Origin of the sequence: Bacteroides sp. CAG:189, assembly GCF_000432295.1 — a bacterium.
Classification (GTDB): Bacteria; Bacteroidota; Bacteroidia; order Bacteroidales; family Bacteroidaceae; genus Bacteroides; species Bacteroides salyersiae.
On record NZ_HF990986.1, the window covers coordinates 1 to 47381 of the forward strand.

28 protein-coding genes are annotated in these 47381 nt (G+C 43.3%); 17 read left to right on the plus strand and 11 right to left on the minus strand.

The window, feature by feature from the left end; translation table 11 throughout:
• The first annotated feature begins 142 nt into the window (after positions 1-142).
• Together QVP90_RS01280 and QVP90_RS01285 are read left to right on the plus strand one after the other, a co-directional pair.
• A complete protein-coding gene (locus QVP90_RS01280; protein ID WP_005927108.1) occupies positions 143-961 on the plus strand; it encodes a 1-acyl-sn-glycerol-3-phosphate acyltransferase in 819 nt (272 codons plus the stop codon).
• Positions 962-995: 34 nt separating this feature from the next.
• Positions 996-1994, plus strand: a complete 999-nt coding sequence (locus QVP90_RS01285; protein ID WP_005927104.1) for a GNAT family N-acetyltransferase — start codon at positions 996-998, stop codon at positions 1992-1994.
• On the opposite strand, the gene QVP90_RS01290 is transcribed toward QVP90_RS01285, so the two are convergent.
• On the minus strand, positions 1966-3291 hold the full coding sequence (locus tag QVP90_RS01290) for a deoxyguanosinetriphosphate triphosphohydrolase (RefSeq protein WP_021935471.1): 1326 nt from the start codon (positions 3289-3291) through the stop codon (positions 1966-1968). The genes QVP90_RS01285 and QVP90_RS01290 overlap by 29 nt on opposite strands.
• 141 nt (positions 3292-3432) lie before the next feature.
• Here QVP90_RS01290 and dut point away from each other — a divergent pair, with 141 nt between their 5' ends.
• The 4 genes from dut (at position 3433) to QVP90_RS01310 (ending at position 7626) form a co-directional block, all read left to right on the plus strand.
• Entirely contained in the window at positions 3433-3867 is a 435-nt protein-coding gene (dut, locus tag QVP90_RS01295; RefSeq protein WP_005927097.1) for a dUTP diphosphatase, read from the plus strand.
• A 146-nt stretch (positions 3868-4013) separates the two neighbouring features.
• Positions 4014-5765 carry a tetratricopeptide repeat protein gene (locus tag QVP90_RS01300; RefSeq protein WP_130058164.1) on the plus strand — a complete coding sequence of 584 codons (1752 nt, stop codon included), beginning with the start codon at positions 4014-4016 and terminating at the stop codon, positions 5763-5765.
• A complete protein-coding gene (locus tag QVP90_RS01305) occupies positions 5762-6322 on the plus strand; it encodes a DUF4292 domain-containing protein (RefSeq protein WP_021935473.1) in 561 nt (186 codons plus the stop codon). Before QVP90_RS01300 ends, QVP90_RS01305 begins: the two co-directional genes overlap by 4 nt.
• Positions 6319-7626: a murein hydrolase activator EnvC family protein gene (locus QVP90_RS01310; RefSeq protein ID WP_021935474.1), complete on the plus strand. Its 1308-nt coding sequence runs from the start codon at positions 6319-6321 to the stop codon at positions 7624-7626. The genes QVP90_RS01305 and QVP90_RS01310 overlap by 4 nt, the downstream gene beginning before the upstream one ends.
• Positions 7627-7736: 110 nt before the next feature.
• On the opposite strand, the gene QVP90_RS01315 is transcribed toward QVP90_RS01310, so the two are convergent.
• The 3 genes from QVP90_RS01315 to QVP90_RS01325 all read right to left on the minus strand — a co-directional run bounded on the left by QVP90_RS01315 (position 7737) and on the right by QVP90_RS01325 (position 15353).
• Entirely contained in the window at positions 7737-11354 is a 3618-nt protein-coding gene (locus tag QVP90_RS01315) for a glycoside hydrolase family 38 C-terminal domain-containing protein (RefSeq protein WP_021935475.1), read from the minus strand.
• Between the two features lie 107 nt (positions 11355-11461).
• Complete coding sequence (locus QVP90_RS01320; RefSeq protein ID WP_007479089.1) at positions 11462-13261, minus strand: glycoside hydrolase family 2 protein; 1800 nt, start codon at positions 13259-13261, stop codon at positions 11462-11464.
• A 28-nt stretch (positions 13262-13289) separates the two neighbouring features.
• The gene (locus QVP90_RS01325; protein WP_005927079.1) at positions 13290-15353 is read right to left on the minus strand and encodes a beta-L-arabinofuranosidase domain-containing protein; all 2064 of its coding nucleotides are present in this window, start codon (positions 15351-15353) and stop codon (positions 13290-13292) included.
• Positions 15354-15779: 426 nt separating this feature from the next.
• On the opposite strand from QVP90_RS01325, the gene QVP90_RS01330 reads away from it, so the two are divergent.
• From QVP90_RS01330 to QVP90_RS01340, 3 genes are read left to right on the plus strand one after another with little or no spacing between them, the layout of a single operon-like run.
• Complete coding sequence (locus QVP90_RS01330) at positions 15780-18263, plus strand: glutaminase family protein (RefSeq protein WP_264381140.1); 2484 nt, start codon at positions 15780-15782, stop codon at positions 18261-18263.
• A gap of 28 nt (positions 18264-18291) precedes the next feature.
• Entirely contained in the window at positions 18292-19755 is a 1464-nt protein-coding gene (locus tag QVP90_RS01335; protein WP_005927072.1) for a glycoside hydrolase family 125 protein, read from the plus strand.
• A gap of 22 nt (positions 19756-19777) precedes the next feature.
• Positions 19778-20902: an aldose epimerase family protein gene (locus tag QVP90_RS01340; RefSeq protein ID WP_021935477.1), complete on the plus strand. Its 1125-nt coding sequence runs from the start codon at positions 19778-19780 to the stop codon at positions 20900-20902.
• Positions 20903-21210: 308 nt separating this feature from the next.
• On the opposite strand, the gene QVP90_RS01345 is transcribed toward QVP90_RS01340, so the two are convergent.
• On the minus strand, positions 21211-22278 hold the full coding sequence (locus QVP90_RS01345) for a M20 family metallo-hydrolase (RefSeq protein WP_005927066.1): 1068 nt from the start codon (positions 22276-22278) through the stop codon (positions 21211-21213).
• An 88-nt stretch (positions 22279-22366) separates the two neighbouring features.
• Here QVP90_RS01345 and QVP90_RS01350 point away from each other — a divergent pair, with 88 nt between their 5' ends.
• Positions 22367-24175 carry an AMP-dependent synthetase/ligase gene (locus tag QVP90_RS01350; protein ID WP_007479085.1) on the plus strand — a complete coding sequence of 603 codons (1809 nt, stop codon included), beginning with the start codon at positions 22367-22369 and terminating at the stop codon, positions 24173-24175.
• Between the two features lie 126 nt (positions 24176-24301).
• On the opposite strand, the gene QVP90_RS01355 is transcribed toward QVP90_RS01350, so the two are convergent.
• Entirely contained in the window at positions 24302-27223 is a 2922-nt protein-coding gene (locus QVP90_RS01355) for a M16 family metallopeptidase (RefSeq protein ID WP_007479084.1), read from the minus strand.
• A gap of 132 nt (positions 27224-27355) precedes the next feature.
• On the opposite strand from QVP90_RS01355, the gene prfB reads away from it, so the two are divergent.
• The 7 genes from prfB to QVP90_RS01390 all read left to right on the plus strand — a co-directional run bounded on the left by prfB (position 27356) and on the right by QVP90_RS01390 (position 38902).
• Positions 27356-28475 (plus strand): peptide chain release factor 2 gene (gene prfB / locus QVP90_RS01360; RefSeq protein ID WP_122282116.1). Its coding sequence is split into 2 segments (ribosomal slippage): positions 27356-27418 and positions 27420-28475, totalling 1119 coding nucleotides; the frame shifts between segments, so codons are not numbered across the junction.
• A gap of 73 nt (positions 28476-28548) precedes the next feature.
• Positions 28549-28683: a hypothetical protein gene (locus QVP90_RS01365; protein WP_005927054.1), complete on the plus strand. Its 135-nt coding sequence runs from the start codon at positions 28549-28551 to the stop codon at positions 28681-28683.
• A gap of 80 nt (positions 28684-28763) precedes the next feature.
• Positions 28764-31046, plus strand: coding sequence for a helix-turn-helix domain-containing protein (locus QVP90_RS01370; protein ID WP_264380819.1), 2283 nt, complete (start codon positions 28764-28766; stop codon positions 31044-31046).
• A gap of 492 nt (positions 31047-31538) precedes the next feature.
• Positions 31539-35741, plus strand: a complete 4203-nt coding sequence (locus QVP90_RS01375) for a glycoside hydrolase family 95 protein (RefSeq protein WP_021935479.1) — start codon at positions 31539-31541, stop codon at positions 35739-35741.
• A 192-nt stretch (positions 35742-35933) separates the two neighbouring features.
• Positions 35934-36995 carry a porin gene (locus QVP90_RS01380; RefSeq protein WP_007479081.1) on the plus strand — a complete coding sequence of 354 codons (1062 nt, stop codon included), beginning with the start codon at positions 35934-35936 and terminating at the stop codon, positions 36993-36995.
• Between the two features lie 97 nt (positions 36996-37092).
• Positions 37093-37560 carry a CYTH domain-containing protein gene (locus QVP90_RS01385; protein ID WP_005927041.1) on the plus strand — a complete coding sequence of 156 codons (468 nt, stop codon included), beginning with the start codon at positions 37093-37095 and terminating at the stop codon, positions 37558-37560.
• 46 nt (positions 37561-37606) lie between these two features.
• Entirely contained in the window at positions 37607-38902 is a 1296-nt protein-coding gene (locus QVP90_RS01390; protein WP_005927038.1) for an MgtC/SapB family protein, read from the plus strand.
• 92 nt (positions 38903-38994) lie between these two features.
• On the opposite strand, the gene QVP90_RS01395 is transcribed toward QVP90_RS01390, so the two are convergent.
• The 5 genes from QVP90_RS01395 to QVP90_RS01415 form a co-directional block, all read right to left on the minus strand.
• The gene (locus QVP90_RS01395; protein ID WP_007479080.1) at positions 38995-39990 is read right to left on the minus strand and encodes a DUF5689 domain-containing protein; all 996 of its coding nucleotides are present in this window, start codon (positions 39988-39990) and stop codon (positions 38995-38997) included.
• A 28-nt stretch (positions 39991-40018) separates the two neighbouring features.
• Positions 40019-42760, minus strand: a complete 2742-nt coding sequence (locus QVP90_RS01400; protein ID WP_007479079.1) for a carboxypeptidase-like regulatory domain-containing protein — start codon at positions 42758-42760, stop codon at positions 40019-40021.
• Positions 42761-42775: 15 nt separating this feature from the next.
• On the minus strand, positions 42776-43810 hold the full coding sequence (locus QVP90_RS01405; protein WP_005927031.1) for an endonuclease/exonuclease/phosphatase family protein: 1035 nt from the start codon (positions 43808-43810) through the stop codon (positions 42776-42778).
• 12 nt (positions 43811-43822) lie between these two features.
• Positions 43823-45016 (minus strand): DNA/RNA non-specific endonuclease, encoded by a 1194-nt coding sequence (locus QVP90_RS01410; protein WP_021935480.1) that lies wholly within the window; start codon positions 45014-45016, stop codon positions 43823-43825.
• Positions 45017-45146: 130 nt separating this feature from the next.
• Positions 45147-47327 (minus strand): DUF5689 domain-containing protein, encoded by a 2181-nt coding sequence (locus QVP90_RS01415; protein ID WP_288203713.1) that lies wholly within the window; start codon positions 47325-47327, stop codon positions 45147-45149.
• Between the last annotated feature and the right edge of the window lie 54 nt (positions 47328-47381).

Below are 47381 nucleotides of genomic sequence, written 5' to 3' on the forward strand. Positions count from 1 at the left end.
ATTGATAGTTTTCAGGTCATTTTTGATAGTTTTCGGGCGTTATTTTTTCGCATTGCAAACCTTGATCCAGCATTTTCTGCCAAATTATTGCAATTAATAGAAAAGAACAATTAATTTTGCACAATCATTTTATCTATAACGAATGACTGACGACTCTTTGTTTTTAATAGATATCGATAAGATACTTCGGGCAAAAGCTCCGAAGCGGTATAAATATATCCCTAAATTTCTGATTTCTTATTTGAAGAAAATCGTGCATCAAGAGGAGATCAATGTCTTTCTTCAAGAGTCAAAAGACAAGTTAGGTGTTGACTTTTTAGAAGCTTCGCTTGATTTTCTGGATGCCAAGGTAGAAGTAAGGGGAGAAGAAAACTTACCTAAAGAGGGATTATATACGTTTGTATCGAATCATCCACTGGGCGGACAGGATGGAGTGGCTTTGGGCTATGTTCTCGGTAAATTCTACAATGGAAAGGTGAAATATCTGGTCAATGATTTATTAATGAATCTCAGAGGACTGGCACCGCTTTGTATTCCTATCAATAAGACCGGGAAACAGGCAAAAGATTTTCCGAAGATGGTGGAAGCGGGATTTAAATCGGATGACCAGTTGATTATGTTTCCTGCAGGACTTTGTTCGCGGCGTCGGAACGGAGTGATTCGTGACTTGGAGTGGAAAAAGACATTTATAGTAAAGAGTGTGCAGGCTCAGCGCGATGTGGTACCTGTACATTTCGGAGGACGGAACTCCGATTTCTTTTATAATCTGGCCAATATATGCAAGGCATTGGGTATTAAATTTAACATTGCCATGCTTTATCTGGCGGATGAAATGTTTAAAAACCGTCATAAGACATTTACAGTCACTTTTGGAAAACCGATTCCTTGGCAGACATTTGATAAATCGAAAACACCGGCGCAATGGGCGGAATACGTGAAGGACATCGTATATAAACTGTAAGAAGAGAAAAAGAACAATTACACTAACGAGGAATATGGAAGAGATTATTAAACCGATAAGCAAAGAGCTACTAAAAGCGGAATTGACAGAGGATAAACGGTTACGCATGACCAATAAAAGTAATAATCAGATTTATATTATTACTGCTCAGAATGCTCCGAATGTAATGAAAGAAATCGGCCGTTTGCGTGAAATAGCTTTTCGTGCTGCCGGAGGTGGTACAGGCCTTTCCATGGATATTGATGAATACGATACAATGGAGAATCCTTATAAGCAACTCATTGTATGGAATCCTGAAGCGGAAGAAATATTGGGAGGATATCGTTATCTGTTAGGCACGGATGTACGGTTTGATGAAAAGGGAGCGCCGATACTGGCAACATCCCATATGTTCAATTTCTCGGAAAAGTTCCTTAAAGAATATTTGCCTACTACCATCGAACTGGGACGTTCGTTCGTTACGCTGGAATATCAGTCTACCCGTGCCGGAAGCAAAGGCTTGTTTGCTTTGGATAATTTATGGGATGGTTTGGGAGCGTTGACTGTGGTAATGCCCAATGTGAAGTATTTCTTTGGGAAAGTGACGATGTATCCGAGTTACCACCGCCAAGGACGCGATATGATTCTTTATTTCCTGAAGAAGCATTTCGGTGATAAGGACAAGCTGATTACTCCGATGCAGCCGTTGGTTATGGAGACGGAAGAAAAGGAACTCGCAGGGATCTTTAGTAAAGACTCGTTTAAGGATGATTATAAAATATTGAATTGTGAAATCCGCAAGTTGGGTTATAATATCCCGCCATTAGTCAATGCATATATGAGTTTGAGCCCTACCATGCGTATGTTCGGTACCGCTATCAATTATGAATTCGGTGACGTGGAAGAAACCGGTATATTGATAGCAGTAGACGAGATCCTTGAGGATAAACGTATGCGTCACATCCAATCGTTCATTGAGAATCATCCCGACGAATGTAAATTGACCTCTGGGGTTAATAAAGTATTTACACCGCAGGAAGACTGTTGCCGTTAATTTTGCGGTAAAGGTCTAAAGCAAAGACATCGGTCATTCCCGAAATATAATCAAGTACCGCCTGTACTCTTTCATAGAGTACGGGCGATTTTATGTTGTATTGCCCGGATACGCGGTTGATGAGAAGTTGCGAGTATGCTTTGTCCGGGGAGGTGACGGCATTGATCATCAACTCCAATAATGTGCTGATAACCCGGAAACCGGCAAGTTCGATGTCGAGCACATCGCGTGACCGGTAGATTTTTGCAAACGAAATCTCCGAACAGCGTCTATAAGCCTGTGCCGGTCTTTCCGATATTCTTTTTATAAGAGGATTTTCAAATGTTCCGGACAATATTTCGGATTCGTGTTCGAGGAATACCTTAGTACACTCTTTTATCAATAATCCGATGACGGAAGAACGCAAGTAGGCAATTTGTTCGTTGTTGTCGCTGACGATATGGAAGGTCTTGCGGATATGTTCTTTTCGCTCATCACTGAAGTAGGCCAGAAGTAATTCTTTTGTCTCATCGGTGGTCAGAATCTTTAATTTGTGGGCATCCTCGATATCCATCATTTGATAACAGATATCATCTGCCGCTTCTACCAGATATACCAATGGATGTCGGACATATTTTAAAGGATGAGCGTTGAGCTGTATTAAGCCCAATTCTGTGGCTATGCGCCGGAATCCTTCCTCTTCACTGGTGAAAAAACCGAACTTGGATTTATTTCCTGCAAGACTCGATGAAAAGGGGTATTTTACGATTGAAGCAAGGGTAGAATAGGTCATTGCGAATCCTCCTTTCCGCCGTCCTTCGAATTGGTGTGTAAGCAATCTGAATGCGTTGGCATTTCCCTCAAAATGTGTCAAATCATCCCATTCCACCGGGGAGATTTGCTCATTCAGGAACTGCCCTTTTCCTTCGGAGAAGAAAGTAGAAATCGCTTTTTCCCCGGAATGGCCGAAAGGGGGATTGCCCAAATCGTGTGCAAGACAAGCGGCGGATACGATAGAACCTATTTCCGGCAGGAACGAATCGTACAGTTCCGGCTGGCGGGTAAGTATTGCTTTGGATACATCATTACCCAACGAACGGCCAACGCACGAAACCTCCAGACTGTGCGTTAAACGATTGTGGACAAAGATACTGCCGGGCAGAGGAAATACCTGTGTCTTATTTTGCAGACGGCGGAAAGGGGCCGAAAAAACAAGCCGGTCATAATCCCTTTGAAATTCCGAGCGGTTTTCTTGTCTGTCTTCATGGAATTCTTCCATTCCGAAACGTTTTGCTGAGATCAGTTTCCTCCAATCCATCTTTTTATTTACTATTTGACGGTTTACAATTTACTATTTGGCGATGTCTTGTTCTGTTTTCGCACATTATTTAACTGCAAATGTACGGAAATTCGATACAAATTATGTATTTTCGCCCGTTAAATAGTAAACATGCTGAATATGAACGTGAAAGTTATCAATAAATCGAAGCACCCGCTTCCGGCTTATGCCACCGGACTCTCTGCTGGAATGGATATTAGAGCAAATCTGTCGGAACCGCTTACACTGGCTCCCATGCAACGTTGTCTTGTGCCGACCGGCTTGTACATTGCGCTTCCTGAAGGCTTTGAGGCACAGATACGTCCCCGTAGCGGTTTGGCTTTAAAGAAAGGTATTACTGTCTTGAATTCTCCGGGTACTATAGATGCGGATTATCGCGGAGAAGTTTGCATCATTTTAGTAAATCTTTCCACTGAGACGTTTGTTATTGAAGATGGCGAACGGATTGCACAAATGGTGATTGCCCGTCACGAGCAGGCTGTATGGCAGGAAGTGGATGTCTTGAATGAGACAGAACGTGGTGCCGGTGGTTTCGGGCATACAGGTAGAGAGTAGTGTGTAGTAGTCAAGTAGTTAAGTAGTCAAGTAGTAAGTAGCGGATAGTATTGACTACTTGCTACTTGACTACTTAACTACTTGACTACTACACACTACTCACATACTTACTCCTAAATTATTAAATAACAAATTACGAAAAACGAATGAAAATAAGATTGTTACTCCTTTTGACATTGGTAGGGATGTTGATCTCTTGTGGCTCTTCGCGCAGGATTGGAAAGGCGGATGTTGCCGGAACCCGGCAGCGGATAACGCTTTCACCTGAGCAACAACGCAAATACGACTATTTCTTCCTTGAAGCCACCCGGTTGAAAGTAAAAAAGGAGTATGATGCTGCGTTTGATTTACTGAAACATTGCTTGACTATCGATCCTTATGCCGCTTCGGCACTTTATGAGATTTCTCAATATTATATGTTTCTTAAGCAGGTGCCGCAGGGACAGGCTGCTTTGGAAGCGGCAGTAGAGAACGCACCTGATAATTATTGGTACAATCAGGCACTTGCCAGCCTTTATCAGCAACAGGATGAGAAAGAGAAGGCAATAGATATACTTGAAGCAATGGCAGTCCGTTTTCCTGCGAAGAAAGATGCCTTGTTTGCTCTGATCGATTTATACAACCAGAAGCAAGATTATGGAAAAGTGATCGAAACACTGGATCGTCTGGAAGAGAAGCTCGGAAAAAACGAGCAGCTTACGATGGAGAAGTTTCGTATTTATTTGCAAATGAAGGATGATAAGAGCGCTTTCCGTGAAATAGAAGGGTTGGTGAAAGAATACCCAATGGATATGCGTTATCAGGTGATTTTGGGTGATGTATATATGCAAAATGGTAAACAGCAAGAAGCCTATGATATTTATCAAAAAGTGCTTGCTTCCGAGCCGGATAACGTTATGGCCCGTTTTTCTCTTGCATCTTATTATGAGCAGACGGGGCAAAAGGATTTGTACAGGCAACAAATCGATTCGCTACTGCTGAATAAGAAAGTGCCGGCAGATACAAAACTGAATGTGATGCGTCAGATCATTGCGCAGAATGAACAGGCAGAAGCGGACAGTACGGATGTAATTTCGCTTTTCGACCGGATTCTTCAGCAGGATACGGAAGATGATCAGATTCCGATGTTATATTCTCAATATCTTTGGGCTAAAAATTTGAAGGAAGCTTCCGTACCGGTGTTGGAACGGGTTGTTCAGATCGATCCCACTAATAAGGCTGCCCGTTTGATGCTTTTGGAGATAGCCGTACAAAAGAGTGATTTTGACCAGGTGATAAAAATCTGCGAACCGGGTATCGAAGCAACTCCCGATGCGCTTGAGTTCTATTTTTATCTGGCCATTGCCTATAACCAGGCGGAGCGTCATGATGAGGCGCTTGCCATCTGCCGGAAAGCTTTGGAGAATGCTACACCGGACAGTAAAAAAGAGGTCTTGTCTGATTTCTATTCTATCATGGGTGATATTTATCATACCAAAAAGCAGATGGCAGATGCATACAATGCATACGATTCCGCGTTGGTTTACAATCCGTCCAATATAGGTGCTTTGAATAATTATGCTTACTATCTGTCGGTAGAACGGCGTGATCTTGACAAGGCCGAGGAAATGAGTTATAAGACGGTAAAAGCCGAACCTGATAATGCTACTTTTCTTGATACGTATGCCTGGATACTGTTTGAAAAGGGGAATTATGCCGAGGCGCGTATCTACATTGATAATGCGATGAAAAGCGATCAGGAAAAAAGTGATGTCATCGTAGAGCATTGTGGTGATATTTATTATATGACCGGTGATGTGGATGGGGCTTTGAAATATTGGCAGCAAGCTCTGGATATGGGTAGCCAGTCGAAAACGTTGAAAGAAAAGATAAAGAAGAAGAAATATATTGCGGAATGAGGAAGATTCTATATTTGTTGCTGCTAATGGTTGGGTTGGCCGGTTGCCGCAGTTCAAAGCAGGCTGCTGGCATAGCTGTTCCCGAAACAGCACACTATTTGTCGTCAAGGCTTCAACTGACTATACCTTCCGGAGCAAATGGGAGTATAACTACCGGAGGGACGATGAAAATGAAGGGAGGCGAGCGTGTGCAACTCTCCATTCTTATGCCTATTTTACGTACAGAGATAGCCCGTTTGGAGATAACTCCCGATGAAATTCTGCTTGTCGACCGAATGAATAAGCGTTATGTTCGTGCTTCGCGTAGCGAATTGAATGATATTCTACCCAAAGAGGCCCGATTTTCCAAATTGGAGAAACTGCTTTTGGATGCTTCATTGCCTGAAGGGAAATCAGAATTGAGTGGTAAAGAATTAGGAATACCTTCCTTGGAAAAAGCGAAAGTACGGTTGTACGATTTTTCATCCAAAGAGTTTGTAATGACTCCTACGGAGATTTCCGACAGATATACTCAAGTGCCGCTTACGGAATTGTTAAATATGCTGACTAAGTTATGATAAAACGCATCTTTGTATTATTGGCATGTATCTTTTTGGGGGCTGTTTCGCTTTCTGCCCAAAGCAGTAAGTTGATCAAAGAGCTGGAAAGCAAACGTGGCGAATTGCAGAAGCAAATTGCCGATACGGAGTCATTGTTGAAAAATACAAAGAAAGACGTAGGCAGTCAGTTAAATAGTCTTGCTTTGCTGACCGGGCAGATTGAAGAACGTAAACGCTACATTCTTGCCATCAACAATGATGTGGAAGCCCTTGAACGAGAATTGAATGCATTGGAGCGTCAGCTTCGTACGTTGCAGCGTGATTTGCAGGATAAGAAAAAGAAATATGAATCGTCTGTGCAATACCTGTACCGGAATAAGTCGGTTGAAGAAAAACTGATGTTTATTTTTTCGGCCAAAAGTTTGGGACAGACTTATCGCCGGCTTCGTTATGTACGTGAATATGCCACTTATCAACGGCTTCAGGGAGAAGAAATATTGAAGAAGCAAGAGCAGATTAAAAAGAAAAGGGCCGAGTTGCAACAGGTCAAGAAGGCTAAAGAGAATCTGTTGAAGGACCGCGAACTGGAGAAACAGAAACTCGAAAGCCAAGAGAAAGAGAAACGTGCATTGGTTACCAGCCTGCAAAAAAAGCAGAAGGGGCTTCAGAATGAAGTAAGCAAGAAAAGACGTGAAGCCAATCAGCTTAATGCCCGTATCGATAAGCTGATAGCCGAAGAGATAGAACGTGCCCGGAAGCGTGCTGCCGAAGAGGCTCGCCGGGAGGCTGCGGCTCGTAAGAAAGCGGAAAGCAAGGAGGGTAAATCGTCTTCCGCTTCAAGAGGAACGACGAAGAAAGCCGCTCCTTTGGAAGCTTATAGCATGAGTAAGGCCGATCGTGAGTTATCCGGTAATTTTGCCGGTAATCGTGGTAAATTGCCCATGCCTATTTCCGGCCCTTATATTATTACCAGTCATTATGGACAGTATGCTGTCGAAGGATTGCGGAATGTAAAGTTGGATAATAAAGGAATCGATATTCAAGGAAAGCCGGGAGCGCAGGCAAGGGCTATATTTGACGGTAAGGTGGCTGCCGTTTTCCAACTGAATGGACTATTTAATGTTCTGATCCGTCACGGCAATTATATCTCAGTTTATTGTAACCTGTCTTCCGCGTCTGTTAAGTCGGGAGATACAGTGAAAACCAAGCAGGCTATCGGGCAGGTCTTTTCGGATGCTACTGATAACGGACGTACCGTGTTGCATTTCCAATTGAGAAAAGAAAAGGAAAAGTTGAATCCGGAACCTTGGCTGAATCGGTGACCGGATGTAGGGGCGTAATTAGGATGATAATGAAAATGTGCCAATTAGTAATGTAGTCAGATCTGTTTGCATACTAATTGGCACATTGATTACCGGTCTCTTGTCAATTCTTATTTGTATACTTCGAATTCGTAGATACGAGCATCTTTACCTTCGGCGTCTTGTACCGGGTTAGTTACTAAAAGGCGGATATAACGTGCCTGCGCGGGTTGGGGTAGTTGGCGCTCCACTTTATTGCGACTGTTGCCGTCAATCCGGTCCAGGGTCTTCCATTCTTCATCCGGATGATTCTTTCCTTGCAGGAAACATCCTTTTGTCACATAACTATGACTTTCTTCTCCGGCGTTGATTAGTTTCCAGCCACTGATGTGCTGCTGTTTACCTAAGTCGAAATCTACGTAATTCGGGGTCATACCGGTATCACACCATTTGGTATCCTTGTTGCCGTCAATCATGTATTCCGGCTTTTCATATGGGTTGGCATATCCCGAATATGACAGGATTTCGGCAGTCTTAAGCAGATTCTCTTTATTGGGATTATCATCAGTAGGGACACCGGTGTGGTTTCCTTTAATGGCTGTACGGAATAACCTGGATGCAGCAGTTACTTCCGGCAGGTTCTCGTTTGCCAATGTAGCAGCGAATAAGACGATCTTATCATTTTTTGGCAGGATAATGCTCGTAGCACTTTTGGGAATATTGATACCGAACTTAAACATATAGGTGAATTCATAGGGGTGGTCTTCACCGGAAGAATGCCGATGGGTACCTACATAAGCAATTTCTGCATCTTTCAGATACCCCTTCGTATGATTGGTGTGTCCCCATTGGCCGATGAAACCTGTATACGACGGTATGACAAGTTCTGTTTTGCTTTTTCCGCAGCAGAATGTAGCGGCACAGTCGTTGTCTGATGCGGAGGCAGCCAGGAAGTATAGGCGTGTATATGTATTTCCGGATGGCAGGAGAATCGTATCTCCTTTGCAGGTCATGCCGTTAAAACTGTCTTTCTCTCCTAAATGGAAAGGTACCTGATTGATAAAAATTGAATCCGGCAGTAACTCGGCTGCATATGAATATCCTGATTCAAAATTAGCCTCTCCTCGGAATTCATTGAACGAGGCACATTTCCGGTCATAGTTCAGCGAAAGGTTGGCATATTCTGACCGGTAATCCGGTTGCATTGACTTCTTTAAGCGTACTTTGAATGTTTGGATAGAGTAAGGTTTAATATGGATCTGCAATTGGTTGCTATTAAAGGTTGCGTTGCCGATGTTTTTTTCGGTACCGTCGGCTTCGTTGGCGCTGAGAATATCTCCGGCAAATGACAAGGTTGCTTGTTGGATGCTTTTCCCTCCGGTTTCATATACACGTATTACGTACTCGTCCGAACTTTCCGCTTTTTTAATTGCTTTGATAATTACATTACGGTTGTTGGAAGTAACGAAAGAGAATTCTTTACCCAATGTTCCTTTATGCTTGTCGGTTTGGAAGGCCTTCAGGCGTTGGTTCATGAGTTCTGCTTTCTCTACGGTACTTGTGTGATCTAATGCTCCGGAATGACCGATGAGGCTGTAAGTGAAACAGTGGTGGCCATAGTCCTGACGGTCTTGATAAGCATAATTATGGGTTGTTCCCGGTGTATGGAGCAGTGTCAGGCGCAGGGTATGGTCGTTCGGTTTGTCCCAACCATATTTGCTGTCGTTCAGGAACGACACACCATAACTGTTGTCCCGGTGAGTCAGGTCTGCCCAGTAATGTGCATACACTTCATAAGCGGTGTCGGTATTGTTGCCTCGTTTCACACTTCCGATCCCCAAATCATAGGTTGCTTCCCGGTTTTCCACGTTTAAGGGAAATTCTGCTTTTAATAAAGCATTGGTCGATTGCCAGTCTACTTCATTGTAAAAGTCGATCCGTTCGGCACGGCTGCCTTCATAAAGCCGTATATATTGCTTGAAGACCGATTCTCCATGAGTTTTCTCAATGCAGAGCGTTTTACGGAGATTGCCGTTTTCAATTTGTGATATTTTCACATTTCCAGTGATGGAAATCGGCTCCCTGTCAATGGTTTCTTTGATGATTTCCCAAGCAGGCCAAGGGTGTGATTCATTTTCAGTAAAGAGTGCCAGGCGAATTACCTTTCCCTGCTTTACCAATTCTTTGTGGTTGATCTTGTCAAGGAGTGAGCATATGTCTCCATTCTCATCCAATGTTATTTTGTAAATAGAGTTTTCGATTGTGTGATTGGCTACGTCAACCGGGTTGTTTGTACTGCCCGAAGTGCGGATATCATATACGGCATAGCCGGTGGCCGGTACGGAAGCGTCTATCAGCAGTTGTGCTTTTCCGTCAGCATAGTTCAGCAATTGTGCTGCTACCTTTTTCCCGTTCATGTCGTAAACAGTAATACCTTTCGGAGCCGATGGTAAGGTGATTTCCACTTCTGCTATATCCTGTACCGGGAATCCCAATGCATTGTATAATATCACGGGCGTTCCTTTGACGCGTGTATCCATTTGACCGGCAATGGAACGAATGGAGGAAGTGAGGACATTTGAAAACTGTTTGAGAGAAATTAACTCGTCATTCCAGGAAAATTCGTATGCTCGTGGAATACTCGTACCTGTCAGGTCATCATGGAATTGGTGATAGATGAAACGTTTCCAGGCTTCGGAAAGGGTAGAACCGGGATAACTTGCCTGGTTCAGCCATTCAGCCGTTACGGCCGCTCTTTCTGCTGCATCACCCATAAGCTCGTTTTGACGGTTGTATAGTTTCATGGCTGCCTGTGATGTGTAACATCCTGTTCCATGCACATCCATTAATAATTCTCCGTTGAATACGGGTAATTCCGGATGGTTATCATAAGGCTGGAAGTCTTTGAACAACTGGTCGCTGGTTGCGCTGATCACTTTGAGGGGGCCGTCACCTTTGATGCCTTTCTCAACGGAACGTACCGAACCGATTGTTGGCGAACCGCCTATGTCTCCGGTACCATAATAACGATATACCATGTTGAGGGGAGTGCGTGTTGTCAGTTCAAGCAGTTGTTTGTTTTCCGACAGATCTTCATCGTCCCATCTTTTTCCGTAATCATATCCGTGGGCAAACATGATGGAAGCGCCATCTATCCCTTTCCATAACCCGATGGTAAATGGATATTTGTTTTTACCGTGGAAAGGTTTGTTACGCCAATCCAATTTTTGTGATGAGAAGCCGATCAATCCACAATGGGCGGCAATGGTCGGTAGCGTCCAGCCGAAACCGAAGCAGTCCGGTAAAAAAATGTCGGTACTTTCAACACCGAATTCTTGCCGGTAATATTCCTGTCCGAGCATAATGTTACGGATAACTGATTCTGTAGATGGTACAAGAACATCGTTGGCATCCCAACTGGCACCACTGATGTGCCAGCGCCCTTCTCGGATGTACTTTTTCATTTCTTCGTATTGTGCCGGATAATATTCTTTCATCCAGGCATATTTCACCCCTCCTTCAAAGTTGAAGATGTAGTCGGGATATTGCTTCAGTAGAAGAAGGTTCTGACTGATGGTGTTCCATACATGGTGTTTGATGGTGGTTTGCACATCCCAGTTCCATTGAGTGTCAAGATGCGCATCTGCAACCACGTAGGCTTTAGGCTTTTTTTCCGGCTGCGTATTTTGTGCGTAGGAACCGCCGCATAGCAGTAGAGCCGTTGCCATTAAGGCAATGTGTCTTTTCATTTTGGTCTGTTTTATAGTTTATATATTTCTTGGTTAATAACCTGTTTTTTATCTGTCTTTGAAAATGAGATGGAAGCAGATTTAAACAGGTCTTTGATTGGTAGGTGTTATTTTGCCGGTCTGCTTGGTATTTTCTCGAAGATGGCTTTGATGCGTTTCATGTCCAGCTTCGGGCGACGGTCGTAATAGTAGACACCGTTCTTCTCTTGCTCGACATCTGTTAATTGGGTGTAACAAAAACCGCATACATGTTTGGAAGCAATCAAGGCGTCTATCTGTCCTTCCAAGCGTTGGTAGAAAGCTTCTTCATCTTTAGGCATTCCACCGTATCCCCATGAATTGTTACGATCTGTGGCCGCCATCCAGGGGATGCCTCCGAATTCGTCCAGCATGTAAGGTTGTCCTTCATATACTGCTAAGTATTTTTTATCGCGTGAGTTACGATAAGGTTCTTGTCCCTCTGTTATTTTTAATTCATCGATGAGCTTGTCTTTTTCTTGTGTATAGTTATGCACGCTCCAGATATCTGTCAGTACATGGTTATCACCACTGGCATCGTTGATGGGGCGGGTGGGATCGATGGCTTTTGTAATGTGATATATGTCCTGAATTAATCGTACATAAGTATCCGGACCACCTCCCCACGTTTCGTTAAAAGGCGTCCAAGTGACAAGTGAAGGATGATTGCGGTCGCGTATGACGGTTTCGCTCCATTCGCTGATAAAATTGCGTACGGCAAGTTCGTTATTGACGTCCGAACCCCAGCTGGGTGATTCACCCCAAGTGATATAACCCAGTTTGTCGGCCCAATAGTAATATCTCTCTTCAAATATTTTTTGGTGTAGACGTGCGCCATTGAAGCCGGATTCTTTTCCCAACTCGATGTCGTGCTTCAGTGCTTCGTCCGTCGGTGCAGTCCATATTCCTTCGGGATAATAGCCTTGATCGAGTACAAGACGCTGGTAGTAAGGTTCGTTATTCAAATAGAAGAGTCCGTTGGCTGTATGTACTTTGCGCATACCGGCATACGATTTTACTTCATCTATGAGATGTCCTTGTGTATCTTTTATGCGGTAGATGATGTCGTAAAGGTGTGGGGTTTCCGGAGTCCATAGTTTCGGTTTTTTTACAGGCAGGATGACGGTAGAACTGTTGGCACATTTTACAGATTTTCTGCCGATAGTTTTCTGTCCATCCAACAAAGTGACTTCCAGCGTACCGTCTGATTCATTGTAAAATTCCGGCTCTATGACGAACTGTTGCTGATCGATGTCCGGGCGGATCACTGCGGCTTTCAACCCGGCCGGGGCTACAGCTTCCAACCATACGGTCTGCCAGATACCTGTAACTCGGGTGTACGAACAACCACCGGAATAAAAATTATTGCATTGTTTACCTATTGTTTGCAAACCCGAACGTTGTTCGTCTTTCACGTATACGATCAGGTTGTGAGTGTTTCCGGCTTTGGCAAAGCGGGTCAGATCCATACAAAATGAAGAACTTCCTCCGATGTGTCGTCCGATGAATTGGCCATCGATAAATACTTCGGCTTGATAGTCCACAGCTCCGAAGTGCAGAAGAATTTTCTTTCCCTTCCAGTCTGTCGGGATGGAAATCTTTCTCTGATACCACATTTGATTGATAAAATCGGTATACTCTACGCCTGATAATTTACTCTCCGGACAGAAGGGTACAGTGATGTTTTTGGAAAATTTCTCCGCAGATTGTAGTTGACGGTCTTTGCCGGAGTTACCAAAGTCGAATTGAAAAGTCCAAGTTCCGTTCAAGTTTATCCATTCCGACCGTTCGAATTGAGGGCGCGGATACTCCGGGCGGGGAGTACTTTCGCTAAATCCGTCAGAGATGTTGATAAGTAGCAATAGCGCTACGGTTAATAATTTGTTCATGGTAGGATTAGTTTATATGGTTGTTGATTTATTCGTAGGTGTTTGGAAAAGCAGAAACTCTCAACCGGGCGGCGCCCATCGGTATCAATGTGATCTCTTCCCTGTCTCCTTTGGGGGCGTTGGTTTCGGGCAATTCGCTGCATAATCCGTACTTGTCGAGTGTCCAGGAAGGTATTTGCTTTCCGATGGCTTTCACCTCTAACGGCACGTTGGAAACAGTAAACGGAAAATTGTCCGATGGCCATTCCTTTCGTATGACTTTGAAGTTTTTCAAGGGAACTTTTGAGTCCAATACCAATGCATAGTTCCAGGGTGATTTTGGAAAAATCTCATAAGATGGCCATTGGGTGGCATCTGCTCCTTCCTGCCAGCGGGAATCGTATATGGCTGTGGAACGGCTGTCTTTTTGGATGTACTCCTCATTAATTTTCAGTGACAGGGTCAGTGGTCCGTAGTTTACGCTGACACTGTTTTTATTTACTTGCCAAGTACGTATGGAGAGCTTCATCGGTAAGTTCAATTCTACTTTGTCTCCATCGGTCCAGGTACGGTCAATATAAATATATTTTCCCGGTATGGGATCGATCTCTTTTTGTTTTCCGTTGATGGCCAGTTCCGGTTGGTCGCACCACGAAGGGATGCGTAAGTAGAACGGAAAGCGTACATCTTCGGTGGTGTTGACGGTGAAACTTATTTTTTCTTCAAAAGGATAGTTGGTTTGTTCATGAAGAGTAATTTCCTGTCCGTCGGCTACTTTGAGCGTTGCCTTACATGCTGCATATAATGCGATAGCGGCTCCATTGTCGGGAGTTGCCAGTATCAGATGCTCGCTGTAGTAGGGCCACCCTTGTGCATGGTTGTGTTGGCAGCAACGGCTGCTGAACGGGTTCATGGCAAGGAAAGGACCACTGTTGTCGATTCCCGGATGATGGTTTTCCGAATCGCTTACGGTGTGATTGGGGCAGGTGATATACCGCAATGCTTTGAAATCGGGCATTACAGCTGCCGGATAGGTATTGAAAGCCACTTCTTCGCAATGCTCTGCCCAAAATGGATCACCGGTCATGCAGAGCATGATTTCATCGGAAGCCATCTGTTCCACCATACCACAGGTCTCTACGCCCTGCCGTGGATCAATGTATCCCATGCGGGCATTTTCGTCGGCTCCGAACATACCTCCCGGTACTTGCCCGAAAGTCCGTCGGATAAGGTTGTGTACATTGTAGGATGCTTGCAGTAGAGTCGAATCGCCTGTAAGCATATAATAGCTTGCAGGCTCGCGAAAACATTGTGCGATGTTCACATTGTGCCAGTTGGGCAGAGTGGAAGGACGTGTCCAATCAGCCGTGTTCCGGTGGATTTTCTCTGCCAGTTTCAACAGAAAACGATCTCCGGTGCGATTGTAGAGCCAATAAACACTTAGCAGATTATCGCCTCCCCGGCTGTTTTCCCAGTAGTCTTCTAAAAATTGTTCGTCCGGTATTGTCATTTGCCATTTAAAGTAATTGGTCATCAAGTTGATCACTCTTTCGTCCTGCGAATACTCATAGTAAGATTGCAGGCACCATAGCATGATCATTTGTGCCCAAAGCTCCGGTTTACCGTTTCTGGTGTTTACCGGGCCGAAATAGCCATTGGGTTGTTGGCTCCGGAATACTCCTTCGATCCAGGTTTTGGCTTCGTTTATCATCTTTTCGTCTTTTAAGATGTAAGCCATGTTGCCATATCCTTTCAGCCAATAGGGAACTTCTTCCCAGCCATGATCGCCGCCGTTGGTGAGCCAGGCATTATTGTCTTTGGCAAGCCATGCGCTGATTTCTCCCAAATGTCCGGTCAATCCCTCTTTTTGCAGATTCAGGTACTTTTTTAACCATCCTTCCGGTTGTATGGCGCCCACGGGAAGTTTAATGAAATTCATCGGCCTTAACGGGGAACGGTTTCCCGCATAGTTAACATTGGCTTGTGTACAGTCCGGGCGTTCTCTCATTAAAACTTTTTCTTGTCGTGTTTCACCGGATGTACATGAATTCAGTGTACTTCCTAAAATCAGTGTAACGGTGAAAATTTGTGTCAGTTTTGTAACGGTATTCATGTTTTTCTTGTTAGGATTCAAATTACAAACTAAGTGAAAACAGAGACAAATGTAGAAAATAAATCATTCAATAAATTGCTCATTTGTCTATTGGGCATTTTCTGATACTTTTTTGGCAGAATAGGATACTTTTTTCTTTTATTTACAACAGATGAATGCTTTTTTATTTGCTTAAAATGGTGTTCCTTTGTGAAATCATATTTCCTTTGCGTGAACCTGTTTCTACTTTTGGGGGAAGTATTGACTGAAAAAACTTTCGGATTTTTCCAAAATAGATTGATCATTATCACGATTGGTTCATTTTTACTATTTTTTGGTTGGATTTTACCGGAACGCCGGTTGTTTTTTTCCTTTTTTTGCAAATTATAATGTACCCGTATGAAGAACACATTTTTTATAATTTATATAACGGCAAAATTGAAAACGATGAAACAACAATGGATGACACTCGTTTGGGGTGTAATGGTATTATTATTTAGTAGTTGTGGTGATACTAAAATAAAACATGATAGTAAGAATGAATTAAGGCCCCCGGCATATCCGTTGGTGACAATCGATCCGTATACGAGCGGATGGGCATTTTCCGACTGTCTTTACGATGCTCCCGTGAAACACTGGACGGGAAAAGATTTTCCTTTGATCGGTGTGGCAAAAGTCGACGGACAGGTTTATCGCTTTATGGGTGCTGAGGATGCAGAATTCACTACGCTTGCCGGAACTTCGGAGCAAAGTCTTTGGAGTGGAAAATATACTACCCGTAAGCCGGCGGATGGCTGGCAAAACCCCGGATTTAATGATCATTCATGGAAAGAAGGAGAGGCGGCTTTTGGTACGATGGATAGTGAGCCTACTGCCAGAACCCAATGGGGAGAAGAACATATCTGGGTACGCCGTATCATCCATATAACCGACGATTTGCAAGGGCGAAAGGTCTATTTGGATTATTCTCATGATGATGACGCAGTTATTTACATAAACGGTATTAAAGTAGTCGATACCGGCTATGCTTGGAAAAAACATGTTGTTACAAAATTGCCGGAAGAAGTCGTAGCTACTTTGAAACTGGGTGAAAATCTTATAGCCGCCTCTTGTCGCAACCGCGCACATGGCGGATTGCTTGATTTCGGATTGGCAGTAGAGAAAGAAGGGCAACGTAGTTTTGTGCAAATAGCCCGGCAACTTTCTGTCGAAATACAACCAATGCAGACTCTTTATAAATTTGCCTGTGGCCCGGTGAATTTAGATTTGACGTTTACCGCTCCGCTTTTTATGGATGATCTGGAGTTGATGGCGCGTCCGGTAAATTACATTTCATATACTGTGGCTTCTACTGATGGGCAAAAGCATGCTGTCGAACTTTATTTTGAGGCTTCTCCGCAATGGGCGGTGGACCTTGCCGGACAACCTTCTACGGCAGAAAGCTTTGTAGATGAAAATCTTGTATTTCTGAAAACCGGTAGTCGTGATCAGAAAGTGCTGGCTAAAAAAGGAGATGATGTCCGTATTGATTGGGGATATTTTTATCTGGCTGCCGATAAAGAGAATACTCAATATGCTACTGGCAGTAGCCGGGAGTTGCGTAAAAGTTTTGTTGAAGGCAAACTCTCTGCTACCGGAACGGACGGATATGACCGTTTGGCGCTGGTACGTTCTTTGGGCGAAACGAAAGTTTCGGAAGGGCATTTACTGATTGGTTATGATGATATTTATTCAGTTCAGTATTTTGGTGAGAATCTTCGTCCTTACTGGAACCGGAGTGGAAACGAGACGATTGTTTCCCAATTTCATAAAGCAGAACGGGAGTATGACGTACTGATGACCAAAGCGATTGCTTTCGATAATCAACTTATGAGAGAAGCCACCGAAGCCGGTGGCCGCAAGTATGCGGAACTCTGTGCATTGGCCTATCGACAGGCTATTGCTGCCCATAAATTGGTAGAAACACCCGATAAAGAACTTCTGTTCTTGTCAAAAGAGAATTTCAGTAACGGCTCTATCGGTACGGTGGATATTACTTATCCTTCCGCTCCTCTTTTTTTACTTTATAACCCGGAAATAGCCAAAGCACTGCTCAATCACATTTTTTATTATAGCGAAAGTGGAAAATGGACTAAACCTTTTGCGGCGCACGATATAGGCACCTATCCATTAGCGAATGGTCAGACGTACAACGGTGACATGCCGGTAGAAGAGTCCGGAAATATGCTGATAATAACTGCTGTCATTGCCGCCATAGAAGGAAATGCCGATTATGCAAAGAAGCATTGGGAGACATTGACTACCTGGACAAATTATTTGGTAGAGTATGGTCTCGATCCGGAAAACCAACTTTGTACTGACGACTTTGCCGGACACTTTGCCCATAATGCCAATCTTTCTGTCAAGGCAATTTTGGGTATCGCATCCTACGGGTATCTGGCTGATAAATTAGGTAAAAAAGAGATTGCCGGACAATATACGCAAAAGGCGAAGGAAATGGCGGTCGAATGGGAACGGATGGCCAATGACGGTGATCATTATAAGTTGACTTTTGATAAATCCGGTACATGGAGTCAGAAATATAATCTGGTTTGGGATAAATTAATGAATTGGCAGATATTCCCCGAACAAATCGTAAAGACGGAGATTCCCTATTATCTGACGAAGCAAAATAGATACGGACTGCCATTGGATAACCGTCAGACCTATACCAAAACAGACTGGATCATGTGGACGGCTACGTTAGCACCGGATAAAGCTACTTTTGAGGAATTCATCGAACCGGTTTATCTGTTCATGAACGAAACCACCGACCGCATCCCGATGTCCGATTGGGTATTTACCGATAAACCGGAGCACCGGGCTTTCCAGGCGCGTTCTGTTGTGGGGGGCTATTTTATAAAGATGCTTGAAAATAAAATGAATAACTAACTAAACAGTTTTTTAAACCTATTGATTTATGTCACAAAGAATATCGAGTAAACTTATCGGCGTTATTGTTACAGGTGCATTATTCTGTACTCCGGGCGCATTTGCATCTACTGTATTTTCAACCGAACATGTGTGTGTGACGGATGCCATCCAAAAGGATAATCGTCCGGAGCCGGATAAACGTCTGTTTCGTTCGCAGGCCGTAGAAAATGAGATTGTCCGTGTGCAAAAACTATTAAAGAATGCCCGTCTGGCCTGGATGTTTACCAACTGTTTCCCGAATACATTGGATACGACGGTTCATTTCCGTGAGGGCAGTGACGGGAAACCGGATACTTTTGTCTATACCGGTGATATACACGCGATGTGGCTTCGTGACTCCGGAGCTCAGGTATGGCCTTATGTACAATTGGCCAATTCGGACCCGGAATTGAAACGTATGCTTGCAGGGGTTATTCACCGCCAGTTTAAGAGTATTGTTTTTGATCCCTATGCTAATGCGTTTAATGATGGACCGGTCGGTGGATATTGGATGAGTGATATGACGGATATGAAACCGGAATTGCATGAACGGAAATGGGAAATCGACTCTTTGTGTTATCCCTTGCGTCTGGCTTATCAATATTGGAAGGTGACCGGTGATGACAGTATTTTTGATGAAGAGTGGATACAGGCCATCACCAATATTCTTCGTACATTTAAGGAGCAGCAGCGCAAAGAGGGTGTCGGTCCTTACCGGTTTGAGCGTAAAACGAACCGTGCACTCGATACCGTGACTAACAACGGATTAGGAAATCCGGTGAAGCCCGTAGGCCTGATCGTTTCTACTTTCCGTCCGTCGGACGATGCTACTACTTTCCAGTTTCTCGTGCCTTCCAATTTCTTTGCGGTTTCCTCGCTTCGCAAAGCTGCCGAGATTCTGCAAACAGTGAATAAGAAAACGGCTCTGGCAAAAGAGTGTACCGATCTTGCGAAAGAAGTAGAAGCGGCTTTAAAGAAATATGCCGTATACAAACATCCGAAGTATGGTAAGATATATGCTTTCGAAGTCGATGGTTTCGGAAATCATTTATTGATGGATGACGCCAATGTACCCAGCCTTCTGGCGATGCCGTATTTGGGCGATGTTGATGTGAAAGACCCGATTTATCAGAATACCCGTCGTTTTGTCTGGAGCGAAGACAATCCTTATTTTTTCAAGGGGAAAGCCGGTGAAGGCATCGGTGGTCCGCATATCGGTTATAATATGATTTGGCCGATGAGCATTATGATGAAAGCTTTTACCAGCCGGAGCGATGAAGAGATAAAGACTTGTGTGAAGATGCTGATGGATACAGATGCCGGTACGGGATTTATGCACGAATCTTTCCACAAGGATAATCCGAAAGACTTTACCCGTGCATGGTTTGCTTGGCAGAACACCTTGTTTGGTGAACTGATCTTGAAACTGGTGAACGAAGGGAAAGCCGATCTGCTGAATAGTATCGAATAGTTTTTTTTAGAAATAATTTAGTATGAAAAGATTTTCAATGTGGGCATTGAGCGCCCTTTTACTGGCAAGCTGTGCTACCGGTGAAAAACCGACTGCGTCCGGTTTATTAAAAAGTAATTTCCAGACAGAAGTAGATGGTAAGAAGACGGATTTATTTGTATTGCGGAATGCAAACAACATGGAAGTTTGTATTACGAACTTCGGTGGGCGTATTGTTTCCGTAATGGTGCCCGACAGGGAAGGAGTTATGCGGGATGTGGTTTTGGGATTTGATTCTATCCGGGATTATATCACCATACCGTCTGATTTTGGTGCCAGTATCGGACGCTATGCGAATCGTATCAATCAAGGTCGCTTTACGCTTGACGGAGTAGAATACGTCTTACCTCGTAATAATTACGGTCACTGTTTGCATGGGGGGCCGAACGGTTTTCAATATCAGGTATATGATGCCCGGCAGACTGGTCCGCAGGAACTCGAACTCACCTATCTTTCTAAGGATGGAGAAGAAGGTTTTCCCGGCAATATCACTTGCAAAGTGCTGATGACACTGACGGACGATAACGCTATCGATATCCGCTATGAGGCAGAAACGGATCAACCGACTATTGTCAATATGACGAACCATTCTTATTTCAATCTGGATGGTGATGCCGGCAGCAATTCCGATCATTTGCTGACCATTGATGCGGATTATTATACACCGGTGGATAGTACTTTCATGACTACCGGCGAAATAGCTCCTGTAGAAGGAACACCGATGGATTTTCGTACGGCAACTCCGGTGGGTGCCCGTATCGATGACTTTGATTTTGTACAGCTAAAGAACGGAAACGGATACGACCACAATTGGGTATTGAATACCCAAAGAGATATCACCCATAAATGTGTTACTTTAGAATCTCCCAAAACCGGTATTGTATTGGATGTTTATACCAATGAACCCGGTATACAGGTTTATGCAGGAAACTTCCTCGACGGAACGATAACGGGTAAAAAAGGTATTGTTTATAATCAACGTGCTTCCGTATGCCTTGAAACACAGAAGTATCCTGATACTCCAAATAAACCCGATTGGCCTTCGGCTGTATTACGCCCGGGTGAAAAGTACAATAGCCATTGTGTCTTTAAGTTCTCTATTAACTAACCTGAATAACTCATGATCAGTAGTTAAGTAGTCAAGGAAAATATATTAGACAAGATGCTTCTGTTTAACTGCTTGCTTCTTAACTACTTATCACTTGATGCTTACTACTTAGAGATACATAATCAAATAGATTTCTGATAGGCAAGGAGATGGCTTCTTGTCTGTCAGAAATCTATTTTTGGTATATAAGAACATCCGGATGTTGTTGTATAAAACATGGGGATGTTGTGCCTAATGTGTTCTTTATTAAAAATGCGCATATTTCTTATTGCCTGTTGTTGAAAAAACTATTTATCCCTTCCGCCTGTCTAAAGAGCCAGTTCGTCCAGCAATTTCAGATACAGGTCTATTGCTTCTTCCATCTCTTTCAACATGACGTATTCGTCTGCCGTATGTGAACGTGATGAGCGCCCCGGTCCTATTTTTACCGATGGAAACGGCATTAAAGCTTGGTCCGACAGGGTAGGAGACCCGAAAGGAACACGTCCTAACTTAATGGCTTTCTGCACAAAAGGATGTTTTTCTTCGATCCGTGAAGAGTTAAGACGGAACGAACGCGCTTCGGCTTTGCAAGAGATATGTTTCTTTATCTCTGCGAATAATTCTTCGTTAGAATACAGCTCGTTGCTCCGTACGTCCACCACAAACGTACATCGGTCGGGAACCACATTGTGCTGTGTGCCGGCATTGATTACCGTAACGCTCATCTTTACAGGACCGAGTAAGGGAGATTCCTTTTCAAAACGGTAATCACGAAACCAGGCAAGGTCAGCCAACACTTTATAAATGGCATTGTCACCTTCGTTACGGGCGGCATGTCCGGCTTTTCCGGTAGCGGTCACATCCAGCACCATTAGACCTTTTTCGGCAATGGCAGGTTGCATTTCTGTCGGTTCTCCTACGATGGCAAATGAGATGGGAGGAAGTCCTTTTAATACACTTTCTATTCCGTCTTTACCGGAGACTTCTTCTTCACAGGAAGCCAGATAGATCAGATTGTATGACTGCTGTGTTCTGCATAGTTGCAGGAACACCTGTAACAGGGTAACCACACTGGCACCGGCATCATTGCTTCCTAACCCGTAGAGTTTACCGTTTTCTTCTCTCGGGGTGAAAGGGTCTTTTCGCCAGCCATTTACAGGCTTCACCGTGTCGATGTGGGAATTGAGTAGTATGGTTGGCTTTTTCAGATCGAACATCGGACTGAGACACCAGATATTGTTGCCTTTACGGCCGGTTGTCATACCTTCCGCTTCGATATAATTCTGTAGATGGTCGGCTGCTTGTGCTTCTTCGCGGCTGACCGAGGGGATGGCTATAAGCGATTTAAGAAGGCTTACGGCCTCTGTCGTTAAGTAAGATACATCGTATTTCATGCTGCAAACTTACTGATAATTATTGAAAAAGGCGATAGTTTCAAATAAAACTAATATCTTTGCCGTGTATTTACTAACAACAAAAGATATGACTTATCATCATTTATCTGTCTTGGTTCATCGTCAGGCTGAAAAGTATGGCGAAAAGACAGCGCTCCGATACCGTGATTACCAGACCGCACAATGGATTCCCATTTCATGGAACCAGTTTTCTAAAACTGTCAGGCAAGCTGCTAATTCTTTGGTGGCACTCGGTGTACAGGAGAAAGAGAATATCGGTATTTTCTCTCAAAATAAACCGGAATGCCTTTTTACGGATTTTGCGGCTTTTGCCAATCGGGCGGTGACCATCCCACTGTATGCGACGAGTTCTCCCGCACAGGCACAATACATTATCAACGATGCACAAATCCGTATTCTTTTTGTAGGCGAACAATTTCAGTATGATGCTGCTTTCAGTGTATTCGGTTTTTGTCCGTCGTTGCAGCAGATTATCATATTCGACCGTTCTGTGGTAAAAGACCGGCGTGACGTATCTTCCATTTATTTTGATGATTTTCTGGCAATGGGTGAAGGATTGCCTCATAATGATGTGGTGGAAGAACGTACTTCACGCGCTTCGGAAGACGATCTGGCCAATATTTTATATACTTCCGGTACGACGGGAGAGCCCAAAGGAGTCATGTTGCATCACTCTTGCTTCCTTGAAGCTTTCCGCATTCATGATATTCGTCTGGTGGATATGTCGGACAAAGATGTGTCGATGAACTTCCTGCCATTGACTCATGTGTTCGAGAAGGCTTGGAGTTATCTCTGTATCCATAAGGGAGTACAGATATGCATCAACCTCCGTCCGGTGGATATTCAGATGACGATTAAGGAAATTCGTCCGACTCTGATGTGTAGCGTACCGCGTTTCTGGGAGAAAGTTTATGCCGGTGTACAGGAGAAAATAGCCGAAACTACCGGTATAAAGAAAGCGTTGATGCTCGATGCTATCCGTGTAGGTAAGATACACAATATAGATTACCTGCGTAAAGGAAAAACGCCTCCCCTGATGCTTCATTTGAAATATCAGTTCTATGAAAAAACAGTTTATTCATTGCTGAAGAAGACAATCGGTATTGAGAATGGTAACTTCTTCCCGACGGCCGGTGCGGCGGTTCCTGATGAAATTTGTGAATTCGTACATTCGGTAGGAATTAATATGCTGGTTGGATACGGACTTACCGAATCTACGGCAACCGTTTCATGTTTTCAGAATTCAGGGTATGAAATCGGTTCGGTGGGTACTGTAATGCCGGACGTGGAAGTGAAGATCGGTGAGAACAACGAGATTCTGCTGCGTGGAAAGACAATCACCAAGGGGTATTATAAAAAAGCGGAAGCTACGGCTGAGGCTATCGATAAGGAGGGATGGTTCCATACAGGCGATGCCGGCTATCTGAATGGAGATTGCTTGTATTTGACAGAACGCATCAAGGATTTATTTAAAACGTCCAACGGGAAATATATATCTCCGCAAGCGTTGGAGACAAAGTTAGCCATCGATCGTTATATCGACCAGATTGCGATTATCGCTGATCAGCGTAAATTTGTATCTGCATTGATTGTGCCCATGTATGGTTTTGTGAAAGATTATGCAAAAGAGAAAGGTATTGAATATAAGGATATGGAAGAATTATTGCAACACCCGAAAATTATCGGCTTGTTCCGCGCCCGTATCGATACATTGCAGCAACAGTTCGCCCATTATGAACAAGTGAAACGCTTTACACTTCTACCGGAACCGTTCAGCATGGAAAGAGGAGAACTGACAAATACATTGAAGTTGAAACGCCCTGTAGTAGCTAAAAACTACAAGGAGGTGATAGACAAGATGTACGAGGAGAGTTGAAAGTTGAGAGTTGAAAGTTGAAAGTTACTTGCAGTGTGATAGCAGCACTGTTGGTTTTTAACTCTCAACTCTTAACTGTATTCAGACTTTCAACTTTCAATTTTCAACTGTATTTATGGCAACTATTTAGTATCCGAAGATTTCCTCTTGTGTCAGTTCCCGAATAGGTCCTACTTCTTTCAGTTTTTCCATATCCAGTTCTTTCTTGTCACCGAGGATGCAGTATGTATAGGTGCGTCCTTTTATCCATTTCTTCTGAAAATCGGTTACGTCTTTCAACGTCATGTTCTGTGCATCATTATAGAGTTTGATACGGCTATCTACATTCTGTCCCAAGTCTTGGGCATTGATATACGACCAGATAATGTCGCTTTTGATGATACGTTCTGTGCGCAGACGGGCGATAAGTCCTTCTTTGGCAAGCTTGAAAGCAGCTTCGGATTCCGGCATATTATTGATGATGTCGTTAAAGACTTTGATGGCATCGATCATTTTGTCGTTCTGAGTTGCTATCTGAGTCTGCAACATATACGGGTATTTCAGATAAGACGGACGGTTCAATCCGGCCCATGCAGAATATGCCAGTCCGCGACTTTCACGCATTTCCTGGAAAACGATAGAGTTCATACCCCCACCGAAGTATTCATTATACATCTGGCGGGACGGTTCGATCATCGGATCGAATTTATCGCCACGATTGGATAGTTGGGTCATATAAATCTGTTTTGCTTCGTAAGGTGCGATAAAGATTTGGGTAACCGGTGTTTCCAGACGTGGGAATTCATTGCCTACAGGAATTTCTTTCAGCTTTTTGGGCGCCTGGTGATTTTTGTTGATGATAGCCAATAGTTCTTTTTCGCTTGTTGGCCCATAATACAGAATGCGATGTTGATAACTGTTCTGATTGTGGATACGGTCTATTAATTCTTGTGGATCCATGTTCTGTAGTTCGGCCTCTGTCAGAATATTGGTAGCCGGAGACTTCGGACCATACATGCCATAGCTCATCAGGCGACGGAAATTCTGCATTTGGTTCAATTTGGCATCTTTACGGGATTTCAGAATATCTGCCACCATATTGGTGTATGCCTCTTTGTTGACTTGTGCATCTGCCATCAGCTTTTCGAAAAGCTTCATTGCTTCGGGCATGTTCTCGTTCAGTCCCGACAGTAAGACATAAGTACGCTCGTTGCCCGGGACTACCCGGAAAGTACATGCCAGACGATAGAATTCGCTTTTTAATTGTTCCGGAGTCATGTCGGAAGTACCTAAATAATCAATGTAGTCGAATGCCGTACCGAGCACTTTATCATTGTTATTGCCCATATCGAATACATAGATCAACTGGAAAAGATCGTTGCTTGTGTTCTGTTTGTAGAGTACGGGGATATTCGATTTGGCTTTCAGTTGGCTGAGGTCTTTCTTGAAATCGAGGAATACAGGTTCGATCGGTTTTACGTTACTATTTTGTATTTCACTCAAGAAGTCGCTGGTTACGTCACGATTCATTACGATCGGTGTGATAGACGGTTTGGTCATTTTCTTCTCGTTAGGATCTTGCCCTTGCTTTTTGTAAATAGCGGCATAATTCTGATCCGTCAGATATTTATTGGCAAAAGCGACGACGTCGGCTTTGGTCAGTTTTGCCATACGGTCGATGGCGGTTACTTCGTCTTCCCATTTGGCACCGTTGACAAAAGCATTCACAAACATGTCTGCACGTCCTTCATTACTCTCTAACCTCTGCATCTCATAGAGCTTGAAGTTGTTAATGTTGGCTTGTAGCATCTTTTCGTCAAAATCTCCGGCGCGAAGTTTGCTGATCTCTTCAAGTAACAGATTTTTTACATCGTCTAATGTCTGTCCCTGTTTGGGACGTCCCTGTAACATCAGTGCCGAATAGTCTGCCATGTCTAACGGATAACCGTAAGCCTGCAATACTTTCTGTTGCTGGTTGAGGTCGAGGTCGATAAGTCCGGCTTTGCCATTATACAGAATTTGCGATACCACTTGCAGCGTTTCAAATTCTTTGCTGGCGGCTCCCGGAAATCTCCATGCTAATGTCAGGCTTTCGGCATCCGGTCCCAGTACTTCTCGCACGATCGGCGCCGTGATCGGCGTCTCTTTCGGCAGGTTTAATTTCGGCAAGTTCTTGTTGGGCTTCAAATGACCGAAGTATTTATCGATGGTAGCGATCATTTCATCCGGATCGAAGTCGCCCGAAAGGCAGATAGCCATGTTATTGGGCACATACCATACCTTGTGATAATTTTTGATATTGGTGATGGAAGGGTTTTTCAAATCTTCCTGTGTTCCCAATACGGTCTGGGTGCCGTAAGGATGATGTGGGAAAAGGGAAGAAAGCACTGTTTCGTATACCTTGCGCGGATCTTTGGTCAGCGACATGTTTTTCTCTTCGTATACCGTTTCCAGTTCTGTGTGGAATCCACGGATGACGCAATTCTCAAAACGGTCTGCCTGTATTTTTGCCCAGTTGTCTATCTGGTTAGAAGGAATGTCGTCTTCATAAACCGTCTGGTCGAAAGAGGTATAAGCATTGGTACCGGTAGCACCGATGGCAGCCATCAGCTTGTCATATTCGTTGGGGATGGCCAGTTTGGAAGCTTCGTACGACAGGCTGTCTATCTTATGGTAAATGGCGGTGCGCTCTGCTTCATCGGTGGTTTTCCGGTATATTTCGAATTGTTGCTCGATCTGGTCCAGCAACGGTTTTTCGGCTTCATAGTTTTGTGTTCCGAACTTTTTGGTTCCTTTGAACATCAAGTGTTCAAAATAGTGAGCCAGCCCGGTGGTTTCGGCAGGGTCATTTTTACCACCTACACGTACGGCGATATACGTCTGTATGCGTGGTTGTTCTTTGTTGACGGTCATATAGACCTTCAGCCCATTGTCAAGTGTGTAAATACGTGCTTTCAACGGATCGTTGGGCACTGTCTCGTAGCGGTAATCTTTGAGAGAAGCGCTGCTTACACTTGCCGCCATCAGAAGAAATAGCGACAGGCAGGATAATTTTAGTAGTTTATTCATATAATGATAACAATTTAGTTATGAAAGCAAAGGTAGCAGAATTTTGTTTATCTTTGCACCCTTGAGACTAATAAAATGATTGGATAAAGTAACTTCAATCGTAAATTGTAAATCGCTAAATTATAAATCGAAATGATTACTATTGAACAGCTTAAAGACGTGAAAGAGCGCACTGATGCGCTGAGGAGGTATCTTTGACATCGACGGGAAGAAAATTCAGGTCGAAGAAGAACAATTAAGGACACAAGCTCCGGGTTTCTGGGATGACCAGAAGCGTGCCGAAGCGCAAATGAAGAAGGTGAAAGATCTTCAGAAATGGATTGAGGGTTATAATCATGTCAGGACACTGAGTGATGAACTGGAACTGGCTTTCGATTTCTATAAAGACGATCTTGTCACCGAGGCGGAGGTGGACGAAGGATATGCCAAAGCATTGGAAGCGGTTGAGAATCTGGAGCTGAAAAACATGCTTCGCGGTGAGGCCGATCAGATGAGTTGTGTTCTGAAGATAAATTCCGGTGCCGGTGGTACGGAGAGTCAGGATTGGGCGTCCATGCTGATGCGTATGTATCTGCGCTATGCCGAAACGAATGGCTATAAGGCCACTATTTCTACTTTGCAGGAAGGTGATGAGGCAGGTATCAAGACCTGTACCATCCAGATAGAGGGCGATTATGCCTACGGCTATTTGAAAGGGGAGAATGGGGTACATCGTCTGGTGCGTGTTTCTCCATATAATGCACAAGGAAAACGAATGACCTCTTTTGCTTCGGTTTTTGTCACTCCGTTGGTTGACGACAGTATCGAAGTGAATATCGAGCAGGCACGTATTTCCTGGGATACTTTCCGTTCGGGTGGTGCCGGAGGTCAGAATGTAAATAAGGTGGAGTCGGGTGTGCGCTTGCGCTATCAGTTTAAAGACCCTTATACTGGTGAAGAAGAGGAAATCCTGATCGAGAACACCGAAACCCGTGACCAACCTAAGAACAAGGAAAATGCCATGCGCCAGTTGCGTTCTATCTTATATGATAAAGAGCTACAGCACCGTATGGCCGAACAGGCAAAAGTGGAAGCAGGAAAGAAAAAGATAGAATGGGGGTCGCAGATACGAAGTTACGTATTCGATGACCGCCGTGTGAAAGATCATCGCACTAATTATCAGACTTCTGACGTCAATGGAGTGATGGATGGAAAGATCGAAGACTTCATTAAAGCCTATTTGATGGAATTTTCATCCGAGGAACAAAATTAATTCTCTTCTTCTTTAGTTGGTTTGAATAATTATTCTTAGCTTTGTTAGCGTTGAACTTTAAAGCTAAAAACATATGGGTAAGAATAAGAAAAAAGTAACACACACCAAAAAGGAGGAAGAACAGGCAAAACGTGTGATCAAGATCATTTCTATTTCACTCGTCATTTTGGCACTTGCCATGATTATAGGTTTTTCTTTCGTGAGTTGAAGAGCAGATTTTACAATTAATGGAGGCTGTGCGGTTTGAGTACAGCCTCCTTCTTGTTTATTCTTTATAATGTTTGTAGAATGTGTAGATATTTCCTGTTGCTTTTCGTCTTTTATCTGTTGTCCGGTTTTAATGTACTGGCCGGGAATATTACACATTATCAGATATATACCACGGCCGATGGACTGTCTCACCGCGTTGTCCGGGATATTTTGCAAGATAGGAAAGGATATTTGTGGATGGCTACTTGGAATGGGTTATGCCAATATGACGGTTGTGAGTTTTCTACTTATAATAAACTGGATGACGGGCAACTGATCGGAAGGCTCGGTTCGATAGCCGAAACGGAGAATGGAGGGATTCTTTGCCGGACACCACAAAATAAATGTTATCTGTTTGATCCGGTAACAAAAAGATTCTCCGTGCCGGCTTCTCAGGCTTTCCCTAAAAAACAGATAAAGAATCCATATGTTTTAAAAGCGGTACAAAATGGTATAACGATCTCCGATAGCAGAAACACATTTTTCTTATCCGTACCTACCAAGAAAGATTTAAGTACTACTTTGCATGCTTCCTGTACCGATCGTAATGGTAATTTGTGGGTCAATTGCAACGATGTCCTTTATAAGATAAGTTTTCCAAATGAGCAGTACCAGTACTATACACATATACAGGATACGGATTCTCCTATCTATGCGACGGAGATTCGTGCTTTCTTGCATATGGAAAAGGAATTCTGGCTGGCTGGTAAGAATGGACGGATCTACATGTATGACCTGCACCGGAATTTTATCGGATATTTATCTCCCCGGGGAGATATACAAAGAGAACCTGTCTCTTTTGGGGCAAACATTTATTCGATGGAATTACGGCACGGAAATGTCTGGATGGCGAGTAAAGGGGGCGGACTGTTTATGCTTACTCCAAAGGAAGAAGGCCGGTATGAGATTCGCCGTTGGACTGATTTTGAGGGAGATTCCAGTATTTATTCGTTTGCTTTTGATGACCGGCAAAATCTTTGGATAGGAACGTACCATAATGGATTGTATAAGATAGCCTGGCAACCTAACTACGATTCTCTTCCACAGAGGGTGGATACGGTTGCCGGAATAAGGCATATCACTATGATTGATGGTCATATAGCGGTGGCTTCCAAGAAAGGATTGTTGATATACGATAAGGACGGACGATTGGAACAACGGTTGTGCCACTACGATTGTTCTTATATATATGCCGCACAGGATGGTACGGTCTATGTTTCAACGATGGGCTTCGGATTGCATAAACTCGTTATCCGAAATGGCAAATGGGAATTGGAATCTTTCAAAATACCCTCCGTCTCATCGGAGATCGTTCTGTCTGTTGCAGAAGATACGGACGGGGTTCTTTACTTTATTAAGGATGATTCTTTTTTCAAATATTCGGCAGGCCAGCAGGTCCAGATTTTTGGGAGTAATTATTTTGGCAGGAATATGACCTTTTCAGAAGCGGCGGCTTTTATCCGGGAACGTACTCTTTGGGTGGGGACAGTGGATGGCTATCTTACCATGCATTTGAATGACTTGTCGAAAAATAATCCCTCCTTTTGTTGGAAAGAAATTCTTGTAGATACATTACATCTACACACGGATATAACGGAAATAGAGGCATCTGAAGGGCAGGAGATCCGCATTTCCCCCATTGTGTTGGATTATGGCTATATGGGGAAAATGCAGTATAAATATCGGTTGAATCCGGATTCCGTTTGGATACCTTTGGCGGAAAGAGAGCCGATTGTTCTGAACGGGCTTAAAAATGGGGAATATTTATTAGAGGTACAATATACCGATAGCAAAGGAATTTGGAGTACAGAGATTACTACTTTGTCTATCGATATCAATCCGCCGTTTAAGAGGAAAATGTTGTATGCCGGATTCGCCGTCGTATTACTTGTATCGCTCTGTTTGGTCATTTATTACAGGAAAAGGCGGCGGCAGATAAATTTCGATATATCGTCCGGAACAGTGGACGGGCAAACAGTCGGTTTGAAAGAAGAGGAAGATGAGCGATTTCTTCATAAAGCAGAAGATTTTGTCCGGCAAAATATAGCCAATGATAATCTTACAGTCGATTTCTTAGGAGAGTATTTGGGACTCAGCCGTTCTTTGTTGTATCGGCGGATGAAAGAAAGTGTGAATAAGACTCCTGCACAATTTATAAAGGATATTCGGATAAGGGAAGCGGAACGCTTGTTGAAGTCGCAAAAGTATACGATTGCGGAGATAGCGGACATGACTGGTTTTTGTGACCCGAAATACTTTAGCCGGGTTTTCAAGAAAGAAACCGGCAAGGTGCCTACTACTTATTTGAAAGAACAGGAATAATTGGGCAATGCGCCAATATGCCAATATACCAATTGGCTGGCTGTCATCATTGATGATGGTTATTTTAAAGGTTGAACTCGATTTTGGGAAAACTTTTATTTCACATGGTTTTTATATCAGGTTGAGGCTGTTAAGCTTTTCCATTGGGAGGTGGACTATTTCTTCCGAAAGGAGGATTATTTCATTGCTAATTTTTGTTCGGTTTTGAAGGGGTATGTGATACTTTTGTAGATAACTTGTTTATTGTTAGTTCGTTATCTTTTTGGAGCCTGATGTTGGTTGGTAAAAAGGATTTGTATTTGAGGGTGTTTGAAAAGGGGACTTTTGAGGTGTGATTACTGCTGTTTTTGATCAATAAATCGAATTTATAAATATTGGTTTTTATGGGTGGATATATGATTTTACCCTTTTTTAGAAACGTTTTTACCCGGTTGGGGAGGTTTTCGTTGGATAACTTTGCCTCATGGTTAACTATTAAAATGTATTTTATCCATGAGAAAACATGTACTGATGAAAAGTTTACTGCTGTTAGTAGTAGGTCTGTGTACCGGAAATATGTCGGCACAAGATCTTAAGTTATGGTATGATCGTCCTGCCGATTATTGGGTGGAAGCTTTGCCCTTGGGAAACGGGCGGTTAGGAGCAATGGTTTATGGTATCGCTTCACAGGATACTATTCAGATTAACGAGGATACCTATTGGTCGGGTAGTCCTTATAACAATGCGAATCCGAATGCACTTACGCATTTGGAAGATATCCGGAATTATATTAATAATGGTGAGTATGCAGAGGCTCAAAAGTTAGCATTGGCTAATATTATTGCAGACCGGAATATCACCGGTCACGGGATGATTTATGAGTCAATCGGTAATCTGTTGCTCGATTTTCCCGAAAACCACAAAACACCGTCTAATTATTATCGTGAATTGGATCTTTCCAATGCGGTTGCCAAAATAACCTATACGGTAGATGGGGTGAACTATACCCGTGAGGTTTTTACTTCATTGGCAGATCAGTTGATTATTATTAAAATTTCGGCTGACCAACCGGGCAAGGTGACTTTTAAAACCTCTTTTGTCGGCCCGTTGAAAACAAATCGTACCAAGGTGACTGTTAAGCTGGTGGAAGGAGCCGATAACATGCTGTCTGTTTACACTGAAGGTGGGAAAAAGACGGAAGAAAATATTCCTAATCTGTTGCATGCCCATTCATTGATAAAGGTCGTTGCTGATGGAGGTAGTCAGACGGCGGCAAACAGTAGCTTGAATGTTACGGATGCCAATAGTGCTTGTATTTATATCTCGACAGCTACCAATTTTGTTAGTTATAAAGATATCAGTGCCGATAGTGAAGCACGTGCCAAAGAGTATCTTGATAAATTTGACAAGGATTACGAGCAGGCCAAAGCGGATCATATTGCGAAATATCAAGAGCAGTTCGGACGTGTTACTCTGAATCTGGGCAATAACAGTGAACAGGAAAAGAAACCTACCGATGTACGGATTGAAGAGTTTTCTACAGTAAATGATCCTTCATTGGCCGCCTTGTATTTTCAGTTTGGGCGTTATCTGCTTATTTCCAGTTCACAGCCGGGAACACAACCGGCTAATTTGCAGGGAATCTGGAATCCGAATGCCGGGCAGTATCCGGCGTGGGATAGTAAATATACGGCCAATATAAATGTTGAAATGAATTATTGGCCAGCCGAAGTCACGAATCTGAGTGAATGTCATAATCCTTTTTTGCAGATGGTGAAAGATGTCAGTGTGACCGGAGAAGAATCGGCCGGTAAAATGTATGGTTGTCGCGGATGGACGCTTCATCACAATACGGATATCTGGCGTTCTACCGGGGCGGTGGACAAATCGGCATGCGGTGTGTGGCCTACCTGCAATGCTTGGTTCTGTTTTCATTTGTGGGAACATTATTTGTTTACTGGAGACAAAGAGTTTTTGGCAGAGATCTATCCGGTTCTGAAGAGCGCCAGCGAATTTTATCAGGATTTTCTGATTACAGATCCGAATACCGGTTACAAAGTTGTGTCACCCTCCAATTCTCCGGAGAATCATCCGGGATTGTTTTCGTATACCGATGATAGTGGTAGCAAACAGAATGCGGCTATTTTTAGTGGGGTGACCATGGATAATCAGATGGTATACGATCTGCTTCGCAACACCATTGAGGCTGCTGAAATATTGAACACGGATAAAGGATTTGTTGCCGATTTGAAAGAGTTGAAAGAACAGTTGCCGCCGATGCATGTAGGTAAATACGGACAGTTGCAGGAGTGGCTTGAAGATTGGGACAGAGAGAGTTCCGGACATCGTCATGTCTCTCATTTGTGGGGTATGTTTCCCGGTACTCAGATTTCTCCCTATACTAATTCTGCCCTGTTCCAGGCTGTAAAGAAGTCATTGGTAGGACGTGGGGATGAGAGCCGTGGGTGGTCTATGGGTTGGAAAGTTTGTTTGTGGGCCCGGTTACAGGATGGTAATCATGCCTATCAACTGATTCAGAATCAGTTGAAACTGAAGGATCCGAATGTTACTATTTCGGATGCGAATGGAGGAACTTATGCCAATATGTTCGATGCACATCCGCCTTTCCAGATAGATGGTAATTTCGGGTGCTGTGCCGGTATTGCAGAGATGTTGGTACAGAGCCATGACGGGGCTGTGCATTTATTGCCGGCGTTACCGGATGTATGGTCGGAAGGCAAAGTAACCGGTTTGAAAGCCAGAGGAGGATTTGAGATTGTGGATATGCAGTGGAAGTGGGGTAAAATCGTATCTGTAACGGTTAAATCCGGCATAGGAGGCAATTTGCGTTTGCGCACTGCTACTCCTCTGAGACCGGGAGATAGTTTCACGATGAAGGTAGCAGAGGGTGATAACAGCAATTCACTGAACAGTGTTTATGAAATACCCGAACCGGTAATTAAAGATATTACCAAGATTCCCACACTGGATTTGATAGAAACCACTGTGTATGATATTGAAACGGAAGCCGGGAAGACCTACATATTTGTTCCTGTAAGTAATATTTACGAATGGACAGGTGCCGAATCAAATTCTTGGAATCAGCCTAATAACTGGAATCCTGCCGGGACACCGAAAGAACAGGATCAGGGAATTGTGGCTCATGGCACGATAGATTTTGATGGGGGAGATTTTGCCGGTAATATCACTCTTGAAGAGGGAACGACAGCATTGGTTTCTGCTACTTCGAATCTGAAGGGAAAATTGTCTTTCAACGGTGCAGTAATAAAAAACAGATCGGAAGGGGTAACTTTAACTACCGGAGGCATCTCATTGGTGTCGGATGTGACTGCGGAAGTGGCCGGTAATCTCGTTCTTATAGGAAATATAGATGGCGAAGGCACTTTAAGCAAAACAGAAACCGGAAAACTGTTTATACAGGGAGTGAATGATACCTGGACCGGAAATCTGGATATAAAAGCAGGTGAGGTAACTGTCCATGGTAAGAATGCAGCCGGAACCGGTAATATCGATGTTGCTGCGGAAGCCGGACTTCGATTGGCAGGCGGTGATTGCCTGTATCACAAAACCAAACTGAATATTGCCGAAGGCGGTAAATTAATTCTGGATACGGATGCTTCTTTGAGTGAGGTATATACCGGTGGTAAATTATTGGCAGAGGGAACGTATACTGCTACTAAATTGCCGGCCTATCTGGAGGGAGAGGGTACTTTGGCGGTTGTCCATCCTGATTATGCTTTTCAGTGGACTCCGCAGGCAAATAAAAATTGGGAGGTTGCCGCCAATTATACTCCGGCTATTTTACCGGTTGAAGGAGATACTATTCTTGTTGATTCCGAAATAGAAGCATCAACAGATAATTTTCCGGTAGTGATGTATCTTAATGCTAATAACATTCGTTTGAGAAAAACAGCCAGTAAGATTAAAGAACTCTATATGGCAGGCGGTACGAGTATGAGTTATGCCAGTGGCAGCAGTGATTTCGGTTGGAACAGCCCTGTTCATATCAATGGGGAAGTATCGTTTAAACTAAGTGGCGGTGGTACGGTAAATACGCTTACACTACAGGGAGATGTAGATGGAAAGTCGACGGTTACTGTGGCAAATGATGCAAAAACGGTGAATAGTGCCATTCTTGTGTTGAAGGGTGATAACAGTGGTTTTACCGGTGTTTGGAGTATTACCAACAGTCCACGTACCGAGGGATCGGTAATTGGGGTACAAGGAGATGCCGCATATGCTTTGGGTAATGGTGAAATACAAATTGGTAAAGGTAATCGGGTGGTTTTTAATCATGTGGGAGCTGCCGGTGACTGTGCTGTTTTAAAATTGAATGAAGGAGGAAAGGCGGTTATGAATACAAACGGCAGTGTAGCCGAATTGTATCTGAACGGTGTAAAACAAGTGCCCGGAACGTATAGTGTCGGCACTCACCCCGGTTATTTCGAAGGAGATGGGACTCTGACCGTACTGAATGCTACCGGTATTGGAGATGTGACTACGGAAAATTTTGTTTATTATCGGAAAGGCCACCTCTTTCTGTCGGATAGTTGTGAAAGTGTAGCTGTTTTTGATCTGGAAGGAAAGCAGTTGTTCCAGGCGAATCATCAGAAAAATTGTCGTGTAGTACTTCCGAATGGCGTTTATCTGGTTAAGGCGGATAATCGGGTTGCGAAAATAATGGTAGCCGAGTAAGATGAATGGAAGCGTCCTGTGAGGGGCGCTTTTTTTATGATATATTTGTCGATGCTGTTGTTTGCTGTCTGATGGAACTGTTATTGTACTTCGTAATCTATTTGTAATGTGTAATACATTTGTAACCTGTTTGTCATAAGGGTGTATGGGGGCATCGTTACTTTTGCACCAAAATATTAAGTTATAAACCTGATGAGAATATTGGTTACGATTGGGGCAGGATTACTGCTGACGACAACAGCTTTGGCACAAGTAAACGAAGAAGTGGTAGATGGGAAAAAACTGGATAAGGAGAAGATGGAATTGCACGACTATTTACCGGCAATCCATGGAACGATCCGTGCAAAATACGAATATCAGACGGCAACTGACGAAAGTCGTTTTCAAGTACGGAATGCCCGTTTCAGTTTGACAGGCAATGTGCTTCCGATCGTGGCTTATAAAGCGGAAATAGATCTGTCCGATCAGGGAAAAATCCGTATGCTGGATGCTTATACTCGTATTTTCCCAATAAAGCATGTCAACTTTACGATCGGACAGATGAGGGTTCCTTTTACGATTGATGCGCACCGTTCGCCGCATGTACGCTTTTTCGCTAACCGTTCGTTTATTGGAAAACAGGTTGGTGATGTACGTGATGTCGGGGCCACTCTGGCTTATACACGCAAAGATGCATCTTTGCCGTTCATCCTTGAAGGCGGGTTGTTCAATGGCTCCGGACTGACAGAACAGAAGGAGTGGCATAAAACATTGAATTATTCTTTGAAAGGGCAACTTTGGTTTGCGAAGGGATGGAATCTTACGCTGAGTACCCAAATGATGAAACCTGCCGAGGTACGCGTCAATATGTACGATGCCGGAATTTATTATGAAACTGATAAATTCCATATAGAAGCGGAATATTTGTATAAGACGTATGGACATGACGCTTTTAAGAATATGCATTCTGTCAATAGTTTCGCTATTTATGATATTCCGCTTCGCCGCTTTTTTCATAAGATGTCTTTTCTGGCACGTTATGATATGATGACGGATCATAGTGATGGAATAACAACGTCTGAAACGGAACCGAATAAGTTGGCCATAACCGATTATGCACGCCATCGTGTGACAGGCGGTTTGACTTTCAGCTTCTCCAAATCTTTTATAGCCGATATACGCTTGAACTACGAAAAGTATTTTTATAAAAGTGGAGGAATACCCGATCCGTCCGAACAGGATAAGTTAGTGATTGAATTTATGACACGGTTTTGAGTTGTATGATTTATGAATGATGATTTAGGAGCGATGATGCTGGAAAATAAATTAATTTCATTGTTCATTATTCATTATTCATTCCTACTTTTGCAGCATGGCACAGGAAATTGAACGTAAATTTCTCGTTTCGGGAGATTATAAATCGCAGGCTTTTGCGCAAAGTCGTATTATACAGGGATACATAAGCAGTGCCCGGGGAAGGACGGTACGGGTACGAATCCGTGATGGTAAAGGGTATCTTACTATTAAGGGGGCTTCTAATGCTTCCGGAACCAGCCGTTATGAGTGGGAGAGAGAGTTGCCGTTGAACGAGGCCGAAGAATTGATGAAACTTTGTGAGCCGGGAGTGATTGATAAAACCCGTTATTTGGTCCGTAGCGGGGCGCATGTTTTTGAAGTGGATGAATTTTATGGTGAGAATGAGGGGCTTGTAGTGGCGGAAGTTGAATTGAGTACAGAGGATGAAGCTTTTGTGAAGCCTGCTTTTATCGGTCAAGAGGTGACGGGGGATGTCCGTTACTATAATTCACAGCTAATGAAAAAGCCGTATACAATCTGGTAACTCTAAAAATAATCTGTATATTTGTTCGCATTCAAAAGAACAGTGTATGGAACAATTATATAATTATCTGCCGCGCGAGTTGGTTACCTTTATTTTGGTGACTTTATTTTCTCTTCTTATCGGTTTGTCGCAGCGTAGAATCAGTCTGAAACGAGAAGGAGAAACCACGCTTTTCGGTACAGACCGTACTTTTACTTTTATCGGTATATTGGGATATCTGCTTTATATTCTTGATAAAGCAGATATGCGTCTCTTTATGGGGGGCGGTTTGATTTTGGGGATATTGCTCGGGCTGAACTATTACGTCAAGCAGTCTCAATTTCATGTTTTCGGGATTACTACTATTATAATAGCCCTGATTACTTATTGTATTGCTCCCATTGTAGACACGCAGCCATCGTGGTTTTACGTGATGGTAATTGTGACTGTATTGTTACTGACAGAATTGAAGCATACCTTTACTGAGTTTGCCCAGCGTATGAAGAATGACGAGATGATCACTCTTGCCAAGTTTTTGGCTATCAGTGGAATCATTTTGCCGATGTTGCCCGACAAGAACATCATTCCGGATATCAATCTGACTCCCTATTCCATATGGTTGGCTACGGTGGTGGTTTCCGGTATCTCGTATCTGTCTTATCTATTAAAGCGTTATGTGTTCCGTGAGTCGGGAGTATTGGTTTCCGGTATCATCGGCGGATTGTATAGCAGTACGGCCACCATCTCTGTATTGGCACGTAAAAGCCGTAATGCGCATTCCGAACAGGCTACGGAGTATGTGGCTGCCATGTTGTTGGCTGTAAGTATGATGTTCTTGCGATTTATGATACTTATTTTTATTTTTAGTCGTGAGATATTTGTCAGTATCTATCCTTATTTGCTTATTATGGCTTTGGTAGCTGCTGCTGTTGCCTGGTTTATTCATTCCCGGCGGAAGAAAACGGATGGTACCGAAAGTCTGGATGAAGAAGAGGACAGCAGCAATCCGTTGGAGTTCAAAGTTGCTTTGATCTTTGCGGGGTTATTTGTCGTTTTTACGGTGCTTACTCACTATACTTTGATTTATGCCGGTACGGGAGGGTTGAATCTTTTATCGTTTGTTTCCGGTTTTAGTGATATTACTCCTTTTATCTTGAACTTGCTGCAAAATACGGGCAGTGTGGCTGTGTTGGTTGTTACGGCTTGTAGTATGCAGGCTATTGTGAGCAATATTCTGGTGAACATGTGTTATGCCTTGTTTTTTTCCGGGAAAGAGAGTAAGCTGCGTCCGTGGATTTTAGGAGGATTCGGGTGTGTAGTGGCAATAAATGCTGTGTTGTTATTGATTTTCTATCTATTGTAATCCGTTGATATTTATGGGAATAAAAAAGTCCGGGCGATGTACACCCGGACTTTTTTATTTTCGGAAATTTATTTCTTTATTGAGCATTTCTATCAGAATTGAATATCGTTCATGCTATTTACCAGTAGTTGGTATTTGATAAATCCTCCTGATTTTGATGAATACTTTGTGTAAATGGCTGTAATATCCCCTGTCTTTCCATTTTCCGGCAACGGTTGAAGTGCGAAGTTTGCATAACCGCTTACACGTACAATGTAATTACCTGTCGAGGTAGGATTGCCTTCGTTGTACGAGAACCAGGACGAACCATAGTAGCGCTGATTATTATAACTATACGCATAAGTCGGTGTCAACCCTTCTTCTTCATAATACTTATTGGTATAAACGGCCGTAGTTGAACCACCCGGATAAGTCGTTTCTAAATATTGGGGGTATTTGTCGTCATCGAATGTTCCTGCTCTGTATTCCAGACCTTCGAAACGAACGAGACGGCCTAAGGCATCATCGTTGAGTTCTGTCTTATAATTGGTTTTATTTACAACCAATGTATCACTTTTGCTTAACTCTCCCAAAGCACCGGTAAAAATATGGGCATTAACCAGTAGTTGGGTTTCAAGATTACGATTGGCATATCCTTTGGCAATATCCGCTTCTGTCGGCATTCCACCCACACTTAACATATAGCGGTAACAGCCAATTGCCAGTCCTTTGGTCTTTACGAATATTTCCTGTCCGGGATGATAAAATACATAGTTGCTAACCATTAGCTTCAGTTCGATAGCCGATTCTGAATCTTCATCATAAATATATACCGATTTATAAACGTTGCCTGCCTGGTCGCTTGAGATTACTTTACCATGGATAACGTAATCTTCTGTGATCTCAAGAGTCTTGCCTAAACTTGCGGCACCGTTGCCGTATACATCGTAGAATAGTTGCTTGAAGTCTTTGATCGAGATCAAAGTTTCATTGGCAAAATCCTCTTCAGTCCATACTTTCGCCGGAGCTGGATCGTCAAAGTCGTTATAGCAGCTCGTAAAGCCTAATACGATCGCTGCCATCATGCATATTTTCAATATTTTGTTCATAGCTTTCATTTTTTATTCGTTACGTTACTTAGAACCGGAAATAAATATTCATATAATAGGTCGTACCGAACATATAGAAATATTTCGAATCGAACGGCTGGTACGTCTGATAATTTTCATCTTTGTTCTTGAGTAGACGTACTTGCTCATATCCACCTGTCTTGATATCCTGATTATTGAGCAGGTTCTTTACTTCAAGGCTGAATCCAAGTGTATAGATCCGGTTGATGTACCAGTTCTTACCGATGCTGGCATTGAGGACACAAGCCGGATCGAACTTCTCCTGATGGCGTAATTCGCGGATGTCTTCTTCTGTCATATTACGTGATAAAACAGCGTCCGTACGGTAGAGCGGACTCATGGACAAATACATATTGTTGTAGTAATTCAAGTCTACGGAAGCATAGAGGTTTTTACGGCTGCGATAGGATAAACCGATGTTCATAGCTGTCTGCGGAGTGCTTTCTACACGGAAGTTTTTCCAGTAGACCTTACCTTGATTTTTGATTTCGCCACTGTTATCCTGTATCTGTACATAGTCGGGATTGGAATCATAAGTAAACTGCCCCCAACTGATAGCTCCGTTCAAAGACAATCCTTGATAAAGAGGTATAGAAGCAGCTACTTCCAGACCGAAGTGACGCTTGTCGATACCGCTCATTGCAAAGTTAGAGAAAGTGGATTCCACGTCATCATAGTATGACAGTACTTTTGTCTGATCCATGAACTTCGTATAATAACCGGATACACGTGCCTTGATATCTCCTATACGCAGGTTGTAGGATGCGTCTACACCGAATACTTTTTCAGCGGAGATACCCGGAGTAACGGAGTTACGCGTACGTGGAGATACGAATGCCGCCTGGAATGCCGGCGCATCCTGCATATAGATAATACTGGCATCGATAGAGTGGGCTGCCGAGAATTTATAATTGAAATTAGCTTTCAGTTTATACGTCAGGTAATTCAACTTTTGGGAGTCGCCTTGTGAATTATCGAGGAATAACCCCTTTTTCCATAAACCATGGCGCCACAAGGTAGAGTGTCCCACCTCACCACCAAGGTTGATACCAATACCTTTGAAACTTGTTTCATACATAGCCCAAGCGCGAGCGGTGAGGTTATTGCCATAATAGTCATAACTGTATTTGTCTCCTTCTTTGGCTGCACGGGCATGACCGTATTGCTGGTAATAATCCATATCATTCTGGTAAGGAACCGGATTAAGACCACCCATGTCACGTTCTGCAAACTTGTCTACATCCACCCAGTAATCACCGCCTAATAAGTCTTTAACTTCGCTGTAATATTCAGTACGGTTGCGACGAAGGTTCATCCCGCCGTTGATTTTGGAATTGTTGCGTAGTTGGTGTGAGAATTGTGTATAGAAATTCCAGTCCAACTGATCGGTATGGCGTTCTTCGATCATGTTGATGGCACGGCGTCCGGAGCCATACAGCGAGTTCTCCGGCTGATTACGGTTGATGTCATACAACTGATCCCAATTGATGTGGCGTATGTTGTCTGTATTGGTGCGCCATGCTTCGTCGAGCCATGCACCGATTTCTGTGCCATTGTAGAAACTCGGCAGATAGCGATAGTAATCGGGACGTGGGTCCGGACCACCATACCATGTCAGTGCAGAATAACCATTCTTTCCGAAACGTAAGGAACTGGCAATATTCAATTGAGAACGATCGGTGATATCGAACGTATAATTAAGCATTGCGATGGGCTCGTGATAATTACGTACACGTGCATTACGGCGTTTGCCGTCCTGCCATCCCCAGTTGGGGTTATAGTAATTGTTGCCTACCAGGTCATACGCTTCTTGGGTAGAGGCCTGTTGTGCTCCGCGCTCCGTAGGAGTACCCAAAACAGTTAGTCCTAAACGATGTTGGGTGTTAAACTGTTTTTCGACGGCTGCAAAGTAGCCGAAAGCGTTATAGAAAACGCCGTCTACGTAAGAATTTCCTCCTTGACGGGTTGAAACGGAAAAGGCATATGACCAGCCGTTGTCCTGTTGCCCGGATGAATAAGTTAGCATGCCACGGAAACGATACATAGAATTACCGTTTACTACACTGGCACGTAATCCTTTACGCATTTGTGAAGGGCGGGTGTTGATATTGGTCGTACCGGCAATGCCACCGATACCCATATCACCCATATTTAATCCGGAGGTGATTTCTTGATTACGGGTAGCGTCATTCAAGCCGCTCCACAATGACCAGGGAGTATATCCCGTCATAGCATCGTTAAGCTGGATACCGTTCATATAGACATCCGAATATTGTGAATCGTAACCACGGACATTGAAGCGCATCTCACTGAATTTATAAGATGCGATGTTATTGAAAACATCTTTTGATGCGGACAGTGATGAAGGTAATGACTGGGCATCATCCAAAGTCTCAGTATCGAACTCTGCAAATACGGCATCGTCCAACATCATTGTGTTTTCGGGTACCATGATTACGAGATTGATATCTCTCATCATTTGGTCTACACGGACGGCAATGGTCAGCGATTCGAATTCGGTTGCTTCAAAAGTAAGTGAGTATTCGCCTTTCGCCAATTTATCAATCTCAAAATTACCGGTTGCATCGGTTGTTGTCGTAATATCGCCGGGTGTTAAGGTGACCTTTACACCATCGATAGCCGCACGTGTTGTACGGGAAACGACTTTACCTTTAACACCGCCACCCTGTGCAAAAGCCGTCAGCGAAGCCAAAGATAACACCATAATCAGAAATGTTTTTATTCTCATAAATATTGAAGATTTTTATTTACCTATATAGATATATACGGGGAAGTGATCACTGAAACCTCCCTGAAAATTATTGCCCACATATGTACGCAACGGATATCCCTTGTATTGTCCCTCTTTTTGCACCATGTATCGTTGCTTAAAGATATTGCCATAGAATTTGGAGCCGGGTGCTTTCTGAAGCTGGAGCTTACCGGTCGAACCTTTAGCCAGATTCTCACTCATGACAATGTTGTCGAAAATATTCCATGCATCACCATAAGCCAGTGAACCGAATCCGGCTTTCAGCATGTCTGCATATGGATTGTACATATCTCCCTTCTTGAGATCTTTCAGTTTGAATTTCGCACCCAATCCTTGAGCGATGCTCTTGTCTGTCGGATCATCGTTAAAGTCTCCCATTGCAATGATTTTGGTGGCCGGATTTGCCCGTAACACGGAGTCGGCAATACTGCGCATTTGTTCTCCTACCGCGATGCGTTTAAACTCCGAAGCTTCTTTGCCTCCCAAACGTGAGGGCCAGTGTGCTACCATGAAGAAGAAAGGCTCATCTTCGATCGTTCCCCACATGGTAAGGATATCACGCGTTTTGAAATGGGGTAGCGAAGGAATGACTGTTTTTACGGGATACTGTCCTTCTATTTTGAACACATCCGGTCGGTAAAGGAATGCCACATCCACACCACGTGCTTCCGGTGAATCAAAATGGGCGATTCGGTAATTAGCCGGTGCCAGTTTGGGCGTTGCTACGATGTCTTCCAGCACGCCTCTGGTCTCTACTTCGGAAACACCGATTACAATCGGATAATTCTTATCGATGGCTGCAATATCAAAAAGTACCCGCTCTGTGTTGTTGAGCTTTTTGTTATATTTGGCTGTATTCCATTTCTTGGGGCCATCAGGAGTGAACTCGTCATCCAGAACTTCGGGATCATTGATTGTATCAAAGAAGTTCTCGAGATTATAGAAAACCACCTTATAAGGCTTCTGTGCGAAACTGAATGAAATCAGTAACACAAAGAAAATAGAAGGAATCAATAGCTTTTTCATATGCCAGAGTTATTAGTTAATTCCCCACTGCGTAGGGTTATTTTGTTGTTTTACAGAAGCGGATACTTGTGGGAAAAACGTGAAACCGGTTTTGGCCTCGATATCGGCAACTTTAGTGCAAATAGACCGGGGAATATCCTGTCCGTAGGATTTATGTTCCACCCAGAATCCGATAGAGATCAGCTCGTCTGCCGAACAATCTTTGATTGCTTTGCCTGTCGAACCACTTTTGGTACGCAATAATACCTTATAGTAGTTTGACGGGAGTGATACGATATTGCCGGCTCCGTCGTACGTCGTCGCATTTGAATCGAAATACACACCGGTTACTACATATAAAGTATCGGAGCATTTATTGTTGCGAACTTTGTTTTCAAGATTGGCCCACATATCCTGATTGAGTCGGTTCAATTGTGGAGTCATATTCGACATATAGAATGTTTGAGCATTCAATTCATTAGTCGCCAGACGGTCTGCGGAAGGTAATTGATGCCCCCGGTCATAGCTACCTCTATACGACTTGTCTATGCAGTTTGCCTGATAGGCTATGGGGATGATGGGGTCAAACGCCCATGCGTCTGTCCGCTTGCCCGATCCTGTCAGATAGGCATTATGTATCGGATAGGCAACCCATAATGCGGCCTTCTTCGTCTTGTCGAAGCAAATGGAGTAGTTACGGACTGTTTTATTGTTACTTAATGGCCCGTAATGTGTAACGTATTGATAATTTGCATTCTCTTTACGTTCCGGCAGTTCTACCCATGCTCCGAAAGCCGGTAAGTTCTGTTGCGATTCGGCCATTTGAACAAGGCTGAAGGTTTGGGGTTCTTCTCCTGCAAACCGAAGAGATAGTTTAGCCTGGCGTTGCTTTCTCCCTGTGTTGGATTTATAATATACATACAGTACATTTAATCCGTCATTTATTGTGCCATGTTTGGAAGAGTTGGCATAATCTTTACTGCTGAACGAGAACCATCCGCTTCCTTCGGTGATTTCTGCATCCCATTCAGTTCCTGTTGTACCTGTTATGATAATTGCTGATGATCCTTCGGATGAGCTTACCGTTGAAGAAACTTTCCAGTAGGCATCATTCGGGCTTTGTGCTACTTCCGGATCATCACTGCTACAAGAACCTACGCACAGTATCAACACTGTAAGCAAAGCGGTATGTATCGCAGTTGTATAATATTTATGAATTGATGTCATTTATAAATTGTTTTAAAGCCTCTCCCCAGCCTCCTCCGTGGGAGAGGGAAGCAGATACTCTTGTTTATTAATTAGTTATAAAACTAACTTAGCTCCCTCTCTCGCGGGGAGGGCTGGGGAGAAGCATCAATTACTCGTAAGTGAGTTCCCATTTTGTAAACTGGGCGTTATGAGAGCTACTAATATAGATTCTATATTTAGTATTGATGGCTGTTCCTGTTAAATTGTAAGTATAATCCATGTTACCATCTGCCTGATCCCATTTGATCGCTTTTCCACCAGGAATTTCCGTGTTAGAACCGTCTACGATAGCTACCATGACGTTGGTAGATGCTCCGCTACGTGTGGTAGCGGTAACTTTGGTTAACTTTTTGTCTGCGATAGCCGGTAATTCGATGTAGGCTCCTTGTTTTCCGTTTATTATATAAGGAACATTACTGTTCATTGCTTGATAATAACCATTCCCGGTTGAACCTGCAAAAACATAATCGTAACCACCGAATGAGAATGTTTGGGCTTCTACTTTTATTTCCGTTTTTAATTTAGGGAATGTACTTGGATAATTGGCTGCGTTTGTTAAATCTACAGAAATTACTGTTTGGTTTCCACTACCTTGTCCAGAAACGCTTACGGGCACAGTAACTGTATTACCGTTAGTAAGTGAAATGGACAACGTTTGATTTTCAGGATCTGTACTGTTGTTTGCTTCTGCTACAACTGTGATTTTATTACCATCTACTGTAGAAGATAATATACCGCTTAATCCAGTGGCAGAGATAGTATTACTTCCTTGATTAGCTATCTCAACATCTAAAACTTGGGTACCGCCTGTGGCTGGGAAACTCACAGGAGAAGGAGTCACTTTGATAATTGTAGGATCTGTAGAGTTAAAACCGATAACATCTTGCAGGTTACGCGGTACGAGTTGACTATTGTTTTTATAGACTGCCGCCAAACCAGTGATGTCGCTTTCTGTTTTTACAAATGGCTGATTGGCAAATGCCGGTGAGTCTTCTTTACAAAATACAGCGAATGTAATGCCACCCGCAGTGAAAGCATGAGTATCTTGACTTCCCCAAATACCGGCATTTTCAGGTGTTGCATTCTTTATCGTTACTGTCATTCCTTGATATTCTGTAAGTTTATCTGCGGTAATGATAATTGGAGTGATAGCTGCTGTTCCTATTTTTTCAACTTTTGCCCAATTGTCAGTTTGAGAACCGGTTACTTCGTACATACCATTGTAGTTTACTGTTTTAGCAAGGCCTTTATAAAGAGTGACTTTTACTTTATCTCCCTGCGTAAGTTGTAATGTAGCTGGATCTACTTGACTTCCGAAGAGAGTAATACCATTGCCTGCCGCAGTTGCTCCTTCCGTTGCGAGAACAAGGTTGTTATTCGTATAGTTTCCACCTTCCGTATTGCTTTGTACAACAGCTTCGAATGTACGGTCAGTGGTAGCATCTACTGGAGTCTGCGTAGTAGTCATCATTCCTATAAGTTCAGGAATGGTAATTGGTTTTGTTTCTCCCGGTTCCGGTGGAGTAACATTCCCTAAATCGATTTCCTGACCTCCATTACCTGTGGACAAAGTGATGTCGTCAAGACGGATAGCGGATGCTGCTAATGCAGTGAATTTAATGTATAATTTGGCTGAAGTTTGTTTAAGTGTGAAGTTTGCCGTTGCAAAAATCCAGTAAGGTGTTTCGGCATCGCCATTATTTTTAGTGTAAGTTACGGGAACCCATGTATTGCCATCCCCGCTCAGTGATACTGTGAACTTACTCGGATCGAAGGTGTTGTCATAATCGGTAGCTCCTTCTGCTTTGTATGAATAGCTTGCACCAAACGTCAGTTTTAGATTGGTTTGTTCAGTTGTCAGTGCAATGTCACCGATAACAAAATCTGCGGGTAGTGTACCGAAAAAGACAACATTGGGACCGGAAGCTCCGTCATAGGCACTCGGATTATTGTTGGGCAATCCACTGGATCTAATGGTCGCTTTCTGACCGGAATATGTTACATTGGCGGCTCCGATACCGGTTTTAGCCCATCCTTCATATGCATCAACATAGGGATAAGGGTTTGTTACGGTAGTACTACCCACTGTTTCGTGATAAATTACTTCTGCCGGCACGATATTACCGCTTGTAATTTTCACCGTTTCTGTCATCAACGGCCCTACTTTATTTGAAATTTGAATATCGATGTTGGCCTCATCGTTGATTCCTTCCGGGATGCTAACTTGAATGGTGGCACTGCCATCGCCTTCAGTTGCGGAGAGAGTAACCCAAGATTTGTCATCTTTCACTGTTGCCGTCCAATGACGGTTGGTTAAGATCTCAAAAGATGCTTGGCTTCCTCA

Coding starts and splice junctions, on each gene's coding strand:
- QVP90_RS01395 (WP_007479080.1), bottom strand. CDS start 39,990: ATGAACAAAATATTGAAAATATGCATGATGGCAGCGATCGTATTAGGC.
- QVP90_RS01320 (WP_007479089.1), bottom strand. CDS start 13,261: ATGAACAAATTATTAACCGTAGCGCTATTGCTACTTATCAACATCTCT.
- QVP90_RS01400 (WP_007479079.1), bottom strand. CDS start 42,760: ATGAGAATAAAAACATTTCTGATTATGGTGTTATCTTTGGCTTCGCTG.
- QVP90_RS01330 (WP_264381140.1), top strand. CDS start 15,780: ATGAAACAACAATGGATGACACTCGTTTGGGGTGTAATGGTATTATTA.
- QVP90_RS01370 (WP_264380819.1), top strand. CDS start 28,764: ATGTGTAGATATTTCCTGTTGCTTTTCGTCTTTTATCTGTTGTCCGGT.
- QVP90_RS01405 (WP_005927031.1), bottom strand. CDS start 43,810: ATGAAAAAGCTATTGATTCCTTCTATTTTCTTTGTGTTACTGATTTCA.
- QVP90_RS01285 (WP_005927104.1), top strand. CDS start 996: ATGGAAGAGATTATTAAACCGATAAGCAAAGAGCTACTAAAAGCGGAA.
- QVP90_RS01280 (WP_005927108.1), top strand. CDS start 143: ATGACTGACGACTCTTTGTTTTTAATAGATATCGATAAGATACTTCGG.
- QVP90_RS01325 (WP_005927079.1), bottom strand. CDS start 15,353: ATGAATACCGTTACAAAACTGACACAAATTTTCACCGTTACACTGATT.
- QVP90_RS01300 (WP_130058164.1), top strand. CDS start 4,014: ATGAAAATAAGATTGTTACTCCTTTTGACATTGGTAGGGATGTTGATC.
- QVP90_RS01375 (WP_021935479.1), top strand. CDS start 31,539: ATGAGAAAACATGTACTGATGAAAAGTTTACTGCTGTTAGTAGTAGGT.
- QVP90_RS01290 (WP_021935471.1), bottom strand. CDS start 3,291: ATGGATTGGAGGAAACTGATCTCAGCAAAACGTTTCGGAATGGAAGAA.
- QVP90_RS01305 (WP_021935473.1), top strand. CDS start 5,762: ATGAGGAAGATTCTATATTTGTTGCTGCTAATGGTTGGGTTGGCCGGT.
- QVP90_RS01350 (WP_007479085.1), top strand. CDS start 22,367: ATGACTTATCATCATTTATCTGTCTTGGTTCATCGTCAGGCTGAAAAG.
- QVP90_RS01410 (WP_021935480.1), bottom strand. CDS start 45,016: ATGACATCAATTCATAAATATTATACAACTGCGATACATACCGCTTTG.
- QVP90_RS01385 (WP_005927041.1), top strand. CDS start 37,093: ATGGCACAGGAAATTGAACGTAAATTTCTCGTTTCGGGAGATTATAAA.
- QVP90_RS01365 (WP_005927054.1), top strand. CDS start 28,549: ATGGGTAAGAATAAGAAAAAAGTAACACACACCAAAAAGGAGGAAGAA.
- dut (WP_005927097.1), top strand. CDS start 3,433: ATGAACGTGAAAGTTATCAATAAATCGAAGCACCCGCTTCCGGCTTAT.
- QVP90_RS01315 (WP_021935475.1), bottom strand. CDS start 11,354: ATGAAAAGACACATTGCCTTAATGGCAACGGCTCTACTGCTATGCGGC.
- QVP90_RS01380 (WP_007479081.1), top strand. CDS start 35,934: ATGAGAATATTGGTTACGATTGGGGCAGGATTACTGCTGACGACAACA.
- QVP90_RS01355 (WP_007479084.1), bottom strand. CDS start 27,223: ATGAATAAACTACTAAAATTATCCTGCCTGTCGCTATTTCTTCTGATG.
- QVP90_RS01345 (WP_005927066.1), bottom strand. CDS start 22,278: ATGAAATACGATGTATCTTACTTAACGACAGAGGCCGTAAGCCTTCTT.
- QVP90_RS01390 (WP_005927038.1), top strand. CDS start 37,607: ATGGAACAATTATATAATTATCTGCCGCGCGAGTTGGTTACCTTTATT.
- QVP90_RS01310 (WP_021935474.1), top strand. CDS start 6,319: ATGATAAAACGCATCTTTGTATTATTGGCATGTATCTTTTTGGGGGCT.
- QVP90_RS01335 (WP_005927072.1), top strand. CDS start 18,292: ATGTCACAAAGAATATCGAGTAAACTTATCGGCGTTATTGTTACAGGT.
- QVP90_RS01340 (WP_021935477.1), top strand. CDS start 19,778: ATGAAAAGATTTTCAATGTGGGCATTGAGCGCCCTTTTACTGGCAAGC.